This window comes from Pseudoalteromonas sp. 1181_04 (assembly GCF_052850545.1).
This window is the reverse complement of the sequence record NZ_VXCS01000001.1, coordinates 57672-115342: the sequence shown is the minus strand read 5'-3', so window position 1 is coordinate 115342 and position 57671 is coordinate 57672. Positions and strand designations below refer to the sequence as shown.

Here is a 57671-nt window from a genome sequence, read left to right as displayed (position 1 = left end):
TCATGCTCCGCGCGCAATACTTTAAGGCGGTTTTTCATTCTTCGTCCTCAGCGCCAAGTTGTTTATTCATCACTACGACAGACACTAAATAAGTTATCCCCATAAACATCACTAAATGAGAAATCCCTTGTCGAAACGAAATTACCCCGCTCGTTTGTAATACCGAGTATGCTAAACCAAATACTAAACTCCCTCCTAAGCTAATCGCCATCGCATTTAAATGTAACCGTTGCTGCAATTCATCTAAGCCAGCTAAATGGCGTTTATTTGCCATAATCATCATAATACCTGCGAAAACATTAACCATAATTGCCACTATACTAAGTAGCGTGTTCTGCTCGCCCCACAGCAACAATGGCCCGAATGACGCAAGCGCCAAAGTTAAAACCCACGCCAGAGTCCACTTTGCTAAATAAACAGTGTTTAGTTTGTTGCGTTGTTTGAATGTTAATCCTGTTTGTTGTTTCATGCTCTCGCCTTTTTAGTCAAGTAAACTTGACTAAGTATTGTTGAGGCTCACAGAAAAGTCAAGCAAGCTTTACATAAAGTAATGTATAGCAGACATAGCTTGTACCGTAACTGTTTAATAAAGCTTTTTAACGTTTAACTCAGAATATTGTATTAACTTATTGCTTGCAGTAGGATAAAACAAAGCTGTTTAAAGCAACCTCAATTTTAACAATAACAATGATGAGCCCTGCATGCGTAAATCTGTTTTCTTTGTCGGTGAATGGCAAGTAACACCTGCCACCAATAGCTTACGACGAGGTGCGCAAGTCAAACAACTTGAGCCCAAAGCGATGGATGTTTTATTATTATTATGCGAAAAACAAGGAGAATTAGTTAGCACTGAAGAGATCATTAATCACTGCTGGCGTACTGTTGCAGTGGGCGATAACCCTTTGCACAAAGTCATCACGCAATTACGTAAAGCATTTGACGACAAAGCCAGTGATCCGCAATACATAGAGACAATCCGCAAGCGCGGCTACCGCGTTATCGCCAAAATAGAGCTCCCTCTCGATGACGAGCAAAAAGCCAGCCATAGTAAATGGCAAGGCAGCTCACCCTTTGTTGGCTTAAGCGCGTTCACTCCCAATGAAGCCGATGTTTTTTTTGGCCGCAGCAAACAAATAAACACACTATTACAGCGGGTATCGGCACAAATAAGTTTTGGCCGCGCTTTTAGCTTATTGCTCGGCTCAAGTGGCTCAGGTAAGTCATCTTTGGTCAATGCGGGTATATTACCGGCATTAATGAGTGAGTCAGGATTTGATGGCTTTCGGGTCGAGTCATACTGCCAACTTGATTTTGCTGATATAAGTAAAGATCGGCTATTTCTCGATTTAGCCTCTACCCTACTTGATTTAGAAATCAACGACGCCCCGGTGCTTAGTGATATGAGTGCCGACACTTTGAGCGAGTTATTACAAAACGCGCCCGAGCAAGTTATTGAGGGTTGCCAAATGGCTGTAAAGCAAAGCCAAACAGCCCATATAAAACCGTATTTATTTTTATTTATCGACCGCCTTGAAGTATTACTGTCGTCGCCAGTATTTAGCGAGCAAGAGCGCAGCCAGTTTTTAACAATTATAGAGTTACTGGCCACCAGTAACTGCATGATTATATTTAGCGCCTGTCGAAATGACTTTTATCCGCAAGTGGTTAATCAACCTAGCTTAATGGCGGGCAAAGCCAATGGCGCCCATTTTGACTTACTGCCGCCCACTCGCACTGAATTAAAACAGATGATCCGCCTGCCAGCTTTAGCCGCAGGGCTTAGTTGGCAGCTTGACCCTGAGCACCAAACCCCACTGGATGAAATACTCTGTAACGAAACCGCCAATAACCCCGACGCCCTGCCAATGCTGCAATACACTTTGCAACAACTGTACTTACAGCGCAGCGAAAACGATGAGCTATTAGTCTCACAATACCAAGCATTGGGCGGTATTGAAGGCGCGATTGGCCAAAAAGCTGAGCACGTTTTTACACAACTGCCCAAGCAACAACAATCCCAGCTGAGCTTGGTATTATCAAAACTAATTACCCTGCACGCCGATGGCGAAACCCTCACCAGCCGCGCAGCCCGTTGGGATGAACTCACCACCCCGGCACAAACACAACTTGCACAAGCGATGGTCGATAGCCGCTTATTTGTATCGCACCTTAAAAACGAGCAAGCCTGTTTTAGTTTGGCACACGAAGCGCTACTACGTCAGTGGCAACGTGCCATAGACTGGATAAACCACCACCAACAAAGCTTAGCCATTAAAAGTCGCTTGCAAATCGCCACCGAGCGTTGGTTAAACGAGCAAAAACATGCCGACTTTTTATTAGCCCAGGGCAAGCCGTTACAAGAAGCACAAAGCCTGATAAATAACGCTATGTTTACCCTCAGCGCTGCTGAACTGAGCTTAATTAAAGCATCAAACCGCAGGGCAAAACGTAAAAAAACAGTGTTACAAGCCACCGCGGTTGCACTTATTTTACTCAGTTTTATAGCCACCTTTATGAGCGTACGCAGCTACCACGCCGAGCAAGTTGCGCAGCAAAAACGCTTAGAAGCCGAAAGCCTACTTGGTTTTATGGTGGGTGAATTTGCCGATAAACTGCGTAGCGTTAAACGTATGGATTTGCTCGATGGTATTAGCAATAAAGCGCTGGAGTATTTTACTAATCAAGCTGATGAGGACAACTCTCTCTTTCGCTTTACAGACCAAAAAACCGAATTTAACAACCGCTTTCAATATGCACAAACCCTTGAGGCAATGGGAGAAGTAGCCTATTCCCGCGGTAAAACCATTGAGGCCTATACCGCGTTTGAGAGCGCCCGCACCCGACTTGAGGCATTATTAAAAACCCAACCTAGCAACTTAGAGTTACTTACGCTTGCGGGTGCCAATGCCTTTTGGTTAGGGCAGCTTCATTATGATAAAAGTGATTACGCTGCCACAGAGCCAATGTTTAAAAAATACCAAGCCTATAGTGAAACAATGTACTCCCTAGCACCCAATGACTTTAACTCCATTATGGAGTTGTCTTATTCACATAACTCTCTCGGCTCGTTATATTTAAAACAATTTAACTATGCTGCTGCAAAACAAAGCTTCACAGAGTCGCTAAATCTTAAAAACAAAGCACTCGAGCTTAAACCCAACAATAAAAACTTATTACGTGATAAAACAGATACAATTAGCTGGCTTGCCAGTACAGAAGAAAATTTGGGTAATTTTAATACAGCATTAACAATGTTAGAAAATGCATCTAATGAATTGAATAATATTTTGGCACAATACCCCAATGATGCCAGTTTATTCAACAGTCTTGCTAACACTTATATACAACAGAGTTACTTGCTCAGCTATTTTCCTAATAAGCTACGTGCCTATATAAAGGCAAAACAAGCCACAGAGGTAATAAATAAAGCCCGGCTTCAGGATCCAAAAAATAATAAGTTTCAACGTATGTATCATCAATTTTTAGCGCATCAATTGTTACTATCTGATGATGTAAACATAGACATGCGGATTGAAGGCATTATTAACTTTATTAAGGAAAAAAGCTTGTCTGATAAAAAGATTGTAAATACACAGATTATCCTTATTCACTATTTCATAAAAATAAAATCATGGCAAAAAGCACAAGAATTATTAGAAAAAATTGAAGGAAAAGTTGAAAATAAAATAGTTATAATAAATATAAGCTTAATAAAAGCAAAATTAGCTGTTAATAAAAATGCACAAGTAAAATTGTGTGAACAAGCTATTACCATCATGTCCGAAATTACAAAAACAACCCAAAGCGTAAAAATCACTTACCCGCTTGTACAAGCATATACATGCTTAAACAAAGAAAACGAAATTTCAGAAATAAAAGCAAGCCTAGTAAACTTAGGCATTAACAATTTTCAACTATGAACATTAATAAAAAAGGAAATAATATGAATAACAATCAAGAGCTAATTCACTTTACAGTAAAAATTGAACTAGACAGTAACGACAGTGCCAATTTCACATACTTTAGAGATGGGAAAGAAGTATCTGGCGGTGGAGTTGTAAGAACTGAGACTGCAGGTATTTACACATTAGAACCAACGACTATTACTAGCGGCTTTTTATTTACCGGAGCCACTATCACCAATAAAAAAGGTGATTGTGCCGGCGACTTTAGCTATAAAGTGAGTGATGACAGCCAATCAATCGTCATTATAGACAGCAATGAAAATAATGGCACAGTGTGCTTAATTTTTAACGTTGAGTGTAATGGCAAAGCGTACGAAAGCGCTGACCCTCAAGTTGAAAATGAAGATATATTTTAATTAACAACACCTAAACAATTACTACAATATACTTCGCAGACTCTTAAACTAGAGTCTGTGAATAAATAAAAACAATAAAAATCAAAATCTTAACAACCAGAAGATTACCAGAAGGTTTGTTTGCACTTTTTTAAGTAAATTTATAGACACCAAAAACATATAGCAAAGCGTAAGGATCAAACGTGTCTAAGCAAACAAATAATAATAACCAAGCACTTAATGCAAATAAGCAATCAACCGCTGCCGGTAAAACTCTGTCGACCTGCCTGTCACACATACAGTTTGGCGCATTAATAGAGCTATTTAATGGCACTGCTGAAGGCATTTTTGTTATTGATGAACAAGGCACGTTTGAGTTTGTTAACCCGATGGCGGCGCAGCTTTTAGGCGACTCACAACAATCGTTAATTGGCCAAAGCTTACTGCCGTTTTTGCACGAAACAGATCGTGACAAATACATGTATACGCTATTAAACTGGCTTGATATAAAAGACACTCGCCTTAACTTTGGCCCAAATGAAGTTAAAATAAATAAACTCGATGGCAGTATAATCGAAGCCGATTTATCTATTTCTAACATGCCAAAAAGCATTGCCTGTGCACAAAAGCTATACGTTTGTATATTACATGATTTAAGCGCGCATAAAGCGATATTTAATCGATTAAAAATACAAGCCTCGACTGATCACTTAACCGGCCTTGCTAACCGTTTTACGCTTGATGAGTCATTAAATAAATTTTGGGCAGAGAGTATTCAAAGCCATCAGCCTTTAAGCACAATACTGATTGATGTCGATCATTTTAAGAGGTTCAACGATACCTACGGCCATATTAAAGGCGATAAGTGCTTACAAAAAATAGCCAAGGTTATTTTGCAATGTATACCATCAAGAGATTGTTTAGCCGCTCGCTATGGCGGTGAAGAATTTGCTGTTATTCTGCCACGTTGCAACCGTGATAGTGCCGCAGTTGTTGCCAGACATATTCAACAACAAATTAATGCGATGTCATTTACTGATATTGGCCTACCGCCAGAAGTTAAAGTAAGTGTGAGCCAAGGTATTGCCTGCGAATTTGATAACCAATACCGCACCTGCGAAGCGCTAATATGTGCCGCTGATACGGCTTTATATAGAGCAAAATCTGACGGCAGAAATAAAATTAGTATTAGTGCTTAATACGCTATAACGGTAAATCATTTGTCTATAAGTTACAGCTCGCTATTACTTTTTGCAGACAGAACTGCAACTTGTAAATAAAACACACTAACAGTTACATAAGACGCAAAATATTAACAATTAAGGTACATTGCTACTATGGTATTCTGATCTATTCTTTGTTGAGTAAACATTTTATTAGTAAAATGTTGTTGGTTAAAATCAACATACTCAAGGGATTACTATATGGCTAACTTAAAAAAACTGCCCCTACATTTAGCAATATGCAGTACATTTGCTTTTCAAGTAAGTGCCATTGCAGCAGAGCAACCAACTAGCGAAAACGAAGTAAAAGATATTGAAGTTATTTCGGTCACCGGCACACGTCGTAGTTTACGCAGCCTGTCGGAAAGTACAGTTCCTGTAGACTTGCTAACCAGTCGTGATCTGGCAACCACAGGCCAACTAGAAATAAGCCAAGTGCTTGCAGCCCAATTACCTAGCTTTAACTACCCAAGTGCAACCCTCGCTGATGGTACTGACCATGCAAAACCTGCAGTATTAAGAGGCCTAGCTCCCGATCACACCTTAGTACTTGTCAATGGTAAACGCCGTCACTCAGGTGCTTTATTGAATTTAGGTGGCACAGTTGGCCGCGGCTCTACGGCTGTTGATTTAAATAATATTCCAACCTCTGCGATTAAGCGCGTCGAAGTACTGCGTGATGGTGCAGCGGCTCAATATGGCTCAGATGCCATTGCTGGTGTGATCAATATTGTACTCAAAGATGCCGATGAAGGCGGTAGTGTAAGCTACACCTATGGTGAGTACGACACACAAATGGCGGGCTCTCCTCAGTTACTCAGCACCAGTGCTGATGCGCAAGGTAATTTAAGCTTTGCCAAAGGCGAAGACCGTAAAGTAAACGATGGTATTACCCGAACTGCAAGTGCCAATGCGGGCTTTTCGCTAAGCGAGAATGGCTTTATCAATATCTCAATTGAAACCCGTAACAACGAGCCAACTAACCGCTCAGGTATTGATGAGCGAGAACAATATAATCGTGATGAAAACGGCGCGCTTGATCCAAAAGAGCTGACGTTTGACCGTTATAATCACCGCTTTGGTAAAGCCGATGTTGAAGATATCGCGCTATTTTATAATCTTGGCTACGACTTTAGTGATGACTTATCACTTTACTCTTTTGCCAGTTATTCAAATCGTAAAGGTAACTCAGGCGGTTTCTATCGTCGTGCCAAAGACAACCGTAATTTGCCAAGCGTTTATCCAGATGGGTTTTTACCAAACATTGACACTGATGTTGACGACTATTCGTTTGCTATCGGTTTAAATGGGGTTAGTAATGATTGGACATGGGATATCAGCACTAATTATGGTCGCAATGATTTTGCCTTAGGTGTTAGCAATAGCATCAATACCTCTATGGGTGCTAACAGTCCGACAGAGTTTGATAATGGCGCATTAGTGTATGAACAATTCCTTGTTAACATGGATGCCAGCAATAGCTTTGACTTAGGCTTACCTGATGACGTGTTTGTTACCATTGGTACTGAATATCGCCATGAAAACTACCAAATCAAAGCCGGTGAACAAGCTTCGTATTTAACGGTACTTGATGCACAAGGCGTACCTGTTGCCGCCGGTGGTGCACAAGTTTTATCAGGTTTTTCACCGGATAGTGCAACTGATAAAAGCCGCCATAACATTGCTCTATTTGCTGAATTTGATACCTACCTCACTGAAAATTGGAATGCTGTGCTAGCAGGTCGATTTGAAGACTATAGTGACTTTGGCAGTACTTTTACAGCGAAACTTGCCAGCCGCTATAGCATTACTCCTTCATTATCGTTACGTGGTGCTATCAGTAGTGGTTTTAGAGCACCGTCTCTTGCACAAACGTCTTATAAATCAGTCAGCACTGTATTTGAAAATGGTGTACCTAGAGAAGTCGGATTATTTCCAAGTAGTGAGCCTGCTGCCAAAACGCTTGGTGCAAAAGATTTAGACGCTGAAGAGTCTGTCAATATGACCGCTGGCTTTATCTTCACAGAAGGTAATTTTAGCTTCACGCTTGATGCTTATCGTATCGATATTGATGATCGCATTGTGCTTTCTGAAAACTTAGAAGGCCCTGCTGTTGAAGCTATTTTACAACAAGCCGCTGAGCTCAATACCCAAAGTGTGCGCTACTTTACCAATGCTATCGATTCGCGTACTCAAGGTGTTGATATTGTTGCCACCTATTTACTTGGTTTAGCTGATTATGGTGACTTACGCTTAAGTGCCGCTGTAAACTTTAACGATACAGAAGTTACTCATGTGAAAGACAATCCACCGGAACTGGAAGCGTTAGGTGATGGATATCAATACTTTGCACGACGTGAAATTTCTCGATTCGAAAAAGGCACACCAGCAGATAAATGGAACCTGTCTGCAACATGGGATTATGAAAATATTCAAACTACGCTTCGTGCAACACGCTATGGTGAAGTAGTTGATACCTCAAGTAGTGCTGAGGGTGATGAGCTTCTAAAAGCAAAGTGGCTCACCGATATTGAAGTGGCATATCGTCCAACTGAGCAATGGAAACTTGCTTTAGGTGCTAATAATCTATTTGATCAGTACCCGCAAGATACGGTAAGTAATATTGGTTATAGTGATTTTAACCAAATTTTCACTTACAGCGGGTTCACGCCATATAGTTTAGATGGTCGCTTTGTTTATGCGAATGTAGCGTTTAGCTTTTAATTAAACAAATAACTACGGCCCATATAAATATGGGCCGTCTTATCGAGGGTGCATAGTTACAATCGCTACAAAGTTAAGGCTTTAGCTAATTGTTCATAGACTATTTTATGGTTACGATTTAAGTCACTCACTTTAACCGCTTTAAACCACTTAATGGCCTGCTGATTATCTTTTGCTTGCCAGCATATTTCTGCCAGCCTTAATGTATGCGAAGCTTTGGTAATATCATCGCTGCCATCGACCATATAACTTAACGAGTCAACATAATACTTAATGGCAAGGTCATACTGTCCGAGCAATTGATATGTACGCGCTAAATTCCCTTGTGCAACAATAATTTTGCCTTGATGCTGAGTTGGAAGTATCCGATCGAGTGCTTTTTTTCTACTATCTCTGGCATTTTCTAAATCGCCAAAAGCATGATAAATATTTGCTTTATTGGAATGTAATTCAAAATTAAAAATTGGGTCTTTACTCTTGCCAAACTTTCGTTCGGTTTTGAGTAGCATTTGAAAAGCGGATTCTTTATTACCAAAAACATACTGCAAATTGGCTAACTCAAGCATTCGCATTGGATCTGCAAACGCGTCGTACATCAACTGTATATCTGTAAGAGCCTTATTAGCATAGATTTCTGCAAGCTCATCATCCTCAGAGTAACGTAAGGCTTTGGCATAATAAAAGTAAACTTGGACTTTAAATACTTCAGGTAGATCATCTCGTTCTGCGAATGGCTCAACAATGATTTTTAAGGTTTCATAATCACTTTTATCGTAATAATAATCAAATAAGTAAGACTTGGCTTTGTACCACCGAGAAGAATCTAGCTCTGATTTCTCTATACGTTCATTAATATAAACTAAGCAGTCTTTCTCTGGCTGCTGTAAGCAGAATTGTTCGTGATCACTAAAGTGTTCAGACGCATTAGCTAGCGTAGAGAAAATAAAGATAAAAATAGCGACTATGAAGTGATTTTTTATCATAAAGTTTAAGTAAACGCTTAATGCTGTAAAGGATATACATAGATTAAAACATATTTGCATAAAATTATTAACAAATATTATACAAAAACAGATCGTTACGTACTAAGAGTGGGGATAATAAACTGGCTTAGGCAATTACAAAAATATTTTATAATTGCCTAAGCATTTGAAAGGTATATATACCTTTACTGATGGCGCTGAATAACTGGTCGCACAGCAGTATTTTTGTATGCTAAATTAAGCTGCTTTTTTCAGCGCTTTTTTAAGCTTACCTATTTTGGCTTTTTGTTTTGCGACTTTATCTTTACGAGCGCTGATTTCTTTTTTAATCGATTTTACTTCTTTACTGATTGCTTTAGCTGGTTTCTTTGACATTGAGTATTTCCTTTTTAATTATGTAGCTCGCTACTGCGAGAGTTGTACTTTATGATAAAAAAGAACCAGATGATACGCGCCAACCAGTTCTTCACTAAAGATTCACACAACAGAAATAAAACTGAAATTAATCAAATACCTGTAAAAGTTATCATACTTCGTACACTAAAATACTAAAGAAGTAATAAACTACCTAACCCTAAGAAAGTGACAAAGCCAACAATATCGGTCACCGTTGTCAAGATTACTGAACCTGACAGTGCCGGGTCGATTTTCATTTTATCTAAAATAGAAGGGATCACCACGCCAGACAAAGAGGCTGCAATTAAATTAAGCAAAATAGCCACTGTAATAGTGATACTGAGCATCACATCACTAAACCAGAAATAAGTAAGCACACCAATTACCATAGCCCACACACAGCCATTTACAGCCCCTACCCTAAGCTCTTTTTTAAGTAACGCCTTACGGTTTGAGTCGGTTACCTGACCAAGCGCTAAACCGCGCACGATTACGGTAAGTGTTTGACTACCGGCAATACCGCCCATTGATGCAACTACCGGCATTAATACTGCCAATGCAACTACTTGCTCAATGGTTGCGCCAAATAAGCCAATAAACCAGGATGCTAAAAATGCGGTTGCTAAATTAATGCCTAACCAAATACCACGGTTTTTCGCACTTTTTCGTACGCTGGCAAATAGATCTTCGTCTTCGCGTAAACCACCCGCTTTTGCCGCTGCTTCATCGGTGACCTCTTGGCGTAATTCATAAGCTGAGGTAACTTTTAATCGCCCCAGTAACTTGTTATCGACATTGACAACGGGCATTGCCACTTTTTCACTGTGGATCACCACTTCCGCGGCTTCGTATAGGTCATCGTCAGCATGCAGTGAGGTGATATCGTGATCAGCAAAACTTAATAAGGTATCTGAATCCTTAGCTTTAAATAACGTGTTAACCGATACCTCACCAATTAGCGTGCCTTTGCGGCTTACTAAATAAATAACCTCGGTATATTGCGGTAAGCCTTTTTGCAGGATTTTTCGTGCGCCACCGACCGTAAGTTTGTCTGAAACCTTAAGTGAATCAAAATCAAGCCAGTGACCAAGTTGCTCTGGCAGATACTGCTGCGCTAATTCATATTGCTTGGTTTGTACTTCATCAAGTTGACGGCGAGCGTATTCAACAAAGCGCTCAGGGATCACTTCTTCAAGTTCAAGTAACTCAGCAACGCTTACTTCATCAAGTAATTTAAAACCGTCATCTTCATCGAGTGTTTGTAATAGCCAACGACAGCTATCGGCGCCTAAATTAATGAATATTTCGTGCTGGGTGTCTTCATCTAATAATTGCCAAATATCAATACGCTGATCTTTTGGTAAGGCTTCAAATAATAACGATAAATGTTCTGTCGAGAGTATTTCTTTGGCGTCAGCTAACAGCTTATTTTTACGCTCTGTAGTATCACATTGTAAAAGCTCATCAATAAGCTGTGGGAGTTGATCAATCGGGTATTCAATCATGTTGAAGCCTTTGAATTTAACTACTTTGTGTTTAGTTTACCTCAGCTTGAAAAAATAGTTTGAGAAATTTTGCATCGTATTTCGTATTCCCCACAGCCTAATTAGCTGTGGGGAAAGTTGTTTATTTAAACCAGCCTTGCAAGCGTTCCATCAACAAGTAATTCACTGGCACCAACAACAAGGTGATAAAGGTTGCAAAAATAATCCCAAAGCCAAGGCTCACCGCCATCGGGATCAAAAATTGCGCTTGTGTCGCCTTCTCAAACAGCAGCGGCATTAAGCCTATAAAGGTGGTTAAGCTGGTTAGCATTACAGGGCGAAAACGTGATGCGCCCGCCATTTTTACCGCCTCCAGTAAATCACCACCTTCACTGCGTTTTTTATTTATAAAATCAACCAATACCAGTGAATCATTCACCACTACGCCAATCAGCGCTAGCATGCCGAGTAAGCTCATAATGGTCAGTTCCATGCCCATGATCCAATGTCCAATAACTGCGCCTATCATGCCAAATGGGATCACACTCATAACGATTAATGGCTGCAAGTAAGATTTAAATGGAATTGCTAATAAGCCATAAATAATGAAAAACACAAAGACCAATGCCCACGCGAGTGAACCAAATGATTCCCGCTGCTCTTTAGCTTCACCCTCAAGTGAGTGGCTTACTCCTGGGTATTGCTGTACAAGTTCATCTAAATACTCTTTTAAATCAGCTTGTAGCACCGTCATATTGGTGTTTTGTTTTTCAATATCAGCAGTCACATTTAAAGTACGGTAGCGATCAATGCGATTAATCGACGAAGGGCTTTGTCCCGGCACCAGCTTAGCTACATGCGATAAAGGCACTGTGCCGCCATCGGGTAGATTAATTAAAATATCTTTTAGATCCGCCACTGAGCGGCGTTCTTCAATTGGTAAACGCACCATTACTCGCACATCATCGCGACCACGTTGAATGCGCTGTGCTTGTGCACCAAAAAATGAATTACGCACTTGTTGCGATACATCAACACGATTCAACCCCAGTGCTAGGCCTTGCTCTGTTAGCTCTATTTGTAGCTCTTCTTTGCCATCGGACATACTATCAGCAATATCAAATACCGTTGGGTATGTCGCTAACCGCGCTTTGACATGATCAGCCACTTCTTGCAATGTGGTGAGTGAGGTTGCACTCAGTTGTACGTCAATCGGATCTGAACTGCGGCCAATTTCGGCTCTAAAGGTTAAGCTCTCTGCACCCGGTATTATACCAATTAAATCGCGCCATTCACTGGCAAGCTCGCGCGAGCCAATATCAGAGTCGCGGCTTTCAGCGGGTGTTATTTCAAAACGAACACTGCCGGAATTAGACGCACCACCGCGCCCGCCTGTGGTGGCGAGTATATTTAAAATAACACTTTCACCTGTATCTTCATCGCGGTACTTATCTTGTAATTGGCGTGCTTTATCCGACATATCAATGACATATTTATTAGTCACTTCAAACGGTGTGCCCGTTGGCAAGGTTAAGTTAACTCGAACCGTTTCACTTGGAATACGTGGGAAGAAAATAAACTTAGTCCAACCACTGGTGATCATGGTTAAAATGATCAAGAAAATACCAACAAACAAGCTCACCGTTGCTAGTTTATGCCGTAAAGCGAGGTTTAAAATGGGCTGATAGTATTTTAAGATTGCATGCTCAAAACCATCAGCAAAACGTTGTTGGAACTTATCAAATTTTGAGGGCTCGCCTTTTTGATGACGTAATTTGATGTACTTTAAATGCGCTGGTAACACGAACTTAGACTCAATTAACGAGAATAATAGCACGGGGATCACCACCACTGGAATTTGCGCAAATAACGCGCCACGGCCACCTTCAATAAACGCCAAAGGTAAAAAGGCCGCGACTGTGGTTAAAACCCCAAACGTTACCGGCGTTGCCACTTCTTGGGTACCACGAATAGCCGCTTGTTCACCTGATTCAGCCGTTTTTAAATGAGTATAAACATTTTCACCAGTAACAATGGCATCATCAACAACAATTCCCAGTACTAAAATAAAACCAAATAAGCTCATAATGTTCAGTGTTACACCAAACAATGGCATCGCTAAAAAAGCCCCCATAAACGATACTGGAATACCAATGAACACCCAGAATGCGATGGCCGGTCGTAAAAATAACGTCAGTAAAGCCAACACTAAAATGCCGCCTTGTAAGGCATTAGTGGTAAGCGTGGCAATACGACTTTTAACCAGTTCTGAATCATCATCCCAGTAACTCAGCTCAAACCCCATCGGCAGATTTGTTTGCTGGTTTTCAATGAATTCTTTAACCTCATCCGCCACGGTAATAGCACTTTGCGGGCCGATTCGGTACACATCAATAAACGCGGCTTGTTTACCATTAAAGCGGGTGCGCACTGGGGTTTCTTCAAAGTCATCGCTAATTTTAGCAATATCTCCAAGGCGAATTATGGTGCCATCGCTTTGGTGTTTTACTACAACTTGGGCAAATTCGTCTTTACGGTAAGCTTGGCCTTTAGAGCGAATGAGTACGTCGCCGCCTTCGGTTTTTAAATTCCCCGCAGAAATGTCTGAGCTCGAATTGCTAATGGCCCGTGAAATATCACTTAAACTTAAACTATATTGGCGTAATGTATCTTGACTGACTTCAATGGCTAACTCGTAATCGCGCACGCCACTTAGTTCAACCTGCGTCACGCTCGGTAAACGTAGTAATTGATCTCGTACTTGCTCGGCGTATTCGCGGGTTTCTTTTTCGCCGTAATCGCTGGCAACGGTGACTGCAATGACTTCGCGCTTGCGCTCTGCAAGAGCTACAACGGGCTTTTCGGCATCAACAGGAAAGGTATTGATCGCATCAACCCGGCTTTTTATATCGGCTAATAACTCCCGCGGATCATAACCGCTTTCAACTTCGATGCTAACCGAGGCAGAGCCTTCTGAGGAGCGACTTGAGATCTGCTTGATCCCTTCTAAATCTTGCACTGACTCTTCAATTCGAATCGTCACCCCTTGCTCTACATCTTCTGGCGTTGAGCCACGTAATGATACGCTAACGCTAATGCGATCGGTTTCAAATGAAGGAAATACTTCAAGCGGTATTTGCGTAGTTAAACTAAATAGACCCGCAAATACAATGCTGATCAGCAATAAATTAGCTGCAACATGATTTTTGGTAAACCAAGCTATCATGGTTTATCTCCTTGCGATCTTGCTGCGCGGCGTTTTTCAACTAACTGCTCAACAGTAATACCCTGTTTCTTAGCCATCTCTTCTAGCTGCTCACGACTTGGGCGCTGTTTTTTCACAGGTTCTGTCGAGGTTGCGGGTTCACCCATTACTTTAACTCGCGTACCCGAGCTCACCTGACCAAGCGGTGTGAGTACCAACTGTTCACCAGCCGTTAAACCACTGGCAATAATTCCTTGCGTGGCGTTTTGCCATGCTAAGCTAATCTCTTTACGCTTAAGTACGCCTTGCTCAACAACATACACATAGCTGCCTTGATAAATGGTGCTGTTAGGAATAACCAATACATCGTTTACCTGTTTACCGCTGATCTGCGCTTTAATATATTGCCCTATCTTAATTGGGTATTGGTTTTGCGCTGTTGCTTTGTATGGATCATTAATTTGTGCCACCACGTACAGTTGTTGGGCGCTTTCATCAATAGCTCCTTCGGTACGCGAAATTTGCCCAAGCCAACTTTGCTTGCCGACTAAGTCTGAAGTGAAATGCACCGCTGATCCAAGTGCATTTTTTTGCCCATCACGATATTGCTCTGGTAAGTTTATAAATGGCAAATCTTTATTTTTGATTGGCAGACGAATTTCCACACTATCAATGGCATAAATCGTTGCAAGCTGAGTATTATTAGACACCACTTGGCCTAGATCAACACTGCGACTGAGTACACGACCGGCATAAGGAGCTGTAATTTTAGTACGCTCTAAATCAAGTTCAGCTTTTTCAAGTTGCGCTTGAGCTGACAACACTTGTGCTTGCGCTGCGGCTAATTGTGGTTCGCGCAACACTAAGTTACTCGCTTGTGCACCATTACCTAAACGCTGCCAGTCAACCAAAGCTTGACGTCCACGCGCTTGCTCTTCTTGTAAGCCCTGTTGCGCAGTTAATAAGTTTGCTTGTGCGGCTTTTACTTCAGCGCGGTGATCCCTATCATCAAGTTGCAGTAACACATCCCCTTTTTCAAAAAAGCCCCCTTCGCGAAACTGCTCACTAACCGCAATGATTTGCCCCGATGCTTGAGCAACTAAGCCACTTTGCGTACGTGGTTTTACGGTGCCAAAACTATCAATCATCACTTGGTATGATTGCAGTGTTAGTAACTGCACTGCCACACTAATTTGTGCTTTAGGTGGCGCTGCAAAACGATTAGCTTGCGGCGGGTTACCTTGAATGAACATAACGATTGCTGCGGTTGCTGCAATCACTACGGCTGGGATCAATATTTTTCTGGTTTTTAAGTTCATAGTTATTGCTCTGTTGATGCGTTGGTTGGCTGTGAAAAATCGCCACCAAGGGCAATATGAAGATTTATACGGTTAATAATAAGTTGGTTTTTAATTTCGATGACTGAGCTTTGTGCATCAAAAGAGCGGTCTTGTGCATCTAATACGGTGGTGTAAGTGACTAAACCACTTTGATATTGCTCAAATGATAATTGCTCTGCTGCAATAGCATTTTCTTGCGCTTTAAGCGTAGCCTGGTAGCGCTGTTGTAATGACTGCTCTTGCGAAATAGCTTGTTCAACATCATTAAATGCATCATACAAACTCGCTAAATAATTTTGCTCTTGGCTTAGCACTGCTAACCGCGCAGCTTCCTCGTTTGCTTTTAGTCTACCTGCATCAAACAACGGCATAGAAATGCTACCAACCAACGACCATGCCAGGCTCGACGGAGAAAACAAGTCGCTTACTCGGTCTGTGCTATCACCTAACGTTGCTGATAAATCTAAGCTGGGAAAACGTTGTTTATGGGCATAGGCCAAATTAGCATCGGTACTTAACAGTTGATACCAACTGGCCATTAAACTTGGTTTACGGGTGATCAATTCTGACGGTAAACCTAATGGAATAGGTTTATCTAATAATGGTAGCTCGGCCTCGACAGTTAAGGCGCCTTTTGGATAATCTCCAGTTAGCCGTTCAAGTGTTCGAATAGCTTGATTTAATGTCGCTTTTTGCCCGGCAATTCGCGAGCGTTCAGTATTTAGTTCATTACGCGTTAAATACACATCTAACGCATCATTTAAACCTTGGCGATAACCCGATTCAATAATTGCCAAATTTTGCTCAGCGTTTTTTTCACGCTGTTGATACAGTGCCAATAGCTTTTGCGCACTGATGACATTAAACCAGCCGCTGACTACATCGCCTACTAAGCGCTGCTTACTTTGCTCAAAATTGGCTTGCTCTGCTAAAAATTCAAGGTTAGCTTGACGCTGCGCATCAGATAGCTTGCCCCATAGATCAATTTCGTAGCTGAGGGTTAAATTTGCCGAACTGGCATTATTGTAGCTAACAGGGCGATTATCTTTGCTGCGATTCGTCCGCGAAGATAAATCCAAGCTCGGCCACAACGCGGCGCCTGTGGCAATTAGCTGCTGCTGTTTAATAGCAACATCATAACCGGACTGCAAAATTTGCTGGTTATTTGCTAATGCCTGTTCAACTAGAAAAAAAACTTGTGGGTTTTCTAGCTGCTGCAGCCAATTATCTTCAACCTTTAATGCAGACGTAGTCGCTTGTTGCCAAAGCTCTGGGGTATTTGCGATATCTTGCGCACGTTCAGTAGGATTGAGCTGATTGCTGCATGCACTGAGCAGCAACACACTCACCGCCACTAAACTCGGCTTAAGTTGCCAAATCATATAAAAACCTGAATTACTGCTATTTATGAGTGTAATTCAAGCACCAGTGCAGCAATAGCTCAACTGACTTTACATAACATTACACATGCTTAAAGGAAACAGCGGTGAAGCGCAGGTTTTGTGGGATTAAAGGTGAAAGGTGAAAGGTGAAAGGTGAAAGGTGAATTAGAAAACTCAACCGAGTACTTGGCAAACTTTACTTGTGCTAATTTTCTCTAAAAAAAAAGCCCCGCATTTTCATGCAGGGCTTTAATATAAATGGTGCACTGAGGCGGCAAAAAATTGTCTGGAACAATTTTTAACGTCCGAAGGATGGCCCGTAGGGCAAAATACAGGGAAGCATTTTGTAATCGAACGTAGTTCGAGGCCGCTTATGTTTTAACTTAAATAAAAACAAAAAAGCCCCGCATTTTCATGCAGGGCTTTAGTATAAATGGTGCCTCGACGCGGAATCGAACCACGGACACGAGGATTTTCAATCCTCTGCTCTACCGACTGAGCTATCGAGGCACATCAACTGTGCTGATTTATTGTTAACCTAACAATAAATCTAAATAAATGGTGCCGACTAACCGAGTCGAACGGTTGACCTACTGATTACAAGTCAGTTGCTCTACCAGCTGAGCTAAGTCGGCACACTAAACTGTGTGCTAAGGCACGTTTCAATTTTAAAGATTGATAACTTTTAATAAATGGTGCCTCGACGCGGAATCGAACCACGGACACGAGGATTTTCAATCCTCTGCTCTACCGACTGAGCTATCGAGGCACTTAAACAGTGCTAATTAAATGTTTTTAAAACATTTAATTTAAATAAATGGTGCCGACTAACCGAGTCGAACGGTTGACCTACTGATTACAAGTCAGTTGCTCTACCAGCTGAGCTAAGTCGGCACACTAAACTGTGTGCTAAGGCACGCATAATAATGTTTTAATCATTTGATTTAAACACCATTATTTAAATAATGGTGCCCAGAGGCGGAATCGAACCACCGACACGAGGATTTTCAATCCTCTGCTCTACCGACTGAGCTATCTGGGCAATTTCAGTATTAATAAAAAATCACAAAGGATTTTCAATGCAATTCCCACTTAGCTCTACTGACTGAGCTATCTGGGCAATTTCAGTATTAATAAAAAATCACAAAGGATTTTCAATGCAATTCCCACTTAGCTCTACTGACTGAGCTATCTGGGCAATTTCAGTATTAATAAAAAATCACAAAGGATTTTCAATTCAATTCCCACTTAGCTCTACTGACTGAGCTATCTGGGCAATTTCAGTATTAATAAAAAATCACAAAGGATTTTAAATATAATTCCCACTTAGCTCTACTTACTTAGCTATATGGGCGATTTCATTTTTAATAAAAATCACAAAGGATTTTTAATATAACTTCAGCTTAGCTCTACTGACTGAGCTATCTGCGTGTGCGGCGTATTAAACTGGTTTTGCCCTTTCAAGTCAACTTTTTTTTTATTCTTTATAACTGTTTGCACAGTTTTTCAACAAAGCGACTAATAAATGTAAAGTACGCTGTTTTTTACAGCAATAACTCTTTAATTTATGTATTGGATAGGTATTTTAACTGCTTTGTGTACAACAGTCCTAAAAACGTAGTGAATTATTTCTGGTAAATGATAGGATTGATTTCCAGTACACAAGCGACTGTTTAGATTGCGGTTGATAATAGATAAGTTGGATAATAAATGCTGAGTAAATTTTCTTCTCCTGTAAAAGGACTATTACCTCTTTTTATACTAATAAACTTAGCCGTAACAGCACTCGCTGTGGTTGCTTATTCTTTTTACCCTAGCCACACTGAAGACTCAAAAGCACCACCAAGCTCACTAAGTTTAATGACATTAGCTGAGCAATTAGACACACCTTTAGTAAATGCATTAACTCGAACAGGACAAGATAATGCCACACAACTACTAAATTTAAGTGCTGCGCTTAATAATCAATTTGATTACTACTTATATAGATATACACCTACTGCACAAACACAATTGGTTTTTGCTAGTAATAAACCGGCAATTGCACCGCTAAAACTTGATCAATATTCAGTTGAGCAAGGTATTATTCACTATCAATTAAATTTAAATGATCAACCCGTTGGTGAATTGATCATTAAACAAAAAATAGCTGTAACCCCTCTACTGCCAAATTATTCCATCGGACTTGCATTGGCTATTGCAGGAATTGCTGGAGTAAGTTTATTTTTACTGGCGCTGTTTTTTAACGTTTATCTTAATACGCGGATCCGCAAAAGTAGTGACACTCTTGCGCATAAATTAGAGAGCATCACTAAATCTGGTAGTTACAATACACATATCGACGAACAATTAGATATTGGCCTTGGCGTTGTAGCTAAAAATATCAATCAATTATTACAGCAAGTACAAGATGCCATCAATAGTAATGACATAGCCCAAAAAGATTTGCATAAGCTGCAAAGCAGTCTGGAAACTGAAGTGCAAAACCGCACTTTAGCGCTTGAAAAAGCGAGCCATAGAGCTGAACAAGCAAGCGAAGCCAAAACCACGTTTTTAGCAACTATGAGCCATGAGATACGCACTCCAATGAATGGCGTTATTGGCACCATTGATTTACTAAGGCAAACAGATCTTAATGGCGCTCAGCATCGTCTAAGCACAATTATTCGTGAATCAGCCTTTTCACTACTGGGTATTCTGGATGATATTTTAGATTTCTCAAAGATTGAAGCGGGCAAACTAAATATCGATCCAACTCCTTTTTCGGTCTCGGATACTATTGAAGAAGTTGCCAGAGTATTGTCATCGGTTGCAAAAAAACGCCAGCTTGATTTAGAGCTTGCCATAGCCCCTGATGTACCAATTAATTTAATTGGTGATACTGTTCGCGTTCGCCAAGTACTTTATAACTTATGTAGTAATGCGATTAAATTTACAAGCACCGATGAAAATCGCCTAGGTCAGGTACGCATTGCTGTAGAAGTGGCACAAAATACTGCTGACCATTTTACTCTGCGTTTTAGCGTCAGCGACAATGGTAAAGGTATGAGCCAAGCTCAGCTGCGTGAAATATTCAATCCATTTATTCAAGCCGAAGGATCAATTACCCGTGAGTACGGTGGCACTGGCCTAGGTTTATCTATTTGTAAAAGTTTAACCGAGTTAATGTTAGGGTCGATTAGTGTTACCAGCGATATAGGTATTGGTAGTGACTTTGTGGTGGAATTGCCATTCAGTACTGAAAACACCATAAAGTATGCCCATAAAGGCGCCTTGAAAGATCATTCGGTGATACTCGTCACTGAGCATCAAAGCAGACAACAAACGCTTTCTCGTTATTTATCATTTATGGGAGCAAAAACAATTACAGTGCAAGCGGTGCAAGAAATTGAACAGTATCAAGACAACCCCGGTGTTATTTGGGTGCTTGATGGTATCGATTCAATGGATAGCATTAATTACTTACTACGCCGTTTACTGTATACCCTTGAAGATAATAACCAACAGGTGATCGTACTTAGTAAATTGGATGAAGCCGCAATAAATCACAAAAACATCTTTTACCTTAATGCGTCGCCATTATGTAAGTCAAACTTTATGATGTCGCTATTGGTTGCTGCGGGGCTGCATACACCAAGACAAGTTAAACCAGTTAAAACCCTTAATAATTATTTAAATATTGAACAAGCACGCGAAGAAAACAAACTCGTGCTACTTGTTGAAGACAATATTTTGAATCAACAAGTGCTTACCGATCAACTACATTTACTTGGGTTTGGCGTTGAGGTTGCTGAAAACGGCGAACAAGGTTTAAAAATGTGGCAAAGCGGTCGTTACCCATTAATTTTAACTGACTTACATATGCCTAAAATGTCAGGTTATGACATGGTTGAAAAAATTCGCGACGAAGCCGCGCAACTTGAAGACATCAACGCTCAGCCTTATGTTATTGCAGTAACGGCAAATGCCTTAAAGGGTGAAAAAGAACGCTGTTTAAATGCCGGTATTAACGATTTCATTACTAAACCCGTTGAATTAAATACACTAGAGGCAACACTTAATAGTTGGAGTGAAAGCAAACAAGAGTCGATTACGGCTTCTCCTAATAAGCCGTCAGCACCAATTAACTTTGAAATGCTCGCTAAATACATAAACAATGATGACGCAAAGCAGTTACGGTTCTTTAAAATGTACTTAGAGCAAAGCCATACGTTAGCTAAAGACATTAATACGGGGGTAATGACCGGTGATAAAGAAATAATAATTGCAGCTTGCCATCAACTTAGATCTATATCGAAAACAATTGGCGCAGAAAAAGTAGCTGAGCTAGCTGCTGACTTTGAAGATAACTGTAAAGAACAAGACTTAACCAGTGATCAACTAATTGAGCTGCGTGACAATTTAGAAATTGAGTACTCCCGTGTTGCGCAGTTTTTAAAAGAGCAAGTTAGTAATGCTCAAGAGCAAGATGATCTGATTTAATTCAAGCGTTAAAAAAGGGCTTATTGCCCTTTTTATTCGCATGTGAAAATTATTTTTCTGGCGGACGGTAGCCTTCGATTTCTACATCTTTATCTTCAAACAAAAAGCCAACCATTTGCTCTTCTAAAAAAGTACGATGCTCTGGATCCATCATATTTAAATGCTTTTCATTGATCAGCATTGTTTGCTTGTGCTGCCACTGTGCAAATGCTTCTTTAGAAATATTATTAAAAATCCTTTCACCCAACTCACCAGGGTAAAGTTGGAAACCAAGCCCTTCGGCTTCTTTTTGTAACTTTTGACAAAATACAGTGCGTGCCATGATTGCTCTCTTGTGCTCTTAGAAACGATATCAGTTAGTGTAAACTATTGTAGCAATTTGTTTAACTAGCTTTTTAGTTGGAGCGGCTAAACCAACCTCTATGGACTGGTCCAATGGGTACCAAACTAGTTGTCGCTCATTCACCACATCAGACACTTTATGCAAAGTGAGTACATGCGGATTAATAGTTAATTCAAAGTGCGAAAATATATGCGTAAAAGGCTCAATTGGCACAGTTGTAACGGCAAGCCCTTGCTGTGCTAAAAAAGTATCTAACTGAGATTTTTGCTCAAACTCAAAAAAACTAAATAAGCCGCCCCATATTCCTGAGTTAGGCCTTTTTTCCATCAATACTTGATCATTACATTGAATAATTAATTGATGACACACTTTCTTTGGCACTGCTTTTTTAGGTTTTGAATGAGGGAACTGTTTTACCTGCTCAGTCTTATACGCTGCACAACGCGAGCGCAACGGGCAAGGTTGGCAATCAAACTTGCTACGTGAGCAGAGGCTTGCTCCTAAATCCATCATTGCTTGGTTAAACTCAGTCACTTGTTTTGCTGGAGTTAACTGCTCTGATAGTTGCCATAATTGGTTTTCAACTTTTTTAACTCCGTACCAACCTTCAATCATAAAAAATCTGGCAAGCACACGTTTTACATTACCATCTAATATAGGATGATGTTGGCCAAGAGAAAGCGATAAAACAGCTCCTGCAGTCGAGCGCCCAATTCCAGGCAAAGCAACAACCTCGTCTAACGTTGTTGGAAACTCGCCTTTGTATTGATCTCGGATTATCTTTGCGGTTTTATGTAAATTGCGAGCTCGAGCGTAATAGCCCAATCCGGTCCAGTGATGCAGCACGTGATCTTCATCTGCATTTGCTAAAGCGATAATATCTGGAAAACTTTGCATAAACTTTTCAAAGTAAGGAATAACTGTGATTACCTGAGTTTGTTGCAACATCACCTCAGACACCCACACCTTGTAAGGTGTTTTATTTAATTGCCAAGGTAAGGTTTTACGCCCATGTAATTCATACCAATCGACTACTTGCTGAGAAAACCAGCTTGCTTCACTGTTGTTTAACTTCAAAATAACTACTTTTAAAACCCGACCCTTAATGGCGCTCAGTCTATTGCAGTGAGTTAAAATATCAAGTTATAAACATACACAAAAGATAAGGCCTTGTGATCAACGCCGTGGTCAGGGATAATACGCCACCATTTTAAGACATGTTGTTTTCATCAGGCCAAAATATATGAGTGATTCAAGTAACGATAACCTTGAGCAAGCGATGCAAGAAGGTAAATATATTCGTACCATTCGCAGTTTTGTTAAGCGCGAAGGTCGTTTAACCAAAGGACAAGCTGCGGCAATTGAAAAATGCTGGCCAACCATGGGGCTTGAACATCAACAAGGCATGCTTGATCTAGCCCAAGTATTTGGCAATGACAACGACGTTGTTTTAGAAATTGGTTTTGGTATGGGTAAATCATTGGTCGAAATGGCCAAGAGCGCACCACACCTTAACTTTATTGGTATTGAAGTACACCGCCCTGGTGTTGGCGCATGTTTAATGGATGCTGATGAAGCAGGCATTACAAACTTACGTATTTTTGAGCATGACGCTGTTGAAGTATTTGCTGATTGTATTGCTGAGGGCAGCATTACAACGGTGCAACTATTCTTCCCTGATCCATGGCATAAAAAACGTCACCATAAGCGTCGTATTGTACAACCTGCATTTGTAGAGAGCTTGCGTAGCAAATTAAAAATTGGCGGTGTCTTCCATATGGCAACTGATTGGGAAAACTACGCAGAACATATGCTTGAAGTAATGCAAGCAGCGGAGCATTTTAAAAACCAATCAGAGACTAACGATTATGTGCCACGTCCTGATTTACGTCCCTTGACGAAATTTGAGCAACGCGGCCATCGTTTAGGTCATGGCGTTTGGGATTTAATGTTCGAGCGTATTAGCTAAATTAATCAAAACAACTTTAAAGGCAAAGCCATATATGAGCGCATTAACTAATCCAAGTTCACTTTTACTACGCAATAGTGCAAACCTAACGGCGGACTCTATTTTAGTAGTTAATTTTGTGCAAGATGGCTTTTTGTCACAACTGCGCCAGTTAAATCCAAACAGCAAGATCAGCGCTTTTAGCTACAACCATGCTAATGGCGAATTTGCTAAAAATATCAACACTATTGATGTTTGTGTTAGCCATGAGATAGCCGGTCAACACTTTGACCTCGTTATTTATTACTACCCAAAAGCAAAACCTGAAGCATTGATGACGTTGGACAATATTCGCGCGGTTATCAACCCAGACGCTGAGTTACTGGTGGTTGGTGAAAATAAAAGTGGTGTGAAATCGATCGAAAAGCAATTTAGTAGCCACTGTGAATACAGCAATAAAATCGACAGTGCCCGCCATTGTGCTTTGTATTTATTCACCGAGATAAAAACCTTAGCTGAGTTTGTTATTACTCGTTACCACAAACAATTTAATGTTGATGTGGCTGGCGTTAGTTTTAATGCCATTAGCGTACCTGGCGTATTTAATCACGGTGAACTTGATGGCGGTACTAAAATACTGTTAGAGAATGCACCTGAAATTAAATCTGGCAATGTGCTGGATTTTGGCTGTGGCGCGGGTCTTATTGCGACCTTCTTAGGTTTGAAAAATCCAGCTTTGAGTTTTACCTGTACGGATGTTAGTGCTCTTGCAGCTTATGCAACCACGCAAACATTGGCACTTAACGGTGTAAACGGTAGCGCTTTACTAAGTGATGGATTAGCAAATGTAACTGGAAAATTTGAGCTTATTATTTCAAATCCACCATTTCATACCGGTATTGCCACTGATTATACTGTTGCTGAACAGTTTTTAAGTGGTGCTAAACAGCACTTAACTAAGCAAGGCAAGTTAACTATTGTTGCAAACTGCTTCTTAAAATACCCGCCAATTCTAGAAACTCAGTTCGGTACTTATCAAGTAGTACACAAAACCAATAAATTTTCAGTGTATAGCAGTTAATTACAACTATTGCCTCACAAACGCTGCCAAATAATATAAATGGCAGCTTTTCAACAAAGTTATTATATTTTTTAGTCACTTTGATAGGTCTTTGCTAGACTTACAGCAACTCAATAAAAATTATATAACTGGGCCTTCATTACAATAATGCCTTTATCAACATCGCCAACAAGTATTCGCAAAGCCCTGATCAGTGCAGTCATGCTTGTTACTGCTTTGTGTTTATCGTTATCTATTTCTATTTCGACCTACCTTGATGTCAAAGAGCAAAAACAGTTAATCATCAATAAGCTCAATATCCTTGCAGAAATTATCGCCTTTAATGCCCAAGTAACCGTACTATTTGATGATAGAAAAACCGAAGAACAACGTCTTAAATCTTTCGAAAAAATTCCACTCGTTAAAAATATACATATTTACGCAATTGACGAAATTTCAAATAAAGCGGTATTTTTTACCAGCTTTAATGCACGAAAAACGCCACCAGTGCCGCTTCGGGTTGATAGTATTGAACAACTCCAACAGCCTAGGATCACTGAAGACTACGTAGAACTAATCAAGCCAATCACGTACGAAGGTGATATTAAGGGTTATGTGTATATTCGTGGCGGCCTAGAGCGCCTCAACGAGTATATCAACCAAAAAATTCTTATTGATATTCTTTTAACGTTATTCGTTTTAATACTGGTTTATTTTGTAGCAAAACGAATTCAAAAACGTATTGCCGACCCTATAGACCACTTAAGCAGATTACTGCAAGATGTCTCGAAAAATCATAATTACAACGCCCGAGCCCCAAAAACTAATATTACCGAAATCAACATGCTTTCGAACAGTTTAAACATCATGCTGACTCGCACGCAAAATCAAATAGAGCGCCATAAAAACGATAAGCAAGAAATTAAACAATTAAACCAAAGCTTAGAAGAAAAAGTAAACCAACGTACAATCGCGCTCAGAGAAGCAAATCAAGAGTTGCTAACAACCCTTGAACGGATGCATCAATACCAAAATCAGATTGTTGAAAGTGAAAAGATGGCCTCTTTAGGGCAAATGGTTGCAGGTGTTGCACATGAAGTAAATACACCTATTGGTTTAGGGATCACTGGCTCTACCCTGCTACGCGATAAACTGGCAGAAATAAGCCTAGGGTTTGAGCAAAAAACCTTAACCTCAAGTCAATTGAAACGTTTTATCGACAATGGTATAGAAAACTTAGATCTTATCTATCGGAATTTAAATCGCGCTGCGGAACTGGTATCCAGCTTTAAAAAAGTAGCGGTGAACCAAGATGGAGAGATTAATTCGCTGGTCAATATGCATGAGCTTATCACCAACGTGATGCTTTCAATGCGTACTGAATTAGAGAGCAAAGCTCCTAAAATCGTTATTCATTGTTCTGAACAATTGATGATCGAAAGTAAAGCAGGCCCGCTTCAGCAGATATTGCAGCAATTGTTAAGTAACTCGGTGATCCACGGCTTTAAAGATAATCAAAATAACGAAATCGAAATTACAGTGGAACGCAACGAAAGTAGCCTGAGCATTAACTATTATGATAATGGTATCGGGGTTGATAAAAGCGTTAAAAAACGCATTTTTGATCCCTTTGTTACCACTAAACGCGGCGAAGGTGGCAGTGGTTTAGGTATGCATCTAGTTTACAACTTAGTCACACAAGCCTTAGGTGGCAATGTTTATTTTGATGATCAAAATATAGAAGGCACACGCTTTATAATTACCTTGCCCTTAACTGAGGCAAGCAAATTATGAAACTAACGGGTTTATTATTGGCTCTGATGCTGTTGTTTCCAGCATTTTTACAGGCTAAATCACCTGAACAAGTCAAATCGGCATTTCTATTTCAGATTGCAAAATTCGTCGAGTTCCCCAAAGTTAACAATAAACAGGCTGTGACTTTTTGTTTTTATGACGTTGAACATGGAATTGGTGAGTTATTAAAGGATAATTCGAATCTTAAAATTAACGATATACCGATTGAAACAGTGTTAATTGATAAAAAACAGCAAATTTCTGAACTTTCTCGCTTTTGTGATATCACATACATTGATGAAACAATGGAAGATGATATAATTCCACTTTGGATCGATACCATTTCATTAAATACCTTAACAGTTGGTGAGAGTATCAATTTTTTAGAAAAAGGGGGCGTTGTCTCTTTGGTCCAAGAAGGGAATAAAATCCGACTGTATATCAATAAACAGCAGTTGTTGCGCAGCAGTTTTAAAGTGCAATCTCGGTTATTAGCTGTTTCTAAATTTCATCCGAATTGATTTTACTTGTTAACAATTGGATATACTCCTATAATCACTAGTATTCGGTTTTATAATACAATACCGAATTAATTGTAAATAAAATATTCCGAAAAAGGTTAATTAATAATGCAAACGCCAGTCATTCTGATTGTAGAGGATGAAGACGTAACTCGACTAAACCTCGTTAGTTTATTTGAAGCTGAAGGTTACAAAGTTATTGAAGCCATTGATGGCGATGACATGCATGACAAGCTTACAAATAATGATGATGTGAACCTTGTAGTTATGGACATCAACCTGCCAGGCAAAAACGGGCTAATATTAGCGCGTGAATTACGTCAAAAGCGTAACGTTGGACTTATTTTCCTAACCGGTCGTGATAATGATGTAGACCGTATTTTAGGCCTAGAAATTGGCGCGGACGACTATATTACTAAGCCGTTCAATCCTCGTGAATTAACTATTCGTGCTCGTAACTTGCTTTCACGTACTGCCCTTGGCGGTGAAGAATCAAGCCTTGAAACAAATGGTGTGATCACTTTCAATGGCTGGGAACTTGACGAAAATAGCCGCTGTTTAACATCACCAAATGGTGATGCCAAACGTTTACCTAAAGGTGAATACAGAGCACTACGTTTAATGCTTGACTCTCCAGGCCGTATTTTTAGTCGTGAGCAGCTAATCAAGCATATGACTGGTCGTGAGTTACGTGCAAATGACCGTACTGTTGATGTAACGATCCGTCGTATCAGAAAGCATTTTGAAAGTGATAACAGCACATCTGAGCTTATCAGCACCATCCATGGTGAAGGTTATCGTTTCATTGGTAAAATCGATAGTTAATATCCGTTCTACCAAGTAATGACAGCATTAACGTTCTAATTGCTGTAAGAATAAATGAAGGGCATGTTGCCCTTCATTTATTTTATCTGCCAATATTGTTAGCCAAGTATTTAATACTTCATCACTTTCTTCAATCGCACCATGTTCCATGATCTTAGCGTGTAACTGTACATCATTTAAACCAACTGAACCTGCAGCACCTTTAAGCTTATGTGCGACGGACTTATACTCTTCACGGTCACCAGCTGCTAATGACGTTGCTAACTCTTGCTGATACTGTGGATTTAGCTTTTCAAATAAACTGCTGCTGCGCTTAAATGTTACTATACCCATCGAATTAACAAAATCTTCTATGGTTTCAACATCAAGTAACTCTACATTGATATTTTCACTGGCTTCTTTGCTAACCGTCAGGCGTGTTTCATCAGACTGTTGTAGATGTTTAATATCAAATAGTTCAGCCAACATTTTATCAAGCTTCGTGGTATTGATGGGCTTGGCTAATGCGCCTTGAATTGAGATACCTTGTAACTCTTCTTCGGCGCTACGCACATTAGCCGTAAGGGCTACAATAGGTAACTTATCAAAATGGCTATCGGCACGGATCTGCCTTGCTACTTCATCGCCATTAATATCTGGCAGTTGCATATCTAGCAGTACTAAATCCAGATCATCCTCAGTTTCAACAAACGACAATGCATCTTCACCGGTTTCAGCCCAGATAACTTCATGGCCGCGTTGCTCAAGTAAGTTAGTGGCGATTTCAGCATTAAGCGGCACATCTTCAACTAGCAAGATATTCAAACTACGGCCAACATAACTTTGTTCAGCCGGAGCAATACAAAGGGCCAGCGGTATTTCAACCACAAAGCAACTGCCCTCCCCTTCGGTACTGCTCACATGTAACTGTCCTTTCATTGCAGTAACCAATGCCTTAGTGACAGCTAAACCGATACCTGATCCTATCGCATTAGTGCCATTTAAATCTGGCGCTTTATAATACATATCAAAAATACGATGTAATTGCTCTTGTGGAATACCTTGCCCGGTATCTGTTACTTTCATGACTAACCACGCGCCATCCGCACGATTTTCCCGAGCACACGCTAATTGAACTTTACCTTTTTGGGTAAATTTAACCGCATTATTTATTAAATTCCACACCACTTGGCGTAATCGGGTCGGATCTAGTTGCGCATAAATATCCAACATACCTTTGCGCTTAATTTCAAACTCTAGGCCTTTTTGTTCAGCAATTAATCCAGCAAAGTTAACCACATCATTAATAAAGTCGGAAACATTTATTGAGTCGGTAACAATATCGAGTTGCTCGCGGTCTATTTTATCTAAATCTATAATATCATTAAAAATATTTCCTAATGTTTCAGCACTAGAAAATACTGTATTACACCAACTACGTTGCTGCTTATCCAAGTCGGTGTCTAGCAACATCCGGGTTAAACCCACAATACCATTGAGCGGAGTTCGTAATTCATGACTTAGGGTGGCAATAAATTTCCCCTTGTCTTTATAAGCGGTTTCAAGTGCTTGAGCAGCTTCTTTACGGCTGGTGATGTCGCGGCCAAACGCTAATAAACCAATGTAGTCACCGTCATCATTAATAAATGGGAGCTTGCGCATTTCAAACCAACGGTTTTCATTGCCTACAGGGTATTCAACATCAAGCGTTAATGCGGCGTGAGTTTTTTCGACTTTGTTATCAGTTAGTAATACTTCCGGTAAGAATTGCGTTGGATAAATTTCCTCTGCAGTTTTACCTATTAACTCGTCACTTGATTTACCCATCACCTCTTCAAACATTTTATTACAACCGGCAAAAACACCATTGTTATCACGGTAATAAAATAAATCAGGCGATGAATCAACAATAGAGCGCAGTAACATGCCTTGTTGAGCAAGCTCTTGCTGGGTTTTTTTACGCTCGACGATTTCTCGTCTGAGTTCTTCGATTGCACGGTGTTTGGCATGAAATGCCATTTTACGTTCATCTATCTCTACATTTAAGCGATTGATATTATCTTTTAAAGTTTGATTTAATAATTTTTCTTGCTTGGTGGCACTATCTAAATACGCATAGGAAGCATCTAACTGGCGAATTGAATTGATCAACACACTGATAATAATGGGCGACACTACTGCAGTAAAAAACATTACGGCAAGCACATCAACGAGCATCACCTCGCCCACTGCAACATAATAAAACATACACGACAATATTAATGCCAAGACTAATAGTAATGCATAACAGATAGTTGCGGTTTTGAATTCACCGAATCGAGTAATTAAACTGGAAAGTGTTCGAGCCCATGGACTCAAAGAGGAATCGATCATATATAAATCTGTCTCTTAACTATACATATAAGTATATAAAAAATCAGCTGACTACACAGCTACAAAAAAACCACTAGTGCTAATATGTTAGCATTTTTGCATTAACTATTTTCATGTTCCGCGACGAAAACAGAAAATTTTCATCTACCACGTATTTTTTATTTATTTCGTGTAAAATATCGCGCTTTACAATTGCCAATAACGAGATTTTTCATGCAAAGCAACATGCCCGATATAGCAGATACGGCTCCCGCCTTACAAACAGGTAAATTAGACTGGGTTGGTATGGCTGATATTGAACTGCCTTTTTTATTTGAATCTCGTGATCTTGCGCCTATTAATGTCAACGCTAAAGCTCGTGCTTTTGTTAATCTTCACAAAGAAGACGCAAAAGGTATTCATATGTCGCGGTTATTTTTAGCGCTCGATACCTTATCAACTGAGCAGCAGGTAAACCCCACAACGATTGCTCAAGCACTAGATACTTTTATTTCCAGCCATGAAGGGTTATCGGATCAAGCTAAAATTGAATTTAAGTTTGAACTACCGCTGCGCAGAAAATCACTCCTTAGCGGCAAAGCGGGTTGGAAAAGCTACCCGTTAACCATAGTGGCAAAAATTGACCGCGGTGTACTTAGTTTTGAGTTAAGCCTTGATGTAACTTACTCATCAACTTGCCCATGCTCAGCGGCATTAGCTCGCCAACTTATTCAACAAGCCTTTGTTGAAAAGTTTCAGCAGCATACTCTTAGCCATGAAGAAGTGGTCAACTGGCTTGGCAGTACCGATGGCATAATCGCCACACCGCATTCTCAACGCTCTATTGCCAATGTAAAAGTCAAACTAGATAGCAGCATCCGTGAGTTTGATATTTTAAGCTTGATCAATACTCTTGAAGATGAGCTTAAAACCCCTGTACAAGCGGCAGTTAAGCGTGAAGATGAGCAAGAATTCGCCCGTTTAAATGGTCAAAATCTGATGTTTTGTGAAGATGCTGCGCGTAAAATCAAAGCCGTGTTAGAAGATGCACAATACGCCGATTACTGGTTACAAATAAACCATTATGAATCTCTGCATGCCCATGATGCTGTAGCGATTGCAGTAAAAGGAATTGCTGGCGGATACCAGCCATAACTTAGCTGTTATAAAGTGTAACTTCATTACAACTGGGCACGTAAATTGCTAAGTAATTTATAGTGTCAATTTGTTGTTGTGGAGTTACCGTATGGAATTCGCTTTATTATCAATTTTAGTATTAGTCGTAGGGGCATCTGTTGTTGCGTCAAAGTTTACCGATGATGGCGGAAACCCTTACCCATTCACGCGTAAAACCAGTGTATTTACGCAAGTTGAAAGCTCATTTTTAAACCTTTTAGAACGTGCTGTAGGCGATCAATATAAAATTGTTAGCCGTGTAAAATTAATCGATATCATTGATTGTAAAAAAGGTTTATCTGCTAAAGCTAAACGTGCTGCAATCGCTAAAGCAAAAAACAAACAACTGGATTATGTGCTGATTGATAAAGAAAAGATGACGATTGTGGCAGCGGTTGACTTAGTAAACAACGCCAATAAAGATGGTCATAAAGCACAACGAGACTGGTTTGTTAATGGTGCACTTGAAGCTGCTGGCATTCCACATATCCGTATGAAAGTTAAATCTGGCTATCGGCCATCAGAAGTACGCGAAGCAATTATGTTTAAGCTTGGCAAGCCGACAGCACAAAGTAGTCGCCCGACACGCAACCGTGTTACTAAGCCGGCGGTACTATCTCCTTCGCAAGCTAAAGCCCATTCCACAGCTTTAGCTGAAATATAAGTTTTCTTAAACGATAAAATGCGAGCTTTTAAGCTCGCATTTTTGTTTTTTATCGCTAACTTCACGTATAATCTAAACATCTAATTAGAGGAATTTAAAATTATGAATGTCGGTATTATTGGCGCGATGGAGCCAGAAGTTAAAATTTTGCGTGAAGCAATGCAAAATCCACAAATTCTAACTAAAGCAGGTTTCACTTTTTATACAGGTGAATTAGCTGGTAACACTGTGACTTTAGTGCAATCAGGTATTGGTAAAGTCGCCTCTAGTATTGCAACAACGTTATTGATTGATAATTTTCAACCAGACTGTGTGATCAACACAGGCTCTGCCGGTGGTTTTGATCCATCTCTGAGTGTTGGCGACGTGGTAATTTCATCTGAGGTACGTCATCATGATGTTGATGTAACCGCTTTTGGTTATGAAATTGGCCAAGTACCACAGATGCCTGCTGGTTTTGCCGCTCACCCTAAATTAATCGAGGCTGCACAACAAAGTGTTGAAAGCATCAGTGACGTGAAGACCCTGATCGGCTTAATTTGTACTGGCGATTCATTTATGTGTGATCCGGTGCGTATTGATAAAGCCCGCGCGGACTTCCCTACTATGTTAGCTGTAGAAATGGAAGGCGCTGCCATTGCACAAGTATGCTTTTCTTTAGCTACACCGTTTGTAGTGATCCGTTCAATGTCTGATATTGCAGGTAAAGAGTCACCACAGTCATTTGAAGAATACCTAGAAACCGCTTCAATAAACTCATCAAAAATGGTGGTCGCATTACTAGAAAAGCTGACTACGGTAACGCTATAAGGTGTTACTCAATTTAGTTCAGCAACATTTGGACTTTATTGTATTTATATTAGCGCTCCTTGCTGAGCGCTTTTTACCTTTGGTAAGCTGGTATCACCCAAATACATTTTTAATTGCGGTATTTAGAGCACTTGGGAAACGCGTTTTTCGAAAGAGTGAACCTGCAAGTTACCAATATTTGTCCTCTTCGTTATGTTTCACCTTAGTCATTTTAGTGATCATGACCTTGGTAATCTTACTGCTTGAATTTGCATATTACCCTGAACTATTAGCTGGGTTAATTTTATACCTCAGCCTAGAGTGGCGAAGTGTAGAAAGTAAAGCGCTGCGTATTGCACGACTCGTTAAACAAAATCAAAAGTCTACAGCCCGAGAGTTATTAAAACCACTACTTGCTCGCCAGGTTGATAAATTATCAGGCCCTGGTCTTTGCAAAGCCATTATGGAAACGCTGATCTTAAGAGTGGCTCGTCATTACTTTAGCGTTATTTTCTTTTATCTACTATTTGGCCCTATGGCTGCACTGGCTTATCGCCTACTGACTTTGATCCACCAAGCTTGGCGCAAAGATATTTTGCCTAATAGCCCATTTTTAAAATCACTCAGTTGGCTATTATATATTCTTGAGTGGTTACCTACGCGGATATTGGCGCTGACTGTTGCAGCAAGTAAAGCCAGTAAATTGAGCGTTCATTATATTAAGCATTATGGACGGCATTTTTATCAAACAAATAGTGGCTGGTTATTAAGTTGTTGTTCGGCCTCTGTTGGTGTGCAACTCGGTGGCCCTGCCATATACCAAGATACTCGATTTGATAAAATGCGTATTGGTACTGAGCGTTTACCACAGGCTGATGATATTGCGGTATTGATCAATCGGCTAAATCAAGCGCGTGGCTTTTGGTTACTGGTTATATTTGGCATCGAAATCATTAAAACAATGTTGTAGATCACAAAGAGTAAAAAACCAGCCGAAGCTGGTTTTTAAACTGAATTTTCATTCTTTACCTATTAAGCACAGGTAATATTTGCAAACTTACGTTTGCCAACTTGATAAATAGCTGTGCTGCCTTTTGCAATTTCAAGCTTAGTATCAGTGACCTTTTCTTCGCCATTGATTTTAACTGCGCCTTGTTTGATCATTCGCATAGCTTCTGATGTACTCGCAACTAAGCCTGCTTCTTTAAGCAAATTAGTAATAAATACGGTATCTTCATCAATCGTTACTGTCATATCTGGGATATCATCCGGTAACGCATTTTTTTGAAAACGTTTAATAAAATCTTCATGCGCACCAACAGCTGCTGCATCGCTGTGAAAACGAGCAATCATTTCTTTTGCTAAATCGATTTTAATATCACGCGGATTAGTACCTTGTGCAACCTTTTCTTTGAGCGCAGCAATTTCGTCAATTGATAAGCTACTTAGCAAATCATAATAACGCCACATCAGCTCATCACTAATAGACATGATTTTACCAAACATATCGTTAGGGGCATCAGTAATACCAATGTAGTTACCTAATGACTTAGACATTTTTTGCACACCGTCGGTGCCCTCAAGTAAAGGCATCATTAATACGGTTTGTGGTTTTTGCCCTTCGTCTTTTTGTAGCTCACGACCCATTAATAGATTAAAGCGTTGATCAGTACCACCGAGCTCAACATCAGCTTCAAGTGCCACTGAATCCCAACCTTGCACTAATGGATACAAAAACTCATGAATCGCAATTGATTGTCCGCCAGCATAACGCTTTTTAAAATCATCACGTTCTAGCATACGAGCAACAGTTTGACGTGCTGCTAGCTTGATCATCCCTGCAGCGCCTAAATTCTCCATCCAAGTTGAATTAAAAGCAACCGTGGTTTTAGCCGGATCCAGAATTTTAAATACTTGTTCTTTATATGTTTCAGCATTTGCCAATACATCTTCACGGGTTAGTGGCTTACGAGTTACATTTTTACCCGTTGGGTCACCAATCATACCGGTGAAATCACCAATTAAGAAAATCACTTCATGACCTAAGTCTTGGAAGGTTTTCATTTTATTAATTAGCACAGTGTGACCTAAGTGTAAGTCAGGTGCAGTTGGATCAAAACCAGCTTTGATCTTTAGCTTTTTACCAGACTTTAGCTTTTCGACTAACTCGTCTTCAATTAATATTTCTTCAGCACCGCGTTTTATCTCTGCTAGAGCGGTTTGTAAGTCCACTATGTATTACTCCAAAAAATTCAGTCAATCTGGTGATTCTAGCGTAAATCCGCGCCAGTTTAAATCTACAAAACACTGGTATTAACGCTTTATTAAGTATATCCTGCAATATTAGTGATTAATTATCTTGACAGCAGGAAAAGGCACGTTATGGTTCGCGTTGTGCACACTCTCCCAAAAAAACACAAATTGCTTATTCTAGGCTTGGTTTCTGCTATTGCTGCTTTAACACTCATTCCTTCAGAAAAAGCCACCGCCTCTAAAGACAATAGCGCTGATGCGCTAGAAATTGGCAAGCGCTACGAATTACAAATTAAAGTTGATGATAACGAAAAATTAACTGAATTAAATTCGCAAGAAGATGCAGCAAAATTCCCAGAATACAATCTAGTCGATTTTGAAGTAAAGAACGGTGACAATTTAGCACTTATTTTCAAACGCGCCGGCTTTTCAGCGCAAACCGTTCATAAACTGCTTAATACCAATGCAGAAACACGTAAACTTAGTAAAATTCACCCTGGTGAAACATTAAGCTTTGCTACCGCCGAAGATGGTTCTTTGGCACAGTTACGTTATGTGATTTCAAAAACAGATACCCTATTCGTTACATTAAATGAAGAAGGTAACTACGATACGTCTATTGATAGTAAAGAAATTGAAACATTAACTAAATCAACAGGCGGAGAAATTACCAACAGCTTTTGGACCTCAGGTATTGCTGCTGGTTTAAGTGAACGGCAAATAATGAACTTTGCTGACATATTCGGTTGGGATGTGGATTTTGCCAATGATATCCGTAAAGGCGATCAATTTGGTTTAATCTATGAATCGCATTATGTTGATGGCGAGTTTATTGGCACAGGTAAAATTATTGCTGCTGAGTTTATTAACCAAGGTCAACGTTACGCGGCTATCCGTCACAGCGATGGTACTTTTTACACGCCTGAAGGGCGTAGTATGAAAAAAGCATTTTTACGTGCACCAGTTAACTTTAAATATATAAGCTCAAGCTTTAATCCGCGTCGCTTACACCCTGTAACAGGACAAGTAAGAGCACACCGTGGGATTGACTACGCAGCTCGTACTGGAACGCCAGTAGTTGCCTCTGGTAATGGTAAAGTAATTAAAGCTGGTTACAGTAAGTATAATGGTAACTATATATTTATTAGTCACGGCACACAGTACGTCACTAAATACCTACACCTTAACAAGAAACTAGTTAAAACTGGTCAAAAAGTTAAGCAAGGTCAACAAATTGGTACTGTCGGCTCCACAGGTCGTGTAACAGGCGCACACTTACACTACGAGTTTTTAGTTAACGGCGTTCACCGTAACCCTAAAACGGTTAAGTTACCGAAATCAGAGCCACTGCCTCGCGACGAGCTTGCTAAGTTTAAACCAATCGCAGATAACTTCTTAGCGCAGCTAGAGCGCAACCGAGAGCTACAGTTAGCGCTTAAGTAAAGCGGTCAGCGAAAAATATAAGCCGTTGTTATGTAAATAGCAACGGCTTTTTGTTGAACTGTTTGATGTGATGCGCTCCAGTTGTATTCGCAAATTAATGTTGCAATAGAACTTGCATGTGCTGCCTCATATCTACTTTTATAGTTTTGAAAGTTAAGCTAACGTCACCTGATAAACGGCGATGAGCGAAAATTGAATATTTTTATTGATTGAAATTTAGCCATGCGATTATTAATATTGCAATTTTCTCCGATAACATTAGTGACCGCCGTTTTGGTGTGCTAAAAACCACCAAAATGGGACAAATAGATTGTTACGTTTCAGAATGAGCATTGAAGATATAAACAAAAAAGCCAAATCATTAATAGATGAAACTTGGAAAGATAACTCCAAGTGGCATCAAAACTTTGATGAGGCAAAAAGCATTCTTGAGCAAGTCTTACATAACCATACTGATGATGAGCTAACTCTCATAAACTATGGAACTGTTCTATGTGATATGGGCAAACATCAAGAAGCGGCTGAATATTTTAAAAAAGCAATAGATCAAGGCAGTAATAACAAACATGCATTTTACAATTTAGGTGTAGCGCTTATGAATTGTTCAACTGACGAAAATGCAATGTTCTACATGAAAAAAGCAAAATCAAAACAAGCTTGTGCTCTAACCTGGGAGGCTTACTTTGATCCAATGGGGCACTAATAACTTAACAAGATGGGTTTATTATCCATACAAAGCGTTTAAACATCGTTCAGACCATGTGGCCTTCACGGGAAACCTAAAGCTGCGTGACTGTTGTGGGATCGCAGAGTAACGAGCATAGATAAATATTCAAAGATTGATGTCTACCGTTACAATTTTTTCGTTGGGTTTCGGGGTGTTCAACCCAACCTACACAATCCATTTAAACACGAGCTTATCACTTACAACTTAAAGCTTACCGCTCCTAGACCTTAAAACTGACGGCTACGCTCTACCTCACCAACACATAAATCAATTGCACAACCAATGAAATCATCACTAATGGCCAAATGTATTTGGCGTATTTAGTCGCACCATCTAGGCCCATTTTAGACTGATACTTTTCAAGTAGTGGCACAAGAATGATTAATGCAACAAACAGTGAAATTAAAATCACGAAGATATTCATACCATTCCTATTTAATAAAATATCTATCGAGTATACCTAGGGTCTGTTTATCTTTCGAGGTTAAATTTGCAGCTGCGCGTTTGGTTTTTAGGCAAGGCAGAGCCTATGTAGTGTGGTTATTCCCCATAAATAGGAGATAACTCGGCATAAATGCCAAACACGCGCTGCCCGAAGGGTTCTGCCTAGGGGCGATTAACTCTTTGTTGCTCGATTTTTACTTAGCCCACTAGGTTACAAATCTCGCGCCGTGATTAAATCGCCCCTAGTTTGAACAAATTTTAACCCTGAAAGGTCAACAGACCCTAAGCGCAAAAAAAAAGCGCAGTAAATACTGCGCAGTCGGTTGGAAGTAAAAGTTACCTCACTATACTCAGCTCGCTGGGTATAGTTTAATGATTTATTTAACCTACCAGTGCTAACAAGATACCTGCAGCCACAGCACTACCCAGTACTCCCGCAACATTTGGTCCCATTGCATGCATTAATAAGAAATTATGCGGATTATTCTCCAGACCCACTTTATTAACTACGCGTGCCGCCATTGGCACAGCTGATACACCAGCCGCGCCGATGAGTGGATTGATTGGTGATTTAGAGAACTTGTTCATACCTTTTGCCATAAATACACCTGAAGCTGTACCAATTGCAAAAGCCAAGGCGCCGAGTACCAAAATACCAATTGTTTCTACGGTTAAAAACTTATCTGCAGCAAGCTTAGAGCCTACAGCTAAACCAAGGAAAATAGTGGTGATATTTATGATCTCGTTTTGTGCACTATTACTTAAACGGTCAACCACACCAGACTCTCGCATCAAGTTTCCTAAACAGAACATGCCTACCAGTGGCGTTGCTGCCGGTAAAAACAAAATCGTTAAACTCAATACCATTAGCGGGAAAATAATTTTTTCCTTTTTTGATACGGTGCGTAACTGTGGCATTTGAATTTTACGTTCTTCTGGTGTGGTTAAAGCCCGCATAATTGGCGGCTGAATAATTGGCACTAACGCCATATATGAGTATGCAGCTACGGCGATAGCACCCAATAAATCAGGAGCAAGTTTTGAGGCTAAGAATATTGCCGTCGGGCCATCTGCACCACCTATAATCGCAATTGCTGACGCATCTTGTAAAGAAAACTCAAAACCTGGTACATAGTTTAGTAAAATTGCGCCAAACAAGGTTGCAAAAATACCAAACTGAGCTGCAGCACCTAGCAATAACATACGAGGATTAGCTATCAAGGCACTAAAATCAGTGAGTGCACCAACCCCCATAAATATTAATAATGGGAATACACCGGTATCAATCCCAATATGATAAACGTAATACAGCAAACCACCGGGGTCTGATAAGCCCGCTACGGGGATATTTGTTAATATTGCCCCAAAGCCAATTGGTAATAATAATAACGGCTCAAAGTTGCGCGCAATTGCCAGATACAACAATAAACACCCTACTGCGATCATAATAAGCGCAGGAAATGTAAAATTAGCAATACCTGTTGCTTGCCAGAGGTTTAATAATGCTTCCATCCTCTGAGCTCCTAAGCTAGTGCTATCATAGCGTCACCCGTTGCCACTGAATCACCTTCAGCAACAAGAATTTCAGCAATAGTACCGGTGTGGGTTGCACGAATTTCAGTTTCCATTTTCATCGCTTCCATGATGATCACTACATCGCCTTCATTTACCGTTTGACCCGCTTTCACCTTGATTTTAAAGATGTTACCAGCAAGTGGAGCGTTAAGTGTTTCGCCGGAAGCAACTGACGCCGATTGTGGAATATGCTCACTATCTTTAAGTGTTACTTCTTTAAGCTCACCGCCTTGTGCAACCACTACATCATAAACTTTACCATCTACTTTTACGCTGTACTGCTCTGCTTTTACTGTGTTGCTGTTACTTTTTTTATTGCTAACTGGTTGTTCTTTATTAGCAGATTCAGCACTTGGCACAGCTTCGAATGCATCTGGGTTATTACGATTCTTAATGAATTTCAACCCAATTTGTGGGAATAATGCATACGTTAACACATCATCAATCTGCTCATCCGCTAAGCTTAAACCTTGCTCTTGTGCTTCTTTTAATAGCTCAGCTTGGAGTATTTCTAGTTCTGGTTGCAATAAATCAGCTGGGCGGCAAGTAATGACTTCTGCGCCATTAAGTACGCGCTCTTGTAACTCTTTATTCATCGGCGCAGGAGTTACGCCATACTCACCTTTTAGCACTCCGGCAGTTTCTTTGGTGATAGTTTTATAACGCTCGCCCGTCAATACGTTTAATACTGCTTGTGTACCAACAATTTGTGATGTTGGTGTAACTAACGGTAAATAACCTAAGTCTTCACGTACACGTGGGATCTCAAGTAATACTTCATTCAATTTATCCGCAGCACCTTGCTCTTTAAGCTGGTTTTCCATATTAGTTAACATGCCACCAGGCACTTGCGCTAATAAAATACGGCCATCAACACCTTTTAAGCTGCCTTCAAACGCGGCATATTTTTTACGAACATCACGGAAATAAGCAGCAATCTCTTCGAGTTGATTTAAATCCAGCTCAGTATCACGTTCAGTACCTTCAACAATCGATACAATCGTTTCAGTTGCGCTGTGCCCGTAAGTCATACTCATTGATGAAATTGCGGTATCAAGCATATCAATACCAGCATCAATCGCTTTTTGGTAAGTAGCAGTACTTAAACCTGTTGTGGCATGACACTGCATTGCAATTGGGATAGAGACTGTTTCTTTTAACGCTTTGATTAACTCTTCTGCATCGTATGGTTTAAGCAAACCGGCCATGTCTTTAATACAAATTGAATGACAGCCTAACTCTTCAAGCTGCTTGGCAAGCGTTAACCACATATCAAGTGTATGAACCGGGCTTACTGTGTACGAAATTGTACCTTGTGCATGTGCGCCAACTTTAATTGCAGCTTTAATAGCCGTTTCAAGATTACGAACATCGTTCATCGCATCAAAAATACGAAACACATCAACACCATTTTTGTGCGCTCGCTCTACAAATTTTTCAACAACATCATCGGCATAATGACGATAGCCTAAAAGGTTTTGACCACGTAATAACATTTGCTGTTTAGTATTTGGCATAGCTTTTTTAAGAGCACGAATACGCTCCCAAGGATCTTCACCCAAATAACGAATGCATGAATCAAAAGTAGCCCCACCCCATGATTCGATCGACCAATAACCTGCATCATCTAATTTTTGTGCAATCGGTAGCATGTCATCCAAACGCATACGCGTTGCTAATAATGATTGATGCGCGTCCCTAAGTACTAATTCTGTTAATTTTAATTTAGCCACAAGTCACTCCTTATAGTTTTTGTTTATTTTTGTATTGAGCTATGGCTGCACTTATCGCAGCGATGTGTTCACTTGATACACCTGATGCTTTGATTGACGGTGTACGCGTTGGCGTTGTTGCAACCGGCTGTTCAAAACGACTCGCTAATTTAGACATAATGGTAATTGCTGAAATCAACAACGAAAGAAAAACGAAAACGCCCACCATCCCGGTGATCATTAAGTTTGCTGCTGTAGCAAGTAACTGACCTATATCCATCCTGCTCCCCCCTGATTATTTCCACCCAGCCCCGCTAGGTAAAAAATCACTTTATTTAAATAATTATGCAACAATCATAACAAAGAAAAAGACCAAGTCCAACACTTTGTAAATTGGTAAAACCAATTAATACAAAGCTAACATATGCTCAGCAAAGTTAACACTCTACATTTTGCTATAATTTCATAGGATATAGATGATAAAAATACTGAATATAGCTATAACTTATAAGTAAAAGCTTATCCGCAGCTGGAAAACCTACCGACTGAACGACTGAACAACCGCTTGATTAAATACAAAATGGCTCAAAAATGAAATTGGTCTTACCAAAAAACGACTTAAATATTGATTTTTAGAGCGTCGAGTATAAGTTACAGATAAAGCTGTAAATAATTCCCACCTAATTTATGAAGAGAAATGAAATAAACCCCTATGACATTGATAATAAAGGATTTAAATACATGGCATGTAACTGGCATTATTTACTCTGAACAAATTAACAAACCAAGGAGACGACAATGTTACGCTGGACAATTACATTTCTAGTTATTGCACTTATTGCTGCAGTGTTAGGTTTTGGTGGTATCGCAGGTGCCGCAGCAGGAATTGCTAAGATTATCTTTTTTATCTTTATTGTATTGTTAGTTATTTCACTCGTTTCAGGTGCATTGCGCGGCAATGTCCCTAAGTGATAACAATTTATTTTAAATAACAACACATTTATTATTTTTACAAGGAATTACATTATGAAATCGACAACTATTAAAACCGCTGTGATCGCTTTATTCGCTAGTTTTTTTATCATGGGTTGTGAAGACAATCATGCAGAAGAGGCCGGTGAGCGCATCGATGAAGCTGTTACCGACGTACAAAACAAAGTAGAAGACGCCTGTGAAGAAGTAAAAGAAGGCGTTAACGCTAAAGAGACTAACTGTTAATAAATATATTCAAGATTAAAAAGCGGCTTCTGAAGCCGCTTTTTTATTTAAGCTACTGTTTAAAAACAATCTTTTTATCTACCCTGCCGTATTTCATTCGTTTTACATTTCAAACTTTTCAAAATTTTATATTTTGACGCTTTAAATTATTTGTATGTCCCAACTTAATGACTATCTTTAAAAAGCTAAGAGGAAGCATCTGCAATGTGCTTCCTGTTGTATTTAGCCTAATTATTATAAATATTTGGGAGATTACAATGTTAAAAAGTAGAATTTCATCTGCAGTGAAATATGCACTTAGTGCAGGGGTTGTCTCAACCGCACTCATCTATTCACCACTTTCCACAGCACAAGAAACTGAAGTCGACAAAGACGTCGAAGTTATTTCTGTTACAGGTAGCCGTATTCGCCAACCAGGAGCTGTTTCCGCTAGTCCTATCATTTCCATTGGAGAAAAAGAACTTGGTTTTCAACAAGAACCTGAAGTTGAACAAATATTAAGAAACTTACCAGCAACAGTACCTGGTGATGGTAGTAACGTTAATAATGGTTCTGGCGGTGCAGCTACAATAAACTTACGCGGTCTTGGTGCTCAACGCTCATTAGTATTAATGAATGGCCGTCGTATGATCCCATATAACTATAATGGTGCCGTAGATAGTTCAACCATCCCCAGTGCATTAATTGAACGAATTGATATTGTTACCGGTGGAGCATCTGCCGTTTATGGTTCTGATGCAATAGCGGGCGCTGTCAACATAGTGCTAAAAGATGATTTCCAAGGGGTGGTTTTTGACGCCAAACATTCAGAAACTGGCGATGGTGACGGTGATAAAGACAGCTTCAGTATTACCCTGGGTTCTAATCTTGAAGATGACAAAGGTAATGTAGTGTTATCGCTAGGTTGGACACAACGAGATCAAATTTTATTAGGTGATAGACCATTAGGCCTGCTAGGAATTGAAACTAAAACGGGTGCTAACTATGAACAATTCTTAAATGGCGAGCCGCCAATCCCAGCTCCTGATGCATGTAGTGGTCCAAACTCCGTCGAAAGTGGTGGATCTACCACCGCTTTTCCTACTCGATTTACAATTGTTGGTGCTGGCGGTAATGGTAGTGGCCAATTCAGAAATGATGGCACATTAGCCGCTACTGAGTGTAGTGTATTCAACTTCAACCCATACAACTTCTATCAAACACCATCTGAACGCTATTCAGCAACAGCTATTGGTAATTACTACCTGACAGATGATCACCAAGTTTATTCATCTGTGAACTTTACTAATACCAGTGTTGATACCCAAGTAGCTCCTTCTGGTACTTTTGGATCTGTGTTCAATTTACCATTAGCCAATCCATTAATAGGCGATCAAGCAAGGCAATTTATGATCGATGGCGCTACGGCTGCTTTAGGTGAAGGAAGTTTAGATACATCTAATTGGCAAGACATAAATGGCAATGGTATTGTTGATGAAGCTGACTACCTGTCAGTTCAACTTAGAAGACGTACATTAGAGCTTGGCGCTCGAACAGAACGATTTGACAGCACTCAATTTCAAATGGTGACTGGGGTTACAGGTTACTTTTTAGATGATTGGCAATATGATGCAAGCTATCAATATGGTGAATCTAACCGAACAACTGTTCGTGGTGGTTACACCAACTTAACTAACATTCAAAACGCGCTTGATACTACAGATGGCGTTACTTGTAAAAATGGTGATTCTAGTTGTGTTCCTATCAACTTATTTGGTGGTTTTGGTTCAATCACCGAAGAAATGGCAGGTTATGCACAAGCAATTGCATTGCAACAACAAAAATACAGCCAAGAAGTTTTCACTGCTAGTGTAAATGGCTCATTCGACTTTATTGAAATTCCGGGCGCTGGCGCACCACTGGCAATGAGTTTTGGCTATGAAAAGCGTAAAGAAAAAGGCTTATTTGAGCCTGACGAATGTTTAAAGCTTGCTCCAGCAAGCTGCCAAGGTGGTGCTGGCGGTAATCAACTTCCAATCTCTGGCGGTTTCTCCGTTGATGAGTTATTTATGGAAGGGTACTTGCCGGTATTAGATGGGTTACCAGGTGCTGAAACGCTTGATGTTGAGTTTGGTTTTCGTTGGGCTGATTATGATACAGTTGGTAGCAATGAAACCTGGAAGTTAGGCTTTAATTGGCGTCCAGTCAGCGATATTTTAGTCCGCGTCATGCAACAACAAGCTACTCGTGCACCTAATGTTGGTGAGATTGCATCCCCTGTAGTCACAGGATTAGATAATGCTCAAAGTGACCCGTGTTCAGTAGCTAATGCAGGTAATATTGATGAAACATTAAAACAGCTTTGTATATCAACTGGAATGACTGAAGCGCAAGTTGGTAATGTGCAAAATGTTATTTCAGGGCAAGTACAAGTTATTAGCGGTAGTGATCCTCTGAATCCTCCGGGGGCCGAAGAAGCAGACACATTTACAGCAGGTATTGTGTGGACGCCTGAGTTTGATGCGCTTGAAAACTTTACAATCACATTAGATTACTATGATATTGATATTAGTAATATTATTGGCAACTTTTCTGCTCAAGAAATTCTTGATGCTTGTTATGTACTTGGCGATACCAATGAGTGTGCAAAAATAAATAGAATTGGTGGTGATTTAACAATTGCTGGAGCTGGTATAGAACAGTTCACCACTAACTTGAAAAGCCAACGTGCTGAAGGTATCGAACTTGGTTTTAACTTTGCTGTACTAATGGACGAAATGGGCGAATTGCAATTTTCAGGTAATATCAATAAATATCTAACACAGGAGTCACAAAGCTCAGACACAGCTAGAATAATCGATTGTAAAGGTTACTTCAGTACCAGTTGTGACCCTGTATCAGAGCTTCGTTGGGTGCAACGTACTAGCTGGGTATGGAAAGATTTAACAATGTCATTACAATGGCGTCATATAGATGGCGTTGAAGTAGAGCCGATTGAAGCCCCGAATGTTTTTGAAGATTTTAGAAGCATTGACAGCTACGACTACTTTGATTTATTTGCTAGTTATTACGCAACAGAAAACATTGTAGTTAATTTCGGTATAGATAATATTTTTGAAAAAGAACCACCTGTCGTTGGTGGTGAAGCTGGCGATACCAGCTCTAACTCAGGTAATACATTCCCAAGTAACTATGATGTACTTGGCCGCAAATTTAAAATGGGCATTAAAGTCCAATTTTAAATAAATCCTTTCAGTTGCATTAACATGCACCGCACTTTATGCGGTGCATGTTTATAATTTATTACAATGGCTATGCTCTCGCTTCTAGCATTAGTCGCTTCATGTCACGTACTGCTTTATCTAATCCATCAATGGCTGCGCGCGCTATAATTGCGTGACCAATGTTTAATTCGTAAATTTCTTTCATAGCAGCAATCGGTTTCACGTTATGATAATGAAGACCGTGGCCGGCGTTTACTATCAAACCCAAACTTGCTGCATACTTTACGCCTTGATGAATATGCTCAAGTTGTTTTTGTATCTCGGTATCAGTTTGCGCATCCGCATAAGCGCCAGTATGAATTTCAACATAAGGGGCATTACAGGCTTTAGCTGCATCTAGTTGTGCTTTGTCTGCATCGATAAATAATGATACTTTAATACCGGCGTCAGTTAATTTTGCTGTCGCGGCTTTAATCTTATCTAGATTACCAACAACGTCTAAACCGCCTTCGGTGGTCAACTCTTCGCGTTTTTCTGGTACTAAGCAAACATAAGCTGGCTTAACATCTAAAGCAATATCAATCATTTCATCTGTAACCGCTATTTCAAGGTTCATTCGTGTTTGGATTGTTTTAGCCATCACATACACGTCACGATCTTGAATGTGACGACGGTCTTCACGTAAATGAATAGTGATCCCATCAGCGCCAGCATGCTCAGCAACACTCGCAGCATGTGCTGGATCTGGGTAATTTGTACCCCGAGCTTGGCGTAAGGTAGCAATATGATCAACGTTTATACCCAAAAGAATATCTTTCATTTTTTTACCTGTAAAAATAACGGTTAAAAATACCGTATTAAGATTGTTGGTGAATACCCAAACTATTTGGATATAAACAGCTCGCGACTTTTTAATGGTTTTTTGCCTAATAAAGGCTTCATTAAATGACGACTTAATTGTTTTGCCATATATAACACATCCGGCGCACTAAAGTCATGAGCTGCAATTGCATTTAACTGCGCGCCAGAAAAGCCACTGCCTTGATTTTCTTGGGCAACAAAGCCGTATTCAGCAAAGTAACTATACGTTTGCTCTGCCGAAATTGGATCGCCTGCGGCATCAAAACTAAAGTCAACGCCATAGCCTAATAATTCTAATAGTTGAAATTCATAAGAACGTAATACAGCTTGTAAGTTAGGGTGCTGGTTAAGCTGTTGTAGGTGAGTTTTATACAATTGATAGGCATGATCAATTGGTTCATTAATTGGTACAATGCGATTGGTTAGTTCATTGAGGTAAAACCCACAATAAAGCTGATCCCCAACTAGTGTGGATTGCGTGCCATGTAGTTCAAATCGTTGGATATATTTCAGGTCGTGTTTACCGGTATAATTTACCAGTAAGGCTTGGAAGGGTTGTAACTGAGCTTTGTATTTTGTTGCTTGGCGACCGCTAATTCGCGCCAGCATGCGCAACTGGCCAACGCCTTCTACTAACATATCAAGCATTACTTGTGAGTCACTAAAAGGACGTCGGTGTAATAAATATGCCGTGTAGAAGTCGCTATCCATAAATATCGCTTAGGCTATTAATCTTCACCATAGCCTAAACTGCGAAGTGCTCTCTCGTCGTCAGCCCAACCTGATTTAACCTTCACCCAAAGTTCTAAAAACACTTTATTATCAAGCATTTCTTCGAGATCTTTACGGGCTTCGCGGCCAATCACTTTAAGCTTTTCGCCTTTATTACCAATAACCATACGTTTTTGCGTTTCACGCTCAACTAAAATCAAGCCATTGATATGCCAAATGCCATTTTCTTGCCATTTAAACTGCTCAATTTCAACGGTAACTGAGTAAGGAAGCTCCTCACCCATAAAGCGCATCAACTTTTCACGGATCACTTCGGCTGCCATAAAGCGCATTGAACGATCTGTTACGTAATCTTCAGGGAAGTAAAATTCACACGGTGGTAAACGCTTAGTTACTTCATCTTTGATCAGGTTGATATTTTTACCTTGAGTCGCAGATACTGGCATAATGCCAACAAAATCAAACTTTTCGCCTAACCACTTCATATGCGGTAGCACAAGGTCACGGTCTTTTACTTGATCAATTTTATTCATCACAAGTAATACTGGTTTGCCATTTTGCTTTACTTTGTTAAGCACCATTTCATCGTCAGCATTCCAGTGAGTACCTTCAACAACAAAAATAACTAGCTCAACATCACCTAATGAACTTGAAGCAGCACGGTTCATTAAACGGTTAATGGCACGCTTTTCTTCAACATGCAGGCCTGGTGTATCAACGTACACGGCTTGGTGCTTACCGACGGTATGAATACCCATAATACGGTGGCGTGTGGTTTGCGGTTTGCGCGAGGTAATACTTACTTTTTGCTCAATAATTTCATTAAGCAAGGTAGATTTACCAACGTTTGGGCGGCCAACAATAGCGACCATGCCACAAAAAGTATCTAAATCACGCGTGTGCGGTTGGATCAATGTATCAAGATTCATTTTTAAGTATCTTCAACGCTTTTTCAGCGGCTTTTTGTTCAGCTTTACGACGAGAACTGCCAACTGAGATGATGCTATCCATACCTTCAACAATACATTCAACCGTGAACGTTTGATTGTGTGCCTGACCTTTAGTATCAACTACAGTATAGCCTGGCAAAGGTAATTTGCGGGCTTGTAAGTATTCTTGTAGCAATGTTTTAGGATCTTTTTGGTTTAAACCTGGCGAAATGGCATCAAGGCGAGATTCATACCACGCTAAAATCAAGTCTCCACAAACATCAATGCCAGCATCTAAAAATACCGCACCAATAATTGCTTCAACCGCATCAGCTAAAGTTGATTCACGTCTAAAACCACCACTTTTAAGCTCACCCGGCCCTAAGCGTAAGTAATCACCTAGGCCAAACTCTAAACCAAATTCAGCTAAGGTTTGTCCACGCACAAGCGTTGAACGCATGCGGCTAAGATCGCCTTCACGCGCTTTGGGGAACTTACTATATAAAGCATTGGCAATGACAAAGCTTAAAATGGAATCGCCCAAAAACTCTAAGCGTTCATTGTGTTGTCCTTTATGGCTGCGATGGGTCATCGCCTGCTCAAGCAATACTTGATCAATAAAGGTATACCCTATTTTGCTATATAACTCTGTTACATTTTTTTTCATTGTTACTGAATATTACCTAGGCGTTCAAAACGAACACCAGTTGGAACCCAGGCTGGTAAAATGTCATCTGGGCCATTCTCAAATTCAAAACTCATCCATATAAAGACAGCTTTACCCACCAAGTTTTCTTTTGGCACAAAGCCCCATACGCGACTATCTTGGCTGTTATCGCGGTTATCACCCATCATAAAATAATGATCAGCCGGCACTACCCATTCATCAGAACGTGTACCCGGTTGTTGATAGTAACGCCCTTTCATTTCCAGCGCTTCAGGGTTAATTAAAATATTATGTTTTAGCGTAGTCAAATTTTCATCTAACCGAACTAAATCCATAGAGCCTTGCTTAAATTCATCGCGATTAATGATCTCCATATCAATTTTATTAAATTCATTACACAATAAGTCACCTTGTTGTGTTTGTCCTTGTTCGCAATTTGGCTGAATGTATAAACGCTTATCACGGTAAACGATTTTATCACCCGGTAAACCAATCGCACGTTTAATATAATCAATACTTTCATCTAATGGGTATTTAAATACCACAATATCACCACGTTCAGGCTCTGCCACATCAACTAATTGAGTACGCCAAACAGGGTCTTTCACGCCATACGAATATTTCTGTACTAAGATAAAATCGCCAACTAATAGTGTCGGCATCATTGAACCTGATGGTATTTGAAACGGCTCGAATATAAACGATCTAAAAATCGTAATAGCCGCAATCATCGGAAAAATTGATTTTGCCGTTTCAGTAATCGTCGGTTCTGGCGCAATTAGTGCTGCAGTTTCTTCATCGAGCTCGCCGCCAGCAGAACTTTGCGCAAGAGCTAAGCGTTGCTGCCTTTTTGGTGCAAACATAAAATGGTCAATTAACCAAATTAAGCCTGAGCCTAAAGTTAACAACACTAAAAATATTGAAAAATAACCTGCCATGCATTAAATCCTTTATCTTACGTAATTTGGTTAAAAAACTTACTTACCAACTTTAAGAATAGCTAAAAATGCTTCTTGAGGCACTTCAACATTACCTAGTTGCTTCATACGTTTTTTACCATCTTTTTGCTTTTGAAGTAGCTTTTTCTTACGACTCACGTCGCCACCATAACACTTCGCGATTACGTTTTTACGTAACTGTTTAACAGTGGTACGGGCAATAACGTGTGCACCTATTGCCGCTTGAATCGCAATATCAAACATTTGACGAGGAATAAGCTCTTTCAATGCATCAGCTAGTTGACGACCACGCGATTGCGCACTCTCTCTGTGAACAATAATCGCCAGCGCATCAACACGCTCACCATTGATCAAAATATCAACACGTACCATGTCTGATGTTTGAAAGTGCTTAAAGTTATAATCAAGCGAGGCAAAACCACGACTGGTTGACTTTAACTTATCGAAAAAGTCCATCACCACTTCAGCCATTGGCAGTTCATAAGTAACTGCGACTTGTTTACCGTGATAATTCATCTTGGTTTGCATACCACGCTTTTCAATACAAAGCGTAATAACACTGCCTAAATACTCTTGTGGTACAAGAATATTAGCTTCAACAACGGGCTCACGAATTTCTAAAATATCGTTTACAGCAGGTAAATCAGATGGGTTATCAATCTGAATCGTACCTTCTTTAGTTACAACCTCATAAATTACCGTTGGTGCAGTGGTAATTAAGTCAATATCATATTCACGCTCTAAACGCTCTTGAATGATTTCCATGTGCAACATGCCCAAGAAACCACAGCGAAAGCCAAAGCCAAGTGCTGTTGAATTTTCTGGTTCGAAGAATAACGACGCATCATTTAAGCTAAGTTTATTAAGCGCATCACGGAAAGATTCATACTCATCCGAGGCAATTGGAAACATACCGGCATAAACTTGTGGTTTAATTTTTTGAAAGCCCGGTAAGCGCTCAGGTGCTGCATTTTTTTGATGGGTAATAGTGTCACCTACTGGCGCACCATGTATTTCTTTAATACCCGCAATAACAAAACCTACTTCACCAGTTCTTAAAATACCGGTGTTGGTTTGCTTTGGTGTAAAAACACCAACCTGATCTGCAGTGTGAATATGCTCGTTCGACATAATTTTTATTTTGTCGCCCGTTCTTAATTCACCGTGCTTAATACGCACCAGCGATACAACACCTTGATACGGGTCAAACCATGAGTCGATGATAAGCGCCTGTAGCGGTTTGTCTTTATCACCCACTGGTGGCGGTACGTCCTTAACAATCATTTCAAGAACTTCGGCAATACCCACACCTGTTTTAGCGCTACATTGCACGGCATCTAGGGCATCGATACCAATAATATCTTCAATTTCTTCGGCTACCCGTAGTGGATCAGCTTGTGGTAAATCGATTTTATTTAATACCGGAATTACTTCTAAATTCATTTCGATGGCGGTGTAACAATTCGCTAGAGTTTGCGCTTCAACACCTTGACCGGCATCAACAACTAATAATGCACCTTCACACGCTGCTAGTGAACGCGATACTTCATAAGTAAAGTCAACGTGTCCAGGGGTGTCGATAAAGTTAAGTTGGTAAGTCTCACCATCGTTGGCTTTATAATTTAGAGTTACACTTTGCGCTTTAATGGTGATACCACGCTCGCGCTCAATATCCATTGAATCCAATACTTGCTTTTGCATTTCGCGGTCTGTTAAACCACCACAAACTTGGATCAAACGATCTGAAAGGGTCGATTTACCGTGGTCAATATGGGCGATGATCGAAAAATTACGGATATGCTTCATAAACTGGATTCTAAACTTCTATTTTAATGGACTGAGTGTATAAAGCCGTAATTTTACATTTAATTGGCTTCAATCACCATCTATTTGAGTTAAAGGAAGGCTAATAGGGTGAATTTTTATTACTTTAACATCATGCTTTAGGCTTTTCACTCGGCTTTTAGCGATGCCAAAGCCAGTAAAACCACCAGCTATAGCGGCAATGATTTGCAACCATTCAGGCACAGAAAAAACCTCAGCAGCCACTAACGCAAATACCAGACTTAACACCAAAGGCAACATATACACTGCAAAAGCATGCTTTACCATGTGGCTATCATCCAGTGCTAGGGTTACTTTTTGCCCAACCACAACAGGAATTTCAAATCGATAGGGGAAGGTTTTTTTAGCAGTGCCAAATAGCTTACTAAAAATTTGTGAACCACAACGGCCATTACACCCTTCACAGGCTTGCTTTTGTTGGGCTTCTAAATGCGCAGTGGCGCCTTGAATCGACACCACTGTAAGAGTTTGTTCTATCATTATCAGCTTATATTACAAGGGTCTTGCAACCGATTCAGCAATTGCTTTTGCAGTCATTGCTGGAATATTCCCCACCACTGACACATCAAAACTACCGCTATTATGCACATATACTGTCGTGGCACCGGATGACAATGCACCGCTTGGTCTGCGACCTGGTAATGGTCTTTGTACGAACACTGAAATTTCGACAAAACCATCTGAGTATAAATAATAATCCGTCAGTTCATTGTTCAAATCAAGCTTATGACGGTCTGATTTTAGTAAACTAAACCCCTCAGGTAACCAACCTATTTGCCAATTATTACTTCCTGTATTTGCTTCATTTTTGGTAATTGCCGCTGCCGGTAGTGGCGTTGGAAATTTACGATTAAGCATTTCAAGTAATAACGCAGCGGGCTCTTCGGTTACACTAATATGGGTTAACTGTAGTTGTTCTAACATCTCACCGGCATGATTAACATAAGCAGATTTTAGTAATAGTGATGACTCTGCATCAAGCCACAGCCAATAATTAAACTTATACTCGTCTTTTGATTCGATGCGCACAAGCTGCGCAGCACGCCCTGCAATACGGCCTTTACCACCGAGTACAAAATCGTAATGCTGACTTAAGCGCTCAACATCTTTAAACAACACTTCTGGGATTGGGCCTGCTATAGAATCAGTATCTATTGAATAAGGCTCAGACTGTGGCTCAAAATAAGTAACTTGGTCATCGATACGAACCATCTCAAGGCCTGCGCCATTGAGTAAGCTCAAATGTTCGAGTTCTGTATTACCTTGTTTTGCATGCAACCAACGATATGGTTCCATTGACTTTCCTTTAACGACCACAAATGATGCGTCAAAGTTACGATTATGAACGGCGTCAGCCATTTTGAGCAGTAGCTCTTTTGCGGGGTTTTCGTCGTCAGCAAAGGCTGGAGCCATTAATACCAACGACAAAATAAAAGTAATTACTTTCATTTAATTAGTTTTTTTCCTCTTCGGCTTGCGCCTCAGTGTGAGCTTTTTCTAATGAATATGCAACTCGTGCTTGGCGTTGATGTTCTAATACTAACGCGCCAATACGCTGTTGCTGTAACTCACGCAAACCTTGCTCTGCATTTTGTAAAGCGGGTTCTGACGAATAGCTAACTGGTGATGCCATTCCTGTTACTGGTGTTGTTTGTAACATCGGAATTTCATTGCTAGGTGAGTTTTCACCTTGTGGCAATGTTTGTACACCAACAATTGCAAACATGGCGACACTTGCTGCAATTGCAAGTTGTGCAACTGGTTTGCGCCAGTTAAATGCCACTACGTTATCGGTGCCCGTGGCAGCCAATGGTGTTGGCTGTGCCGCTGGTTGTGTGAAATCAGCATAAACTGGCTCACTTTCCAGCGCTTGCGCAACACTATCGCTTATATCAAAGACGAACGCATCTTCTGACTCAGCACGCATTACGTCACCTATTAGCGCATAACGTCCTAAGGTTGCCGCATCTTGCTGGGCAATAACCTCATCAGTTAATGATTGTTCGCCGTCAAGTAATGCGGATAAATGCTGATTATCCAACTTGTTAACGTGTGCTTTTGTCATATTAAGACTCGCCTATTAATGGGTTTAATTTGTTATCTATTGCTTCACGGGCACGGAAAATACGCGAACGCACCGTCCCGACTGGGCAATCCATCACCACGGCTATTTCTTCATAGCTCATCCCTTCGATTTCTCGTAGAGTGATCGCGGTTTTAAGATCTTCAGGCAAACTATCAATGGTGTTAAAAATCACTGCGCGAACTTCTTCGCTTAATAACAAGTTCTCAGGGGATGCATTTGAACGCATTGCATCAGCACCATCATAAAACTCTGCATCGTCAGCATCTATATCATTTGCTGGCGGTTTGCGGCCCTGAGCCACTAAGTAATTTTTAGCACAATTAACGGCGATACGGTATAACCAAGTATAAAAGGCACTGTCCCCTCTAAAGTTTGGAAGTGCGCGGTATGCTTTAATAAAAGCTTCTTGAGCAACATCAGCAATATCGCCTTGATTTGATACATAACGTGAAATCAAACCGGCTATTTTGTTCTGATACTTCTTTACTAAAAGATTGAAGGCATTTTTATCGCCCTGCTGGACCCTTTTTACTAGCGCTAAATCCAAATCCTGCTCGCTCATTCGAGCCGGTACTCCTCTGTCTGATTATTGCTTGTCATTCATATCCTGCCATTGTTTACAAATACTCTGACTGCTGCATGAATGAAAAGTTCTGTTTAATATTATTTTTTTATAAAATAGCATATAAATATGTTGGCGAAAGTTGAAAATCACTAATAGTGTCGCGCCAAATATGATACATATACGCCTATCATAATATTATTATTTGCTCATTACTGTTTATACATTAGTATCTGAGCATTGTAACCGCAAAGACCACGGACATGAACCAAAATAAACACCATATCACGGATGTCGCAATTATTGGCAGCGGCGCAGCTGGCCTCTCATTAGCATTATCTTTAGCTAATCACTGTAAAGTTACCGTGATCAGCAAAGGTGAATTGACGGAAGGTTCCACACTTTATGCACAAGGCGGCATTGCTGCCGTGTTTGATAAAAAGAATGACAGCATTGAATCTCACGTACAAGACACCTTAGATGCCGGTGGTGGTTTATGTGATAAAACCGCCGTGCAATACACCGCAAGTAATGCCCATGACTGCTTGCAATGGCTAATCGAGCAAGGCGTGCCTTTTGATATGGAGTTTGATAGCAAAGGCAAAGAGCGCTTTCATTTAACCCGTGAAGGCGGCCATAGCCATCGCCGAATTTTACACGCTGCAGATGCCACCGGCCGAGCAGTGCAAACAACGCTAATAAGCCAAGTACAAGCGCACCCAGAAATTACCTTATTAGAACAATACAACGCGATAGATTTAATTGGTGATAAAAAATTAGGCCAAAACGGTAAACATATTCATGGCGTATATATGTGGAACCGAGCGGCGAAGAAAGTTGAAACAATTTCAGCTAAGTTTGTAGCCTTAGCAACCGGTGGTGCCAGTAAAGTATACCTTTACACATCCAACCCTGATGTATCCAGTGGTGATGGTATCGCCATGGCTTGGCGGGCAGGTTGTAGAGTAGCCAATATGGAATTTAACCAATTCCACCCGACCAGTTTATATCACCCAGAGCTACAAAACTTTCTGATCACCGAAGCGATGCGCGGTGAAGGTGCTTATTTAAAGCGCCCTGACGGCACACGATTCATGAAAGACTTTGACGAGCGTGAAGAGCTTGCACCACGCGATATTGTTGCCCGCGCTATCGATTTTGAGATGAAGCGCTTAGGTGCTAACTGTGTGTATTTAGATATCAGTCATAAAGATAAAGACTTTATTATTGAGCATTTCCCGACCATTTATGCAAAATGCTTAAGTGTCGGGCTCGATATCACTAAAGATCCAATTCCAGTGGTTCCTGCGGCACATTATACCTGTGGTGGAGTAATGACTGACTTTAACGGCAAGACCGATCTAGATAACTTATATGCGGTAGGCGAAGTCGCTTATACGGGGCTACATGGCGCTAATCGCATGGCCAGTAATTCATTACTAGAGTGCATTGTGTTCGCGCACGCCGCAGCAAAAGATATTTTAGCAAAAATACAACATAGTCCAGCATTAAAAGTGCTGCCGATGTGGGATGAAAGCCGCGTAACTAACTCAGATGAAGAAGTGGTGATCACCCATAATTGGCATGAACTACGACTATTTATGTGGGACTATGTTGGCATTGTGCGTTCAACTAAACGCCTAGAACGTGCGTTACACCGAGTTGAATTACTACAGCAAGAAATTCGTGATTATTATGCAAACTTCCGCGTTTCGAATAACTTGCTTGAACTGCGTAATTTAGTGCAAGTAGCAGAGCTTATAATTCGCAGTGCAATGGAGCGAAAAGAAAGCAGAGGCTTGCATTATACCATTGACTACCCGCAGTTAAATGATAATCCAACGCCCACTATTTTAACTCCGCTTGCTCATGACGAGCAGCCAAAGTAAGACGTTTCAAGCGCACAAAACTCAGTTCATCAACCCCGCTGGCATTAATAATCAGCCAGTGGGAGCTTGCAAAGCCATTAATATATAACCAAACACTGCTTTGATAAACACGGCTTTTGTTGCTGATATGGCCATTTATTTTTAGCGTATTATTTTCAAAACGACATTGCGTAGAATCTAATATAAAAACGCCTTGCTGAGGATGGGATTTTTTATACCAGTGCCAACTTACATAGCCAAAAACAGTACTACTGGCGACACAAATAAATTGCGCTAATATGCTAGTTAAAAATAGGCTATAACACACTGCGAACAAGCTAAAGTAGACCACAAAAGGCCTGTGGTCTGGAACATTATTAGTAACCCTAAACCTATACACGAACTCGGTCTAAAATCAGTTGTACCATCTGTTTAAGCTCAGGATCTTTACATTCTTGATGGCCCATAAACCACGCAAATAGATCGGGATCATCCGCTTCTAGCAAACGTTGAAGAACAGCTTGCTGCTGTACAGATAACGAATCAAATGCCTCATCTACAAATGGCATAAATAACACATCTAGTTCTAACATGCCGCGGCGACAAGCCCAGCGGATACGCGCTTTATTGTGAATTTCAGTCATTTTTTACCTCGTACTAAGTTGCTTAGCAGTTTAACAAATTGCACCTGAATAAACAGCTATTTATGCATCTATACCAGCAGCGCTAACTACGGTATTATACGCGCCTACATTTCTTGTAACGCAGGTTTTTATGTCAACAGTACACGCATGCCCTTTATCACATCAGCTGATCCGCATTAGCGGTGTTGATAAACTCGCCTACCTTCATGGCCAAATTACCCAAGATATTAATAAGCTCAACCAAACCAACTTCTTATGGGCTGGGCACTGTAATGCCAAAGGTAAATTATGGAGTGTAGCCAAGCTCTTTGCTTATCAAGATAGTTACTATTTAGCAGCATCAGCGGTTGAAACCGCTCAATCTTTAACTGAATTAAAAAAGTATGCGGTGTTTTCAAAAGTTGAAATACAAGCTGCTACCAGCAAGTTAATTGGTTTAATCGGTGATGATCTAGCTGCAACCTTAAATGCGTTGAACATTCATTTTAATGAGCAAGATAGCGCTTGCGATTTTAGTCATGGTAAAGCACTAAAATTAGCAAAAAACCGCATTTTACTGATGGTTAATGATGAATTTTCACTGCCTGATGAGGTTATCGCCCTTGAAAACGACGCGCTGTGGCACCAACATAGTATTTTAGCGGGTGAGCCTGAGCTCAATGAAGCGGCACTCGGTGAATACGTACCACAAATGGTTAACCTGCAAGCTATCGGTGGAGTAAGCTTTCGTAAAGGCTGTTACACAGGCCAAGAAACCGTTGCCCGCATGAAATACCTTGGTAAAAATAAACGCGCTATGTATATCGTATCAGGGCACAGCGATGGAGAATTAGCTGAACCAGAGCTTGAAACCCAAATGGGTGAAAACTGGCGTCGTGCTGGCAAATTAATAAGCCAAGCCTACAATCAACAAAGTAAAACCTTATTTGGCCTTGTTGTGTTGCCAAACGACAGTGAACCTAGTCAGTTACTG

49 protein-coding genes and 5 tRNA genes (2 of these 54 cut by a window edge) are annotated in these 57671 nt (G+C 40.3%); 21 read left to right on the top strand and 33 right to left on the bottom strand.

Annotated elements, in window-relative coordinates:
• Both FW757_RS00565 and FW757_RS00560 read right to left on the bottom strand, forming a co-directional pair.
• Nucleotides 1-38 carry the 5' portion of a helix-turn-helix transcriptional regulator gene (locus tag FW757_RS00565; protein WP_182761469.1) on the bottom strand. 160 nt of this gene lie to the left of the window's left edge, so the window shows 38 of its 198 coding nt (coding positions 1-38); its start codon is at nucleotides 36-38; its stop codon lies off the left edge, out of view.
• Entirely contained in the window at nucleotides 35-469 is a 435-nt protein-coding gene (locus tag FW757_RS00560; RefSeq protein WP_446440732.1) for a hypothetical protein, read from the bottom strand. The genes FW757_RS00565 and FW757_RS00560 overlap by 4 nt, the downstream gene beginning before the upstream one ends.
• Before the next feature lie 232 nt (nucleotides 470-701).
• Between FW757_RS00560 and FW757_RS00555 the strand changes: the two genes are divergently transcribed.
• The 4 genes from FW757_RS00555 to FW757_RS00540 all read left to right on the top strand — a co-directional run bounded on the left by FW757_RS00555 (nucleotide 702) and on the right by FW757_RS00540 (nucleotide 8247).
• On the top strand, nucleotides 702-3920 hold the full coding sequence (locus FW757_RS00555; protein ID WP_446440731.1) for an nSTAND1 domain-containing NTPase: 3219 nt from the start codon (nucleotides 702-704) through the stop codon (nucleotides 3918-3920).
• A 23-nt stretch (nucleotides 3921-3943) separates the two neighbouring features.
• Nucleotides 3944-4321, top strand: a complete 378-nt coding sequence (locus FW757_RS00550) for a DP-EP family protein (RefSeq protein WP_182717026.1) — start codon at nucleotides 3944-3946, stop codon at nucleotides 4319-4321.
• 182 nt (nucleotides 4322-4503) lie between these two features.
• Nucleotides 4504-5499, top strand: coding sequence for a GGDEF domain-containing protein (locus FW757_RS00545; protein ID WP_446440730.1), 996 nt, complete (start codon nucleotides 4504-4506; stop codon nucleotides 5497-5499).
• A 225-nt stretch (nucleotides 5500-5724) separates the two neighbouring features.
• Complete coding sequence (locus tag FW757_RS00540) at nucleotides 5725-8247, top strand: TonB-dependent receptor plug domain-containing protein (RefSeq protein ID WP_446440729.1); 2523 nt, start codon at nucleotides 5725-5727, stop codon at nucleotides 8245-8247.
• 65 nt (nucleotides 8248-8312) lie between these two features.
• Here FW757_RS00540 and FW757_RS00535 read toward each other — a convergent pair whose 3' ends face one another.
• The 11 genes from FW757_RS00535 to FW757_RS00485 form a co-directional block, all read right to left on the bottom strand.
• Nucleotides 8313-9230, bottom strand: a complete 918-nt coding sequence (locus FW757_RS00535; RefSeq protein ID WP_446440728.1) for a tetratricopeptide repeat protein — start codon at nucleotides 9228-9230, stop codon at nucleotides 8313-8315.
• Between the two features lie 237 nt (nucleotides 9231-9467).
• Nucleotides 9468-9605, bottom strand: coding sequence for a hypothetical protein (locus FW757_RS00530; protein ID WP_169020715.1), 138 nt, complete (start codon nucleotides 9603-9605; stop codon nucleotides 9468-9470).
• Between the two features lie 173 nt (nucleotides 9606-9778).
• A complete protein-coding gene (locus FW757_RS00525) occupies nucleotides 9779-11131 on the bottom strand; it encodes a magnesium transporter (RefSeq protein ID WP_446440727.1) in 1353 nt (450 codons plus the stop codon).
• Nucleotides 11132-11252: 121 nt separating this feature from the next.
• Nucleotides 11253-14336, bottom strand: a complete 3084-nt coding sequence (locus tag FW757_RS00520) for an efflux RND transporter permease subunit (RefSeq protein WP_182739403.1) — start codon at nucleotides 14334-14336, stop codon at nucleotides 11253-11255.
• Entirely contained in the window at nucleotides 14333-15634 is a 1302-nt protein-coding gene (locus tag FW757_RS00515) for an efflux RND transporter periplasmic adaptor subunit (protein WP_446440726.1), read from the bottom strand. The genes FW757_RS00520 and FW757_RS00515 overlap by 4 nt, the downstream gene beginning before the upstream one ends.
• A 2-nt stretch (nucleotides 15635-15636) precedes the next feature.
• A complete protein-coding gene (locus FW757_RS00510) occupies nucleotides 15637-17037 on the bottom strand; it encodes a TolC family protein (RefSeq protein WP_182717019.1) in 1401 nt (466 codons plus the stop codon).
• Between the two features lie 434 nt (nucleotides 17038-17471).
• Nucleotides 17472-17547 (bottom strand) — tRNA-Phe (locus FW757_RS00505).
• A 49-nt stretch (nucleotides 17548-17596) separates the two neighbouring features.
• Nucleotides 17597-17672, bottom strand: a tRNA-Thr gene (locus tag FW757_RS00500).
• Between the two features lie 58 nt (nucleotides 17673-17730).
• A tRNA-Phe gene (locus tag FW757_RS00495) sits at nucleotides 17731-17806 on the bottom strand.
• Between the two features lie 49 nt (nucleotides 17807-17855).
• A tRNA-Thr gene (locus FW757_RS00490) sits at nucleotides 17856-17931 on the bottom strand.
• 72 nt (nucleotides 17932-18003) lie between these two features.
• Nucleotides 18004-18079 (bottom strand) — tRNA-Phe (locus tag FW757_RS00485).
• Between the two features lie 668 nt (nucleotides 18080-18747).
• Here FW757_RS00485 and FW757_RS00480 point away from each other — a divergent pair.
• Nucleotides 18748-21519, top strand: coding sequence for a hybrid sensor histidine kinase/response regulator (locus tag FW757_RS00480; protein ID WP_182739404.1), 2772 nt, complete (start codon nucleotides 18748-18750; stop codon nucleotides 21517-21519).
• Between the two features lie 49 nt (nucleotides 21520-21568).
• Here FW757_RS00480 and FW757_RS00475 read toward each other — a convergent pair whose 3' ends face one another.
• On the bottom strand, nucleotides 21569-21841 hold the full coding sequence (locus FW757_RS00475; protein WP_145237543.1) for an oxidative damage protection protein: 273 nt from the start codon (nucleotides 21839-21841) through the stop codon (nucleotides 21569-21571).
• Nucleotides 21842-21871: 30 nt separating this feature from the next.
• Nucleotides 21872-22939 (bottom strand): A/G-specific adenine glycosylase, encoded by a 1068-nt coding sequence (mutY, locus tag FW757_RS00470; protein ID WP_220497142.1) that lies wholly within the window; start codon nucleotides 22937-22939, stop codon nucleotides 21872-21874.
• A gap of 166 nt (nucleotides 22940-23105) precedes the next feature.
• Here mutY and trmB point away from each other — a divergent pair, with 166 nt between their 5' ends.
• The 5 genes from trmB (at nucleotide 23106) to arcA (ending at nucleotide 28010) form a co-directional block, all read left to right on the top strand.
• Nucleotides 23106-23831 (top strand): tRNA (guanosine(46)-N7)-methyltransferase TrmB, encoded by a 726-nt coding sequence (gene trmB / locus FW757_RS00465; protein WP_145237549.1) that lies wholly within the window; start codon nucleotides 23106-23108, stop codon nucleotides 23829-23831.
• Between the two features lie 34 nt (nucleotides 23832-23865).
• Nucleotides 23866-24891 carry a 16S rRNA (guanine(1207)-N(2))-methyltransferase RsmC gene (gene rsmC, locus FW757_RS00460; protein WP_149980882.1) on the top strand — a complete coding sequence of 342 codons (1026 nt, stop codon included), beginning with the start codon at nucleotides 23866-23868 and terminating at the stop codon, nucleotides 24889-24891.
• A 147-nt stretch (nucleotides 24892-25038) separates the two neighbouring features.
• A complete protein-coding gene (locus FW757_RS00455) occupies nucleotides 25039-26664 on the top strand; it encodes a sensor histidine kinase (RefSeq protein WP_182739405.1) in 1626 nt (541 codons plus the stop codon).
• The gene (locus FW757_RS00450) at nucleotides 26661-27185 is read left to right on the top strand and encodes a YfiR family protein (protein WP_149980884.1); all 525 of its coding nucleotides are present in this window, start codon (nucleotides 26661-26663) and stop codon (nucleotides 27183-27185) included. Before FW757_RS00455 ends, FW757_RS00450 begins: the two co-directional genes overlap by 4 nt.
• 108 nt (nucleotides 27186-27293) lie before the next feature.
• Nucleotides 27294-28010 (top strand): two-component system response regulator ArcA, encoded by a 717-nt coding sequence (arcA, locus tag FW757_RS00445; protein WP_016709833.1) that lies wholly within the window; start codon nucleotides 27294-27296, stop codon nucleotides 28008-28010.
• A gap of 27 nt (nucleotides 28011-28037) precedes the next feature.
• Here arcA and arcB read toward each other — a convergent pair whose 3' ends face one another.
• Nucleotides 28038-30362, bottom strand: a complete 2325-nt coding sequence (arcB, locus tag FW757_RS00440) for an aerobic respiration two-component sensor histidine kinase ArcB (RefSeq protein ID WP_446440725.1) — start codon at nucleotides 30360-30362, stop codon at nucleotides 28038-28040.
• A gap of 213 nt (nucleotides 30363-30575) precedes the next feature.
• On the opposite strand from arcB, the gene folE2 reads away from it, so the two are divergent.
• From folE2 to FW757_RS00420, 4 genes are all read left to right on the top strand, one after another.
• Complete coding sequence (folE2, locus tag FW757_RS00435) at nucleotides 30576-31496, top strand: GTP cyclohydrolase FolE2 (protein ID WP_182717013.1); 921 nt, start codon at nucleotides 30576-30578, stop codon at nucleotides 31494-31496.
• Between the two features lie 91 nt (nucleotides 31497-31587).
• Nucleotides 31588-32181 carry a DUF2726 domain-containing protein gene (locus tag FW757_RS00430; protein WP_145237569.1) on the top strand — a complete coding sequence of 198 codons (594 nt, stop codon included), beginning with the start codon at nucleotides 31588-31590 and terminating at the stop codon, nucleotides 32179-32181.
• A 102-nt stretch (nucleotides 32182-32283) separates the two neighbouring features.
• A complete protein-coding gene (gene mtnN, locus FW757_RS00425; RefSeq protein WP_182717012.1) occupies nucleotides 32284-32991 on the top strand; it encodes a 5'-methylthioadenosine/S-adenosylhomocysteine nucleosidase in 708 nt (235 codons plus the stop codon).
• Between the two features lies 1 nt (nucleotide 32992).
• On the top strand, nucleotides 32993-33940 hold the full coding sequence (locus FW757_RS00420; RefSeq protein ID WP_182783807.1) for a cobalamin biosynthesis protein CobD/CbiB: 948 nt from the start codon (nucleotides 32993-32995) through the stop codon (nucleotides 33938-33940).
• Between the two features lie 62 nt (nucleotides 33941-34002).
• Here the strand turns inward: FW757_RS00420 and tyrS are convergent, their stop codons facing one another.
• Nucleotides 34003-35202, bottom strand: coding sequence for a tyrosine--tRNA ligase (tyrS, locus tag FW757_RS00415; protein ID WP_145237578.1), 1200 nt, complete (start codon nucleotides 35200-35202; stop codon nucleotides 34003-34005).
• A 150-nt stretch (nucleotides 35203-35352) separates the two neighbouring features.
• Here tyrS and FW757_RS00410 point away from each other — a divergent pair, with 150 nt between their 5' ends.
• A complete protein-coding gene (locus FW757_RS00410) occupies nucleotides 35353-36666 on the top strand; it encodes a peptidoglycan DD-metalloendopeptidase family protein (RefSeq protein ID WP_182717010.1) in 1314 nt (437 codons plus the stop codon).
• A 325-nt stretch (nucleotides 36667-36991) separates the two neighbouring features.
• Entirely contained in the window at nucleotides 36992-37369 is a 378-nt protein-coding gene (locus tag FW757_RS00405; RefSeq protein WP_182794064.1) for a tetratricopeptide repeat protein, read from the top strand.
• Between the two features lie 271 nt (nucleotides 37370-37640).
• Here FW757_RS00405 and FW757_RS00400 read toward each other — a convergent pair whose 3' ends face one another.
• From FW757_RS00400 to FW757_RS00385, 4 genes are all read right to left on the bottom strand, one after another.
• On the bottom strand, nucleotides 37641-37817 hold the full coding sequence (locus FW757_RS00400; RefSeq protein WP_167542971.1) for a hypothetical protein: 177 nt from the start codon (nucleotides 37815-37817) through the stop codon (nucleotides 37641-37643).
• Nucleotides 37818-38218: 401 nt separating this feature from the next.
• Complete coding sequence (locus tag FW757_RS00395; RefSeq protein WP_145237582.1) at nucleotides 38219-39349, bottom strand: sodium ion-translocating decarboxylase subunit beta; 1131 nt, start codon at nucleotides 39347-39349, stop codon at nucleotides 38219-38221.
• 11 nt (nucleotides 39350-39360) lie between these two features.
• Nucleotides 39361-41145, bottom strand: a complete 1785-nt coding sequence (gene oadA, locus FW757_RS00390) for a sodium-extruding oxaloacetate decarboxylase subunit alpha (RefSeq protein ID WP_182717008.1) — start codon at nucleotides 41143-41145, stop codon at nucleotides 39361-39363.
• A gap of 10 nt (nucleotides 41146-41155) precedes the next feature.
• Nucleotides 41156-41404 (bottom strand): OadG family protein, encoded by a 249-nt coding sequence (locus FW757_RS00385; RefSeq protein WP_182717007.1) that lies wholly within the window; start codon nucleotides 41402-41404, stop codon nucleotides 41156-41158.
• Nucleotides 41405-41922: 518 nt separating this feature from the next.
• On the opposite strand from FW757_RS00385, the gene FW757_RS00380 reads away from it, so the two are divergent.
• From FW757_RS00380 to FW757_RS00370, 3 genes are all read left to right on the top strand, one after another.
• Nucleotides 41923-42096, top strand: coding sequence for a DUF1328 family protein (locus FW757_RS00380; RefSeq protein ID WP_145237585.1), 174 nt, complete (start codon nucleotides 41923-41925; stop codon nucleotides 42094-42096).
• A gap of 54 nt (nucleotides 42097-42150) precedes the next feature.
• Entirely contained in the window at nucleotides 42151-42342 is a 192-nt protein-coding gene (locus FW757_RS00375; RefSeq protein ID WP_149980895.1) for a hypothetical protein, read from the top strand.
• Nucleotides 42343-42599: 257 nt separating this feature from the next.
• Nucleotides 42600-45563, top strand: coding sequence for a TonB-dependent receptor domain-containing protein (locus tag FW757_RS00370; RefSeq protein ID WP_446440724.1), 2964 nt, complete (start codon nucleotides 42600-42602; stop codon nucleotides 45561-45563).
• A 70-nt stretch (nucleotides 45564-45633) separates the two neighbouring features.
• Here the strand turns inward: FW757_RS00370 and pdxJ are convergent, their stop codons facing one another.
• The 10 genes from pdxJ to rpoE form a co-directional block, all read right to left on the bottom strand.
• Entirely contained in the window at nucleotides 45634-46365 is a 732-nt protein-coding gene (gene pdxJ, locus FW757_RS00365) for a pyridoxine 5'-phosphate synthase (protein WP_149980896.1), read from the bottom strand.
• Between the two features lie 62 nt (nucleotides 46366-46427).
• Nucleotides 46428-47117 (bottom strand): DNA repair protein RecO, encoded by a 690-nt coding sequence (gene recO, locus FW757_RS00360; RefSeq protein WP_145237591.1) that lies wholly within the window; start codon nucleotides 47115-47117, stop codon nucleotides 46428-46430.
• Nucleotides 47118-47134: 17 nt separating this feature from the next.
• A complete protein-coding gene (gene era, locus FW757_RS00355; RefSeq protein ID WP_145237593.1) occupies nucleotides 47135-48067 on the bottom strand; it encodes a GTPase Era in 933 nt (310 codons plus the stop codon).
• Nucleotides 48057-48734, bottom strand: coding sequence for a ribonuclease III (gene rnc / locus FW757_RS00350; protein WP_145237595.1), 678 nt, complete (start codon nucleotides 48732-48734; stop codon nucleotides 48057-48059). The genes era and rnc overlap by 11 nt, the downstream gene beginning before the upstream one ends.
• A gap of 2 nt (nucleotides 48735-48736) precedes the next feature.
• Nucleotides 48737-49672, bottom strand: a complete 936-nt coding sequence (gene lepB, locus FW757_RS00345) for a signal peptidase I (protein WP_182761653.1) — start codon at nucleotides 49670-49672, stop codon at nucleotides 48737-48739.
• A gap of 39 nt (nucleotides 49673-49711) precedes the next feature.
• A complete protein-coding gene (gene lepA / locus FW757_RS00340; RefSeq protein WP_446440723.1) occupies nucleotides 49712-51499 on the bottom strand; it encodes a translation elongation factor 4 in 1788 nt (595 codons plus the stop codon).
• 69 nt (nucleotides 51500-51568) lie between these two features.
• Nucleotides 51569-52018 (bottom strand): SoxR reducing system RseC family protein, encoded by a 450-nt coding sequence (locus FW757_RS00335; protein WP_149980899.1) that lies wholly within the window; start codon nucleotides 52016-52018, stop codon nucleotides 51569-51571.
• 12 nt (nucleotides 52019-52030) lie between these two features.
• Nucleotides 52031-52987: a MucB/RseB C-terminal domain-containing protein gene (locus FW757_RS00330; RefSeq protein ID WP_149980900.1), complete on the bottom strand. Its 957-nt coding sequence runs from the start codon at nucleotides 52985-52987 to the stop codon at nucleotides 52031-52033.
• 4 nt (nucleotides 52988-52991) lie between these two features.
• Nucleotides 52992-53603 (bottom strand): sigma-E factor negative regulatory protein, encoded by a 612-nt coding sequence (locus FW757_RS00325; RefSeq protein WP_149980901.1) that lies wholly within the window; start codon nucleotides 53601-53603, stop codon nucleotides 52992-52994.
• Between the two features lies 1 nt (nucleotide 53604).
• Nucleotides 53605-54186 carry an RNA polymerase sigma factor RpoE gene (gene rpoE, locus FW757_RS00320; protein ID WP_064666393.1) on the bottom strand — a complete coding sequence of 194 codons (582 nt, stop codon included), beginning with the start codon at nucleotides 54184-54186 and terminating at the stop codon, nucleotides 53605-53607.
• 263 nt (nucleotides 54187-54449) lie between these two features.
• On the opposite strand from rpoE, the gene nadB reads away from it, so the two are divergent.
• Entirely contained in the window at nucleotides 54450-56075 is a 1626-nt protein-coding gene (nadB, locus tag FW757_RS00315) for an L-aspartate oxidase (RefSeq protein WP_182717003.1), read from the top strand.
• On the opposite strand, the gene FW757_RS00310 is transcribed toward nadB, so the two are convergent.
• Nucleotides 56035-56406, bottom strand: coding sequence for a hypothetical protein (locus tag FW757_RS00310; protein WP_246175499.1), 372 nt, complete (start codon nucleotides 56404-56406; stop codon nucleotides 56035-56037). The genes nadB and FW757_RS00310 overlap by 41 nt on opposite strands.
• Before the next feature lie 40 nt (nucleotides 56407-56446).
• Nucleotides 56447-56698: an FAD assembly factor SdhE gene (locus FW757_RS00305; protein WP_054205400.1), complete on the bottom strand. Its 252-nt coding sequence runs from the start codon at nucleotides 56696-56698 to the stop codon at nucleotides 56447-56449.
• Nucleotides 56699-56828: 130 nt separating this feature from the next.
• Here FW757_RS00305 and ygfZ point away from each other — a divergent pair, with 130 nt between their 5' ends.
• Nucleotides 56829-57671: the 5' portion of a tRNA-modifying protein YgfZ gene (gene ygfZ / locus FW757_RS00300; RefSeq protein ID WP_182783805.1), read on the top strand. It continues 69 nt past the right edge of the window; only the first 843 of its 912 coding nucleotides appear in the window; its start codon is at nucleotides 56829-56831; its stop codon lies off the right edge, out of view.

Coding starts and splice junctions, on each gene's coding strand:
- FW757_RS00560 (WP_446440732.1), bottom strand. CDS start 469: ATGAAACAACAAACAGGATTAACATTCAAACAACGCAACAAACTAAAC.
- FW757_RS00555 (WP_446440731.1), top strand. CDS start 702: ATGCGTAAATCTGTTTTCTTTGTCGGTGAATGGCAAGTAACACCTGCC.
- FW757_RS00550 (WP_182717026.1), top strand. CDS start 3,944: ATGAATAACAATCAAGAGCTAATTCACTTTACAGTAAAAATTGAACTA.
- FW757_RS00540 (WP_446440729.1), top strand. CDS start 5,725: ATGGCTAACTTAAAAAAACTGCCCCTACATTTAGCAATATGCAGTACA.
- FW757_RS00535 (WP_446440728.1), bottom strand. CDS start 9,230: ATGATAAAAAATCACTTCATAGTCGCTATTTTTATCTTTATTTTCTCT.
- FW757_RS00530 (WP_169020715.1), bottom strand. CDS start 9,605: ATGTCAAAGAAACCAGCTAAAGCAATCAGTAAAGAAGTAAAATCGATT.
- FW757_RS00525 (WP_446440727.1), bottom strand. CDS start 11,131: ATGATTGAATACCCGATTGATCAACTCCCACAGCTTATTGATGAGCTT.
- FW757_RS00520 (WP_182739403.1), bottom strand. CDS start 14,336: ATGATAGCTTGGTTTACCAAAAATCATGTTGCAGCTAATTTATTGCTG.
- FW757_RS00515 (WP_446440726.1), bottom strand. CDS start 15,634: ATGAACTTAAAAACCAGAAAAATATTGATCCCAGCCGTAGTGATTGCA.
- FW757_RS00510 (WP_182717019.1), bottom strand. CDS start 17,037: ATGATTTGGCAACTTAAGCCGAGTTTAGTGGCGGTGAGTGTGTTGCTG.
- FW757_RS00480 (WP_182739404.1), top strand. CDS start 18,748: ATGCTGAGTAAATTTTCTTCTCCTGTAAAAGGACTATTACCTCTTTTT.
- FW757_RS00475 (WP_145237543.1), bottom strand. CDS start 21,841: ATGGCACGCACTGTATTTTGTCAAAAGTTACAAAAAGAAGCCGAAGGG.
- trmB (WP_145237549.1), top strand. CDS start 23,106: ATGAGTGATTCAAGTAACGATAACCTTGAGCAAGCGATGCAAGAAGGT.
- rsmC (WP_149980882.1), top strand. CDS start 23,866: ATGAGCGCATTAACTAATCCAAGTTCACTTTTACTACGCAATAGTGCA.
- FW757_RS00455 (WP_182739405.1), top strand. CDS start 25,039: ATGCCTTTATCAACATCGCCAACAAGTATTCGCAAAGCCCTGATCAGT.
- FW757_RS00450 (WP_149980884.1), top strand. CDS start 26,661: ATGAAACTAACGGGTTTATTATTGGCTCTGATGCTGTTGTTTCCAGCA.
- arcA (WP_016709833.1), top strand. CDS start 27,294: ATGCAAACGCCAGTCATTCTGATTGTAGAGGATGAAGACGTAACTCGA.
- arcB (WP_446440725.1), bottom strand. CDS start 30,362: ATGATCGATTCCTCTTTGAGTCCATGGGCTCGAACACTTTCCAGTTTA.
- folE2 (WP_182717013.1), top strand. CDS start 30,576: ATGCAAAGCAACATGCCCGATATAGCAGATACGGCTCCCGCCTTACAA.
- FW757_RS00430 (WP_145237569.1), top strand. CDS start 31,588: ATGGAATTCGCTTTATTATCAATTTTAGTATTAGTCGTAGGGGCATCT.
- mtnN (WP_182717012.1), top strand. CDS start 32,284: ATGAATGTCGGTATTATTGGCGCGATGGAGCCAGAAGTTAAAATTTTG.
- FW757_RS00410 (WP_182717010.1), top strand. CDS start 35,353: ATGGTTCGCGTTGTGCACACTCTCCCAAAAAAACACAAATTGCTTATT.
- FW757_RS00405 (WP_182794064.1), top strand. CDS start 36,992: ATGAGCATTGAAGATATAAACAAAAAAGCCAAATCATTAATAGATGAA.
- FW757_RS00400 (WP_167542971.1), bottom strand. CDS start 37,817: ATGAATATCTTCGTGATTTTAATTTCACTGTTTGTTGCATTAATCATT.
- FW757_RS00395 (WP_145237582.1), bottom strand. CDS start 39,349: ATGGAAGCATTATTAAACCTCTGGCAAGCAACAGGTATTGCTAATTTT.
- FW757_RS00385 (WP_182717007.1), bottom strand. CDS start 41,404: ATGGATATAGGTCAGTTACTTGCTACAGCAGCAAACTTAATGATCACC.
- FW757_RS00380 (WP_145237585.1), top strand. CDS start 41,923: ATGTTACGCTGGACAATTACATTTCTAGTTATTGCACTTATTGCTGCA.
- FW757_RS00375 (WP_149980895.1), top strand. CDS start 42,151: ATGAAATCGACAACTATTAAAACCGCTGTGATCGCTTTATTCGCTAGT.
- FW757_RS00370 (WP_446440724.1), top strand. CDS start 42,600: ATGTTAAAAAGTAGAATTTCATCTGCAGTGAAATATGCACTTAGTGCA.
- pdxJ (WP_149980896.1), bottom strand. CDS start 46,365: ATGAAAGATATTCTTTTGGGTATAAACGTTGATCATATTGCTACCTTA.
- recO (WP_145237591.1), bottom strand. CDS start 47,117: ATGGATAGCGACTTCTACACGGCATATTTATTACACCGACGTCCTTTT.
- era (WP_145237593.1), bottom strand. CDS start 48,067: ATGAATCTTGATACATTGATCCAACCGCACACGCGTGATTTAGATACT.
- rnc (WP_145237595.1), bottom strand. CDS start 48,734: ATGAAAAAAAATGTAACAGAGTTATATAGCAAAATAGGGTATACCTTT.
- lepB (WP_182761653.1), bottom strand. CDS start 49,672: ATGGCAGGTTATTTTTCAATATTTTTAGTGTTGTTAACTTTAGGCTCA.
- lepA (WP_446440723.1), bottom strand. CDS start 51,499: ATGAAGCATATCCGTAATTTTTCGATCATCGCCCATATTGACCACGGT.
- FW757_RS00335 (WP_149980899.1), bottom strand. CDS start 52,018: ATGATAGAACAAACTCTTACAGTGGTGTCGATTCAAGGCGCCACTGCG.
- FW757_RS00330 (WP_149980900.1), bottom strand. CDS start 52,987: ATGAAAGTAATTACTTTTATTTTGTCGTTGGTATTAATGGCTCCAGCC.
- FW757_RS00325 (WP_149980901.1), bottom strand. CDS start 53,603: ATGACAAAAGCACACGTTAACAAGTTGGATAATCAGCATTTATCCGCA.
- rpoE (WP_064666393.1), bottom strand. CDS start 54,186: ATGAGCGAGCAGGATTTGGATTTAGCGCTAGTAAAAAGGGTCCAGCAG.
- nadB (WP_182717003.1), top strand. CDS start 54,450: ATGAACCAAAATAAACACCATATCACGGATGTCGCAATTATTGGCAGC.
- FW757_RS00305 (WP_054205400.1), bottom strand. CDS start 56,698: ATGACTGAAATTCACAATAAAGCGCGTATCCGCTGGGCTTGTCGCCGC.